The 55,719-nt window shown below is 68.1% G+C and carries 57 protein-coding genes (1 of these 57 only partly in view); 40 read left to right on the top strand and 17 right to left on the bottom strand.

Translation table 11 applies throughout. The features are described 5' to 3' along the window. Positions 1-311, bottom strand: the beginning of a protein-coding gene (locus EV651_RS30320) for an APC family permease (protein WP_133788689.1). Its footprint begins 1,324 nt before the window's first position; only the first 311 of its 1,635 coding nucleotides appear in the window; its start codon is at positions 309-311; the stop codon falls past the left edge of the window. A 135-nt stretch (positions 312-446) separates the two neighbouring features. Between EV651_RS30320 and EV651_RS30315 the strand changes: the two genes are divergently transcribed. The 3 genes from EV651_RS30315 (at position 447) to EV651_RS30305 (ending at position 2,402) form a co-directional block, all read left to right on the top strand. Then, positions 447-1,388 carry a tyrosine recombinase XerC gene (locus tag EV651_RS30315; protein WP_133788688.1) on the top strand — a complete coding sequence of 314 codons (942 nt, stop codon included), beginning with the start codon at positions 447-449 and terminating at the stop codon, positions 1,386-1,388. Positions 1,389-1,472: 84 nt separating this feature from the next. Next, on the top strand, positions 1,473-1,952 hold the full coding sequence (locus tag EV651_RS30310) for an Rrf2 family transcriptional regulator (protein WP_130387678.1): 480 nt from the start codon (positions 1,473-1,475) through the stop codon (positions 1,950-1,952). A 51-nt stretch (positions 1,953-2,003) separates the two neighbouring features. Next, positions 2,004-2,402 (top strand): VOC family protein, encoded by a 399-nt coding sequence (locus tag EV651_RS30305; protein ID WP_133788687.1) that lies wholly within the window; start codon positions 2,004-2,006, stop codon positions 2,400-2,402. 3 nt (positions 2,403-2,405) lie between these two features. On the opposite strand, the gene EV651_RS30300 is transcribed toward EV651_RS30305, so the two are convergent. Further along, complete coding sequence (locus EV651_RS30300) at positions 2,406-3,029, bottom strand: M23 family metallopeptidase (RefSeq protein ID WP_133788686.1); 624 nt, start codon at positions 3,027-3,029, stop codon at positions 2,406-2,408. Positions 3,030-3,312: 283 nt separating this feature from the next. Between EV651_RS30300 and rpsB the strand changes: the two genes are divergently transcribed. From rpsB to EV651_RS30270, 6 genes are all read left to right on the top strand, one after another. Continuing rightward, a complete protein-coding gene (rpsB, locus tag EV651_RS30295; protein ID WP_133788685.1) occupies positions 3,313-4,299 on the top strand; it encodes a 30S ribosomal protein S2 in 987 nt (328 codons plus the stop codon). Between the two features lie 146 nt (positions 4,300-4,445). Beyond that, positions 4,446-5,264, top strand: a complete 819-nt coding sequence (tsf, locus tag EV651_RS30290; RefSeq protein WP_133788684.1) for a translation elongation factor Ts — start codon at positions 4,446-4,448, stop codon at positions 5,262-5,264. Between the two features lie 64 nt (positions 5,265-5,328). Beyond that, positions 5,329-6,090, top strand: coding sequence for a UMP kinase (gene pyrH, locus EV651_RS30285; RefSeq protein ID WP_130387683.1), 762 nt, complete (start codon positions 5,329-5,331; stop codon positions 6,088-6,090). A 146-nt stretch (positions 6,091-6,236) separates the two neighbouring features. Next, positions 6,237-6,791 carry a ribosome recycling factor gene (gene frr / locus EV651_RS30280; protein ID WP_202870588.1) on the top strand — a complete coding sequence of 185 codons (555 nt, stop codon included), beginning with the start codon at positions 6,237-6,239 and terminating at the stop codon, positions 6,789-6,791. Continuing rightward, on the top strand, positions 6,791-7,639 hold the full coding sequence (locus EV651_RS30275; RefSeq protein WP_133788682.1) for a phosphatidate cytidylyltransferase: 849 nt from the start codon (positions 6,791-6,793) through the stop codon (positions 7,637-7,639). The genes frr and EV651_RS30275 overlap by 1 nt, the downstream gene beginning before the upstream one ends. 115 nt (positions 7,640-7,754) lie before the next feature. Then, positions 7,755-8,345 carry a GNAT family N-acetyltransferase gene (locus EV651_RS30270; RefSeq protein WP_133788681.1) on the top strand — a complete coding sequence of 197 codons (591 nt, stop codon included), beginning with the start codon at positions 7,755-7,757 and terminating at the stop codon, positions 8,343-8,345. On the opposite strand, the gene EV651_RS30265 is transcribed toward EV651_RS30270, so the two are convergent. Together EV651_RS30265 and EV651_RS30260 are read right to left on the bottom strand one after the other, a co-directional pair. Next, the gene (locus EV651_RS30265) at positions 8,335-9,300 is read right to left on the bottom strand and encodes an LLM class flavin-dependent oxidoreductase (RefSeq protein ID WP_133788680.1); all 966 of its coding nucleotides are present in this window, start codon (positions 9,298-9,300) and stop codon (positions 8,335-8,337) included. The genes EV651_RS30270 and EV651_RS30265 overlap by 11 nt on opposite strands. 28 nt (positions 9,301-9,328) lie before the next feature. Further along, positions 9,329-9,733 (bottom strand): MarR family winged helix-turn-helix transcriptional regulator, encoded by a 405-nt coding sequence (locus EV651_RS30260; RefSeq protein WP_202870576.1) that lies wholly within the window; start codon positions 9,731-9,733, stop codon positions 9,329-9,331. Positions 9,734-9,795: 62 nt separating this feature from the next. Here EV651_RS30260 and EV651_RS30255 point away from each other — a divergent pair, with 62 nt between their 5' ends. The 6 genes from EV651_RS30255 (at position 9,796) to EV651_RS30230 (ending at position 14,604) form a co-directional block, all read left to right on the top strand. Continuing rightward, positions 9,796-10,692 (top strand): LLM class flavin-dependent oxidoreductase, encoded by an 897-nt coding sequence (locus tag EV651_RS30255; protein ID WP_238157282.1) that lies wholly within the window; start codon positions 9,796-9,798, stop codon positions 10,690-10,692. A gap of 98 nt (positions 10,693-10,790) precedes the next feature. Continuing rightward, complete coding sequence (locus tag EV651_RS30250) at positions 10,791-11,459, top strand: C39 family peptidase (RefSeq protein ID WP_133788678.1); 669 nt, start codon at positions 10,791-10,793, stop codon at positions 11,457-11,459. A gap of 137 nt (positions 11,460-11,596) precedes the next feature. After that, on the top strand, positions 11,597-12,715 hold the full coding sequence (rlmN, locus tag EV651_RS30245; protein ID WP_133788677.1) for a 23S rRNA (adenine(2503)-C(2))-methyltransferase RlmN: 1,119 nt from the start codon (positions 11,597-11,599) through the stop codon (positions 12,713-12,715). Continuing rightward, entirely contained in the window at positions 12,715-13,215 is a 501-nt protein-coding gene (locus EV651_RS30240; protein ID WP_133788676.1) for a DivIVA domain-containing protein, read from the top strand. The genes rlmN and EV651_RS30240 overlap by 1 nt, the downstream gene beginning before the upstream one ends. Positions 13,216-13,283: 68 nt before the next feature. Continuing rightward, positions 13,284-14,135, top strand: a complete 852-nt coding sequence (gene pdxY / locus EV651_RS30235; RefSeq protein WP_133788675.1) for a pyridoxal kinase PdxY — start codon at positions 13,284-13,286, stop codon at positions 14,133-14,135. A 13-nt stretch (positions 14,136-14,148) separates the two neighbouring features. Beyond that, positions 14,149-14,604, top strand: a complete 456-nt coding sequence (locus EV651_RS30230; protein ID WP_133788674.1) for a GNAT family N-acetyltransferase — start codon at positions 14,149-14,151, stop codon at positions 14,602-14,604. Here EV651_RS30230 and EV651_RS30225 read toward each other — a convergent pair. Next, on the bottom strand, positions 14,597-15,685 hold the full coding sequence (locus EV651_RS30225; RefSeq protein ID WP_133788827.1) for an LOG family protein: 1,089 nt from the start codon (positions 15,683-15,685) through the stop codon (positions 14,597-14,599). The genes EV651_RS30230 and EV651_RS30225 overlap by 8 nt on opposite strands. A 56-nt stretch (positions 15,686-15,741) precedes the next feature. Between EV651_RS30225 and EV651_RS30220 the strand changes: the two genes are divergently transcribed. Beyond that, the gene (locus EV651_RS30220; RefSeq protein ID WP_133788673.1) at positions 15,742-17,031 is read left to right on the top strand and encodes an aspartate aminotransferase family protein; all 1,290 of its coding nucleotides are present in this window, start codon (positions 15,742-15,744) and stop codon (positions 17,029-17,031) included. A gap of 42 nt (positions 17,032-17,073) precedes the next feature. Here the strand turns inward: EV651_RS30220 and EV651_RS30215 are convergent, their stop codons facing one another. The 5 genes from EV651_RS30215 to EV651_RS30195 form a co-directional block, all read right to left on the bottom strand. Beyond that, a complete protein-coding gene (locus tag EV651_RS30215) occupies positions 17,074-17,943 on the bottom strand; it encodes an amino acid ABC transporter permease (protein ID WP_133788672.1) in 870 nt (289 codons plus the stop codon). Beyond that, positions 17,943-18,590 (bottom strand): amino acid ABC transporter permease, encoded by a 648-nt coding sequence (locus EV651_RS30210; protein WP_133788671.1) that lies wholly within the window; start codon positions 18,588-18,590, stop codon positions 17,943-17,945. Before EV651_RS30210 ends, EV651_RS30215 begins: the two co-directional genes overlap by 1 nt. Positions 18,591-18,676: 86 nt before the next feature. Beyond that, a complete protein-coding gene (locus EV651_RS30205) occupies positions 18,677-19,603 on the bottom strand; it encodes a glutamate ABC transporter substrate-binding protein (protein ID WP_133788670.1) in 927 nt (308 codons plus the stop codon). A 52-nt stretch (positions 19,604-19,655) separates the two neighbouring features. Then, positions 19,656-20,384, bottom strand: coding sequence for an amino acid ABC transporter ATP-binding protein (locus EV651_RS30200; protein ID WP_133788826.1), 729 nt, complete (start codon positions 20,382-20,384; stop codon positions 19,656-19,658). A 175-nt stretch (positions 20,385-20,559) separates the two neighbouring features. Further along, positions 20,560-22,251, bottom strand: coding sequence for a sigma-54-dependent Fis family transcriptional regulator (locus EV651_RS30195; RefSeq protein WP_133788669.1), 1,692 nt, complete (start codon positions 22,249-22,251; stop codon positions 20,560-20,562). A gap of 140 nt (positions 22,252-22,391) precedes the next feature. On the opposite strand from EV651_RS30195, the gene EV651_RS30190 reads away from it, so the two are divergent. From EV651_RS30190 to EV651_RS30140, 11 genes are all read left to right on the top strand, one after another. Then, positions 22,392-24,026, top strand: a complete 1,635-nt coding sequence (locus tag EV651_RS30190; protein ID WP_133788668.1) for a methane monooxygenase — start codon at positions 22,392-22,394, stop codon at positions 24,024-24,026. A gap of 42 nt (positions 24,027-24,068) precedes the next feature. Beyond that, the gene (locus EV651_RS30185; RefSeq protein WP_133788667.1) at positions 24,069-25,109 is read left to right on the top strand and encodes a 2Fe-2S iron-sulfur cluster-binding protein; all 1,041 of its coding nucleotides are present in this window, start codon (positions 24,069-24,071) and stop codon (positions 25,107-25,109) included. A 1-nt stretch (position 25,110) separates the two neighbouring features. After that, positions 25,111-26,220, top strand: coding sequence for an aromatic/alkene monooxygenase hydroxylase subunit beta (locus EV651_RS30180; RefSeq protein WP_133788666.1), 1,110 nt, complete (start codon positions 25,111-25,113; stop codon positions 26,218-26,220). Between the two features lie 2 nt (positions 26,221-26,222). Continuing rightward, the gene (mimD, locus tag EV651_RS30175) at positions 26,223-26,558 is read left to right on the top strand and encodes a propane 2-monooxygenase effector subunit MimD (RefSeq protein WP_133788825.1); all 336 of its coding nucleotides are present in this window, start codon (positions 26,223-26,225) and stop codon (positions 26,556-26,558) included. A 7-nt stretch (positions 26,559-26,565) separates the two neighbouring features. After that, complete coding sequence (locus tag EV651_RS30170; RefSeq protein WP_133788665.1) at positions 26,566-27,585, top strand: amidohydrolase family protein; 1,020 nt, start codon at positions 26,566-26,568, stop codon at positions 27,583-27,585. Beyond that, on the top strand, positions 27,582-28,307 hold the full coding sequence (locus EV651_RS30165) for an iron-sulfur cluster assembly protein (RefSeq protein WP_133788664.1): 726 nt from the start codon (positions 27,582-27,584) through the stop codon (positions 28,305-28,307). The genes EV651_RS30170 and EV651_RS30165 overlap by 4 nt, the downstream gene beginning before the upstream one ends. Continuing rightward, positions 28,304-29,329, top strand: a complete 1,026-nt coding sequence (locus EV651_RS30160; protein WP_133788663.1) for an NAD(P)-dependent alcohol dehydrogenase — start codon at positions 28,304-28,306, stop codon at positions 29,327-29,329. Before EV651_RS30165 ends, EV651_RS30160 begins: the two co-directional genes overlap by 4 nt. A 19-nt stretch (positions 29,330-29,348) precedes the next feature. Continuing rightward, the gene (gene groL, locus EV651_RS30155; RefSeq protein WP_133788662.1) at positions 29,349-30,998 is read left to right on the top strand and encodes a chaperonin GroEL; all 1,650 of its coding nucleotides are present in this window, start codon (positions 29,349-29,351) and stop codon (positions 30,996-30,998) included. A gap of 12 nt (positions 30,999-31,010) precedes the next feature. Then, positions 31,011-31,214 carry an iron dependent repressor, metal binding and dimerization domain protein gene (locus tag EV651_RS30150; RefSeq protein ID WP_133788661.1) on the top strand — a complete coding sequence of 68 codons (204 nt, stop codon included), beginning with the start codon at positions 31,011-31,013 and terminating at the stop codon, positions 31,212-31,214. Next, positions 31,211-31,627 (top strand): helix-turn-helix transcriptional regulator, encoded by a 417-nt coding sequence (locus tag EV651_RS30145; protein WP_133788660.1) that lies wholly within the window; start codon positions 31,211-31,213, stop codon positions 31,625-31,627. The genes EV651_RS30150 and EV651_RS30145 overlap by 4 nt, the downstream gene beginning before the upstream one ends. A gap of 63 nt (positions 31,628-31,690) precedes the next feature. Continuing rightward, a complete protein-coding gene (locus tag EV651_RS30140) occupies positions 31,691-34,366 on the top strand; it encodes a glycosyl hydrolase (protein WP_133788659.1) in 2,676 nt (891 codons plus the stop codon). Positions 34,367-34,428: 62 nt separating this feature from the next. Here EV651_RS30140 and EV651_RS30135 read toward each other — a convergent pair whose 3' ends face one another. Next, the gene (locus tag EV651_RS30135) at positions 34,429-35,946 is read right to left on the bottom strand and encodes an amidohydrolase family protein (protein ID WP_133788658.1); all 1,518 of its coding nucleotides are present in this window, start codon (positions 35,944-35,946) and stop codon (positions 34,429-34,431) included. A gap of 101 nt (positions 35,947-36,047) precedes the next feature. Here EV651_RS30135 and miaB point away from each other — a divergent pair, with 101 nt between their 5' ends. Both miaB and EV651_RS30125 read left to right on the top strand, forming a co-directional pair. Beyond that, positions 36,048-37,520, top strand: coding sequence for a tRNA (N6-isopentenyl adenosine(37)-C2)-methylthiotransferase MiaB (gene miaB / locus EV651_RS30130; protein WP_133788657.1), 1,473 nt, complete (start codon positions 36,048-36,050; stop codon positions 37,518-37,520). After that, positions 37,517-38,215 carry a phosphotransferase gene (locus tag EV651_RS30125; protein WP_166658838.1) on the top strand — a complete coding sequence of 233 codons (699 nt, stop codon included), beginning with the start codon at positions 37,517-37,519 and terminating at the stop codon, positions 38,213-38,215. The genes miaB and EV651_RS30125 overlap by 4 nt, the downstream gene beginning before the upstream one ends. Positions 38,216-38,233: 18 nt before the next feature. Here EV651_RS30125 and EV651_RS30120 read toward each other — a convergent pair whose 3' ends face one another. From EV651_RS30120 to EV651_RS30110, 3 genes are all read right to left on the bottom strand, one after another. Continuing rightward, the gene (locus tag EV651_RS30120; protein WP_133788656.1) at positions 38,234-38,689 is read right to left on the bottom strand and encodes an NUDIX domain-containing protein; all 456 of its coding nucleotides are present in this window, start codon (positions 38,687-38,689) and stop codon (positions 38,234-38,236) included. A 535-nt stretch (positions 38,690-39,224) separates the two neighbouring features. Then, complete coding sequence (locus EV651_RS30115) at positions 39,225-39,467, bottom strand: antitoxin (protein ID WP_133788655.1); 243 nt, start codon at positions 39,465-39,467, stop codon at positions 39,225-39,227. Positions 39,468-39,589: 122 nt separating this feature from the next. Then, positions 39,590-39,808 carry a hypothetical protein gene (locus EV651_RS30110; protein ID WP_133788654.1) on the bottom strand — a complete coding sequence of 73 codons (219 nt, stop codon included), beginning with the start codon at positions 39,806-39,808 and terminating at the stop codon, positions 39,590-39,592. Positions 39,809-39,930: 122 nt separating this feature from the next. Here EV651_RS30110 and miaA point away from each other — a divergent pair, with 122 nt between their 5' ends. The 4 genes from miaA (at position 39,931) to ggt (ending at position 44,045) form a co-directional block, all read left to right on the top strand. After that, positions 39,931-40,920, top strand: a complete 990-nt coding sequence (miaA, locus tag EV651_RS30105) for a tRNA (adenosine(37)-N6)-dimethylallyltransferase MiaA (RefSeq protein ID WP_133788653.1) — start codon at positions 39,931-39,933, stop codon at positions 40,918-40,920. Continuing rightward, positions 40,907-41,410 carry a SigE family RNA polymerase sigma factor gene (locus EV651_RS30100; RefSeq protein ID WP_133788652.1) on the top strand — a complete coding sequence of 168 codons (504 nt, stop codon included), beginning with the start codon at positions 40,907-40,909 and terminating at the stop codon, positions 41,408-41,410. Before miaA ends, EV651_RS30100 begins: the two co-directional genes overlap by 14 nt. 42 nt (positions 41,411-41,452) lie before the next feature. Beyond that, entirely contained in the window at positions 41,453-42,151 is a 699-nt protein-coding gene (locus tag EV651_RS30095; protein WP_133788651.1) for a hypothetical protein, read from the top strand. Between the two features lie 91 nt (positions 42,152-42,242). After that, entirely contained in the window at positions 42,243-44,045 is a 1,803-nt protein-coding gene (ggt, locus tag EV651_RS30090) for a gamma-glutamyltransferase (protein ID WP_238157281.1), read from the top strand. On the opposite strand, the gene EV651_RS30085 is transcribed toward ggt, so the two are convergent. Beyond that, positions 44,037-45,128, bottom strand: coding sequence for a M20/M25/M40 family metallo-hydrolase (locus tag EV651_RS30085; protein WP_133788650.1), 1,092 nt, complete (start codon positions 45,126-45,128; stop codon positions 44,037-44,039). The genes ggt and EV651_RS30085 overlap by 9 nt on opposite strands. Before the next feature lie 69 nt (positions 45,129-45,197). On the opposite strand from EV651_RS30085, the gene EV651_RS30080 reads away from it, so the two are divergent. The 4 genes from EV651_RS30080 to EV651_RS30065 are packed head-to-tail and all read left to right on the top strand — an operon-like array spanning position 45,198 to position 49,163. Beyond that, complete coding sequence (locus tag EV651_RS30080; RefSeq protein ID WP_133788649.1) at positions 45,198-45,860, top strand: GNAT family N-acetyltransferase; 663 nt, start codon at positions 45,198-45,200, stop codon at positions 45,858-45,860. After that, positions 45,853-46,497: a MurR/RpiR family transcriptional regulator gene (locus tag EV651_RS30075; protein ID WP_133788648.1), complete on the top strand. Its 645-nt coding sequence runs from the start codon at positions 45,853-45,855 to the stop codon at positions 46,495-46,497. Before EV651_RS30080 ends, EV651_RS30075 begins: the two co-directional genes overlap by 8 nt. Then, entirely contained in the window at positions 46,487-47,617 is a 1,131-nt protein-coding gene (menC, locus tag EV651_RS30070; protein ID WP_166658837.1) for an o-succinylbenzoate synthase, read from the top strand. The genes EV651_RS30075 and menC overlap by 11 nt, the downstream gene beginning before the upstream one ends. Positions 47,618-47,621: 4 nt before the next feature. Next, positions 47,622-49,163 (top strand): amidohydrolase family protein, encoded by a 1,542-nt coding sequence (locus EV651_RS30065; RefSeq protein ID WP_133788647.1) that lies wholly within the window; start codon positions 47,622-47,624, stop codon positions 49,161-49,163. Here the strand turns inward: EV651_RS30065 and EV651_RS30060 are convergent, their stop codons facing one another. Beyond that, on the bottom strand, positions 49,164-49,424 hold the full coding sequence (locus EV651_RS30060; RefSeq protein ID WP_133788646.1) for a hypothetical protein: 261 nt from the start codon (positions 49,422-49,424) through the stop codon (positions 49,164-49,166). Positions 49,425-49,447: 23 nt separating this feature from the next. On the opposite strand from EV651_RS30060, the gene dapF reads away from it, so the two are divergent. Together dapF and hflX are read left to right on the top strand one after the other, a co-directional pair. Further along, a complete protein-coding gene (dapF, locus tag EV651_RS30055; RefSeq protein ID WP_133788645.1) occupies positions 49,448-50,290 on the top strand; it encodes a diaminopimelate epimerase in 843 nt (280 codons plus the stop codon). Between the two features lie 85 nt (positions 50,291-50,375). Continuing rightward, complete coding sequence (gene hflX / locus EV651_RS30050) at positions 50,376-51,857, top strand: GTPase HflX (RefSeq protein ID WP_133788644.1); 1,482 nt, start codon at positions 50,376-50,378, stop codon at positions 51,855-51,857. Positions 51,858-51,926: 69 nt separating this feature from the next. Here the strand turns inward: hflX and EV651_RS30045 are convergent, their stop codons facing one another. Further along, a complete protein-coding gene (locus EV651_RS30045; protein WP_133788643.1) occupies positions 51,927-54,317 on the bottom strand; it encodes an immune inhibitor A domain-containing protein in 2,391 nt (796 codons plus the stop codon). 187 nt (positions 54,318-54,504) lie between these two features. Here EV651_RS30045 and macS point away from each other — a divergent pair, with 187 nt between their 5' ends. Next, a complete protein-coding gene (gene macS / locus EV651_RS30040) occupies positions 54,505-55,629 on the top strand; it encodes a MacS family sensor histidine kinase (RefSeq protein ID WP_133788642.1) in 1,125 nt (374 codons plus the stop codon). The last annotated feature ends 90 nt before the right edge of the window (positions 55,630-55,719 follow it).

Genomic DNA, 55,719 nt, shown 5'->3' with positions numbered 1-55,719 from the left:
TAACTGAACGTGTACGCGCTACCGGAAACCGGGATGGTGGACGACAGTTCGGCGTAACAGGCCGCGGCCAGCAGACAGACGATCGCGGCGATGACGAACGACAGGATCACTGCCGGTCCGGCGACATTTGCCGCCTGAACGCCGCTGATGCTGAAAATGCCGGAGCCGATCATCACGCCCAGGCCGAGTACAACCAGGTCGCGACGACCGAACAAACGCGGCAGACGGTGCCGCGCGTCCTCGACTCGAGTGAACGCCGACTCGACCGGCAGGCGCCGGCCTACGGTCTGTCCGTTCGCTGAGGGGGCCATGGTCAGGGGTGCCTCCGTTGCTACTAGGGCAATCGGGCCGAACAGTAGTCGACCGTTGGGCTATCGACCAGCCCTCCTCTCGTCCGTCCCGCGCGGTGCCTTGCGATGCCGGGCCACCTCACGCATCGTCGAGGTATGACGCCGGACGAAGTCACCGGAAACCGTTCCTGGCCGGAAAGTTTCGCTGTGTTACTGGCTGACTACGAAAGGCATCTGACGGCGGAAAGAGACCTCAGCACTCACTCGGTGAGAGCCTACATCGGAGATGTCGCGGATTTACTCGAACATTTGATTCGGCTTGGTCACGATGATCTCGGGCAGTTGGATATCCGGAGCCTGCGGTCGTGGTTGGCGAAACAGCAAAGTCTGGGGAAATCCCGCAGCACGATGGCTCGCCGGGCGACGGCCGCGAGGGTGTTCACGGCCTGGGCGCAGCGGACCGGGCGGATCGATACGGATCCCGGAGCGTTGCTGGCCAGCCCCAAGGCGCACAAGACCCTTCCTGGGGTGCTCGGTCAGGCCGATACCCGCGCGGTGCTCGACGCTGCAGCGGTTGCCGCGGACGACGGCAGTCCGGTCGGGCTGCGTGATCTCGCGATCATGGAGTTGCTCTATGCAACGGGTATCCGCGTCGGTGAGCTGTGTGCCCTCGACGTCGACGACGTGGACGACTCGCGTCGCGTCGTGCGGGTCTTCGGCAAAGGGCGCAAGGAGCGGTCGGTCCCGTACGGCGTACCGGCCGGGCAGGCGCTCGAGCGGTGGCTGGTCGAGGCGCGGCCGAAGCTGGCGCGCGAGGGGAGTGGGCCGGCGGCCTTTCTCGGGGCGCGCGGTGGCCGGATCGATCAGCGGGCGGTACGGCGGATGGTGCATGAGCGGATCGCGGCCGTCGACGCACCGGATCTCGCGCCGCACGGTCTGCGCCATACCGCGGCCACGCATTTGCTGGAGGGCGGCGCGGACCTGCGGAGCGTGCAGGAGCTCCTCGGGCACGCGTCGCTCGCGACGACCCAGATCTACACGCACGTCTCCACGGATCGTCTCCGCCAGGCCTATCAGCAGGCGCACCCCAGGGCATGACCCAGGCATGACGAGGCATGACCCAGGCGTGACATGGCCCGGGGATGCGGCGCGTGAGCGCCGGGATGCGGCAGACTGCGGGACATGCGGGTTTCGGCGAAGTCTGACTATGCGTTGCGAGCTCTGATCGAGATCACCCAGCGGTGGGTGGCCGGCGATGCGGCGGTGGTGTCGGCCGAGGAGCTGAGTCGGGCGCAGGGCATCCCGCACGGGTTCCTGCAGGGCATCCTGGCCGATCTGCGGCGCGCCGGCGTCCTGTCCAGCCAGCGCGGGCAGTCGGGCGGCTGGCGGTTGGCCGTCGATCCCAACGAGATCTCCGTCGCCGACGTGATGCGCGCGGTCGACGGCCCGATCGTGAGCATCTCGGGCGTCCGGCCGGAGAGCGTCACGTACAACGAGCACGCGGTCGTCCTGCAGCGGGTCTGGATCGCCGCCCGCGCGAGCCTGCGGGACGTGCTCGAGAACACCACGCTGATCGATCTCGCCAAGAACAAGCTCCCGGCCGGCGTCGAACGCCGCTCGAAGGACGAGGACGCCTGGCAGGCCCGGGTCCCCGGCAGCTGATCGCATGTTACAGTCGTGACTTATATAAGCCGCGACTGTAGGAGATGAGCGATGCAGCAGATCAAGACGTTCCTCATGTTCGAGGGCGGCGCGGAGAAGGCGATGACCTTCTACCTGTCGCTGTTCGAGGACGCGGAGGTCGTGTCGATGGTCAAGTACGGCGCCGAAGGGCCGGGTCCCGAGGGGTCTGTGATGGTGGCCGTGTTCCGGTTGGCCGGGCAGCAGTTCATGTGCAGCGACAGCTATCAGCACCATGGCTTCACCTTCACTCCTTCGATGTCGTTGTTCGTGGACTGTGCGGACGAGGCGGAACTGGACCGGCTGTACGGCGCGCTGGTCGAGGGCGGGGGAGCGCTGATGCCGCTGGGTGACTACGGGTTCAGCAAGAAGTTCGGGTGGGTCAACGACCGGTTCGGGGTGTCTTGGCAGCTGAACCTGCCGCACGCGTGAGGTTCATCCGCGCCTGATCAGCAAGCCGGCGGTGAGTGCCAGAGCGGCGGTCGCGGCGATGACGAGCTTGGCCGCGCGCTGGTTATGGTCCGGTGGGCTTTCGGGTGCGGGTGAGACGGTGCGGGGCGCTGCCGCGGCTGGTTGGGTCGCTCTCTCGGCGAGCGGGAGCAGGCGGACGGGGCGGTTGGGGAGCAGGGTCAGGGGATTGACGTAGTGCTTGCCCTGGAGCAGGCCCCAGTGCAGGCAGGATCTGGGCAGGCAGTGCGAGCCCGCGGCGGACAGGCGGCCGATGACGGTGCCGGTCTTGACGGTGACTCCGACCGACACCGCGGGGACGACCGGTTCGTACGTCGTACGGCGGGGGCCGGTGGTGATCGTGACGACGCCGCGCCCGGCTAGCGCACCGGCGTACGTGATCGTGCCGGCGGTGGCTGCGAGGACAGGTTGGCCGGGGCGGCCGGCGAGGTCGACCCCGCGATGGCCGGGCAACCAGGGTTTCGCGGGTAGCTCGAAGCCGCGCACGACCTCCGGGCGGGGTTGGAGCGGCCAGGCCGCGACGGCGTGCGGAGGTGGGGTGGGTGTGGGCGGCGGGGGCGGGGTGGCGAGGGGGAGCAGGGCGAGGTTCATGCCAGGGAAGATGCCGGTTTCGGGGTGGCTCGGGACGGGCGATCCGGGATTTGTGGACAACCTGACCCGGTTCGCGTTGGGCGTGGGTGGTCCCGTACACTTCCGGTGGCGCCACACCTAGGTGGGGCGACTACGCATGCCCGCACAAGAGCGTCGAATCCGACGGTCCCGGAGCGATCCGGGTGGAATCGCGCGACGGGCATCAGGAGCCGCGGATCATCCGGTCAGTGGCGAGACAACCGAGTAGACCCGGAGCGCATCCGGGTCGCAATAAGGAGACCTCATGGCCGTCGTGACCATGAAGCAGCTGCTCGAGAGCGGCGTGCACTTCGGGCACCAGACCCGGCGCTGGAACCCCAAGATGAAGCGCTACATCCTCACCGAGCGCAACGGCATCTACATCATCGACCTGCAGCAGTCGCTGTCCTACATCGACCGCGCGTACGAGTTCGTGCGCAGCACCGTGGCGTCGGGCGGGGCGATCCTGTTCGTCGGCACCAAGAAGCAGGCCCAGGAAGCGATCGCCGAGCAGGCGACCCGCGTCGGGATGCCGTACGTGAACCAGCGCTGGCTGGGCGGCATGCTGACCAACTTCCAGACGGTGAACAAGCGGCTGCAGCGGCTCAAGGAGCTCGAGCTCATCGACTTCGACGACGTCGCCGCGTCCGGTGTCACCAAGAAGGAGCTGCTGCAGAAGCGTCGCGAGCACGACAAGCTGCTCAAGACCCTCGGCGGTATCCGCGACATGGCCCGGGTTCCGGCCGCCGTGTGGATCGTGGACACCAAGAAGGAGCACCTCGCCGTCGACGAGGCGCGCAAGCTGAAGCTGCCGATCATCGGCATCCTGGACACCAACTGCGACCCGGACGAGGTCGACTACCCGATTCCGGGGAACGACGACGCGATCCGCTCGGTCGGCCTGCTCACGCGGGTCGTCGCCGACGCCGTCGCCGACGGCCTGATGGGCCGCTCCGGCCAGGGTTCCGCCGCGGCCGGCGAAGAGCTGGGCCAGGAAGAGCCGATGGCCGCCTGGGAGCGCGAGCTGCTCGAGAGCCAGAACGGCACCGCCAAGACGGAAGCTGCCGCGACGGAGACCGCCACGACGGAGACCGCCGAGGTCGTCGCCGCCGCGGAGGCTACGGACGCTGTGGCCGAGCAGCCGCCGGTCGCCGAGTCCGGTGCGGTCGCGGAGACCGTCGCCAAGGCCGACGACACCCCGGTTGTCCCGGTCGACCCGGCCGCGGCTTCCGAGAAGTCCGACGAGGCCTGAGTTGCCCGCGGGGCCGCTCGGTTCACGCCGGGCGGCCCCTCGCCGGACCGCATTCGCGGGTCCGTCACCGGGTACCGCCCGGTCAAGGGCCGGCGGACCGCCCGAGTCCCACTAGCTGACGCATCGACAAGACGAGAGATCGAGGAATGGCGAACTACACCGCCGCTGACGTGAAGAAGCTCCGCGACGCCACCGGCGCGGGCATGATGGACGCGAAGAAGGCGCTCGAGGCCACCGATGGCGACTTCGAGAAGGCGATCGAGGAGCTGCGCATCCACGGCGCGGCCAAGGCCCAGAAGCGCGGCGCCGAGCGGTCCGCCACCAACGGCCTGGTGGCCGCGGCGGAGAACGCTCTGGTCCAGCTGAACTGCGAGACCGACTTCGTCGCCAAGAACGAGCAGTTCCAGCAGCTGGCCGCCGACATCGTCGCGCACGCTTCGGCGAGCAAGGTCGGCGACGTCGAGGGCCTGCTCAACGAGAAGCTGACCGACGGCAAGTCGGTCGCCGAGAACATCGAGGCGCTGGCCGCGGTCATCGGCGAGAAGCTGGAGCTCGGCCGGGTCGCCGTCTTCGACGGCAAGGTCACGGCGTACATGCACAAGCGCGCCGCGGACCTGCCGCCCCAGGTCGGCGTACTGGTCGAGTTCGAGGGCGACGACGTGGAGGCTGCCCGTGGCGCCGCCATGCAGGCCGCCGCGATGCGTCCGCTGTACACCACCCGCGACGAGGTCCCGGCCGAGACGGTCGAGAACGAGAAGCGGATCGCCGAGGCGACCGCGCGCGAGGAGGGCAAGCCGGAAGGCGCCCTGCCGAAGATCGTCGAGGGCCGGGTCAACGGCTTCTTCAAGGACGTCGTGCTGCTCGAGCAGCCGTCGGTCACGGAGAACAAGAAGACCGTGAAGGCCGTGCTCGACGCCGCCGGTGTCACCGTGAAGCGGTTCGCCCGCTTCGAGGTCGGCGCCTGATCCCGCGAAGGATCTGAGCGCACAGGCACCGAAGCACAAAGCAACGAACGAGGAGGCCGGAATCGTGACGGAAACCCTGGGTACCGAGACGAGTCCGGCCTCTTCGCCGTCCTCGCCCGCCTACCACCGCGTGCTGCTGAAGCTGTCCGGGGAGGTGTTCGGCGGCGGCAAGCTCGGCGTCGACCCCGATGTTGTGAACTCGATCGCCAAGCAGATCGCGGACGTGGCGCGGGCAGGCGTGCAGGTCGCCGTCGTGGTCGGTGGCGGGAACTTCTTCCGCGGCGCCGAGCTCCAGCAGCGCGGCATGGAGCGGAACCGGGCCGACTACATGGGCATGCTCGGCACCGTGATGAACTGCCTGGCCCTGCAGGACTTCCTGGAGAAGCTCGGCATCGAGACGCGGGTGCAGACCGCGATCACGATGGGCCAGGTCGCCGAGCCGTACATCCCGCGCAAGGCCGAGCGGCACCTGGAGAAGGGCCGCGTGGTCATCTTCGGCGCCGGCTCCGGTATGCCGTACTTCTCCACCGACACGGTCGCCGCCCAGCGCGCGCTGGAGGTCGGCGCCGAGGCGCTGCTGATGGGCAAGCAGGGCGTTGACGGCGTCTACGACTCCGACCCGAAGAAGAACCCGGACGCGGTGAAGTTCGACCAACTGTCGTACGACGACTTCCTGGCCCGCGGGCTCCGGGTCGCCGACGCGACCGCGATCAGCCTGGCCCGCGACAACGCGCTGCCGATCGTGATCTTCGGTCTCGAGGAGGGCAACATCGCCCGGGTGATCCACGGCGAGAAGATCGGCACGGTCGTCTCCCGGGGGCAGTAACCCGGCGTACCCGGCGTTCTCGGTACCCCGCCGTACGACTAGGATCGTCGGAACACGGGTGGATGTCCGTTATCTGGTAGACCCGCGTTCGTAGGGTAGGAATGTGGCCGCGCCGAGGTGGCCCAGAGGAAGCGAGGAATGTCGTGATCGACGAAGCTCTCCGCGATGCCGAGCAGAAGATGTCGAAGGCCGTGGAGGTTGCGAAGGACGACTTCGCCGCGATCCGCACCGGCCGGGCGCACCCGCAGATGTTCGCCGGCATTCTGGCCGACTACTACGGTAGCCCGACCCCGCTGCAGCAGCTGGCCGGGTTCCAGGTGCCGGAGCCCCGGACCGTGCTGATCTCGCCGTACGACAAGGGTGCGATGGCGGCGATCGAGAAGGCGATCCGCGACTCGGACCTGGGTGTGAACCCGGGCAACGACGGCGCGATCATCCGGGTCGTGATGCCGGCCCTGACCGAGGAGCGCCGCAAGGAGTACATCAAGGTCGCGAAGACCAAGGCCGAGGAGGCCAAGGTCTCGGTCCGCAACATCCGCCGGCACGCGATGGACCAGGTGCACAAGACCGTCAAGGACGGGGACGCCGGCGAGGACGAGGGCAAGAGTGCTGAGAAGCGGCTCGACGGGTTGACGAAGAAGTTCGTCGACTCCATCGACGACCTGCTCAAGCACAAGGAAGCCGAACTGCTCGAGGTGTGATGGGCGTCGACAGCACGCCTGCGCCGAGTCCCAGCCCGAGCCGTGCCGGGCGCAATCTGCCCGCGGCGATCGCGGTGGGGGTCGGGCTCGGCGCACTGATCCTCGGATCGCTGTACTGGCAGAAGGTCCTGTTCACCGTCCTGGTGCTGGCCGTCGTGCTGGTCGCCGTCGACGAGATGATCAAGGCGCTGCGCACCGGTGGGGCGGTCATCCCGCGGATCCCGTTGTTCGCCGGTACGACGGCGATGCTGGTGGCGGCGTACTTCGGTGGACCGATGGCACTGCTCGTCGCGCTCGGGATCACGGTGCTCGGGACGATCTTCTGGCGGATGCCGGGCGGGTCGGTCGGGTTCGTCCGGGACGTGAGCGCCGGGGTGTTCCTGATCGGCTACGTGCCGCTGCTGGCCGGGTTCGCGATCCTGCTGGTCCAGCCGGAGGCGGACGGCCCCGGACGGGTGGTCACGTTCTTCGTGGTCGTCGTCGCCAGTGACGTCGGCGGTTATGCGGCCGGTGTGCTGTTCGGCAAGCACCCGATGGCGCCGACGATCAGCCCGAAGAAGTCGTGGGAGGGCTTCACCGGCTCGGCCCTCGCGTGTATCGGCGGCGGTATCGCCGCGGTTGTCTTCCTGCTGGACGGTCACTGGTGGGTCGGTGCGATCGTCGGCGCGGTCGCGGTCCTGACCGCGACGGTCGGTGACCTCGGCGAATCGATGATCAAGCGCGACCTGGGGATCAAGGACATGTCGAATCTGCTGCCCGGCCACGGCGGCGTCATGGACCGGCTGGACTCGCTGCTCGCGACCGCGCCGATCGTTTGGCTCCTCTTGCACCTGCTGGTGAAAGCATGACGGTACTGATGCCGCGACTCCGTCGCGGCGGGTCATGGGGCTGTAACTCCCGTCCTTCCCTCGTCGCTCCGGTCGCTTCGCTCCCTCCGCTCCTCAGTCCAGGCCGGGAGGCCCCATGACCGTCGCCCCGGACGGACGCCCCCTGGTCGGCGACGTCGTACGCCTGGACCGGATGCAGGAGTCCGACATCGACGAGCTGTACGCCGCGATCGCCAACGAGCAGGTGTACGCGGGCGGCTTCGGCGGCGGCCCCGCTGCGATGCCGACCAGCGCGGAGGACATGCGCGCCAAGTGGATCCCGGCCGCGGCCAAACGGTTCGCGTACGTCGTCCGCTTGGTTGCCGACGGCACCGTCGTCGGTACGTCGAGCCTCGGCGACGTCGACGTCGTCAACGAGCGGATCCACCTCGGGTGGACGGGCTACGCGCCGGCAGTCTGGGGGACGGCCGTCAACCCGGCGACGAAGCTCCTGCTCCTCGAGCATGCCTTCGAGACGTGTGGCTTCGGGCGTGTGAAGATCCAGACCGGCTCGAAGAACACCCGGTCGCAGGCGGCGATCGCGAAGCTCGGGGCGACCCGCGAAGGCGTGCTGCGGCGGCACATGCTGTTGGCTGACGGCTCGTTCCGGGACACGGTGGTGTTCTCGATCCTGGCCGACGAGTGGCCGGACGTGCGCAAGCGGCTCGAGGACCGGATCAGCCGGTGAGCTTCGCCAGCGCTGCGTAGGTCGCCAGGAGCGCGGCGCGGTCGTAGGTGTTCGTGGTGATCAGCAGTTCGTCGGCAGCGGTACGGCGTACCAGGTCGTCGAGCGCCTCGTCGACATCGGCCGGCGTACCGTAGATCTGACCGCGGAGCGCGTTCTCGAAGAACTCCTGCTCGCGCGCGGTCATCTCGTCCGGTACGTCGGGCTGCAGCGGAGGGAACACGCCCCGTGTGCGTGAGTACGCACTGGCCCATGCCTCCGGCAACAAGAGCTCTCGGGCTGCCTCGGCGGAGTCAGCTACCGCAGCGGTGACAGCGAGGATGACGTACGGCTCCGACGCCCACGCGGACGGCCGGAACGTGCTCCGGTAGTCCTTGAGCAGGTCGGCTGAGTCCGAGCGCGCAGCCAGCACCACGGGCAGCCCCAGCGATGCCGCGATCGTCGCGCCTTCGCCGACGGCGAGAACGAACGGCGGGATACGCAGCCCCTCACCCGGTCGTGCATGAACCTGGTCGGTCGACGTACCGGCCAGATACCCGAGGAGCTCCTGGACCTGCGTGGTGAAGTCGTCCGCTGCGTCCTTCTCGACACCGAGCGCCCGCCGTACGCCGTTGGTGAAGCCGACTGAGCGGCCAAGGCCCATGTCGATCCGGCCCGGGTACAGCGACTCCAGTACGCCGAACTGCTCCGCCACGACCAGTGGCTTGTGGTTCGGCAGCATCACCCCGCCCGTGCCGACGCGGATCCGACCGGTGCGAGCAGCAACAGCCGCAGCCAGCACCGTCGGCGCAGAGCCGACCACTCCTGGCACGCTGTGGTGCTCCGACACCCAGAAACGCTTGTAGCCAAGCTCTTCCACCTGCTGCGCCAGCTCCACGGTCGCGCGCAGCGTCTCGGCCTCGGTCTCGCCTACGCGCGTCCGGGAGCGGTCCAGGACTGACAGCGGGACGGAAAGCACACAGAGTCCAACCTGCCCGCCGGAGCGCTCATTCCCCGAGCAGCAGCCGCAGGTCGTCGCGGAAACGATCCGCAGAGGACAGGGGAGCGAGGAACGCCTGCTCCACCTCCAACCGGATCCGCTCCGCGGTCTCGAACGTGGACTCGCCCAGTGGCGTCAGGACGACGACGTTCCGGCGCCGATCCTCCGGGCTGCGCCGGCGTTCGACGAAGCCGCGTTCCTCGAGGCCGTCCAGCAGATCGCCGATGGAGGTCCGGTCCACCCGCAGCCGGGCGGCGACCTCGAGCTGCGAGAGCGGTTCACCGGACATGATCGCCGCCAGCACCGCCAGATCACGCCCGTTCAGGCCGTGCGGCGCCAACGCTGCCGTCTGCGCCTCGGTGAGCTGCGCGAGGACGTGTTTGAGCAGGTACCCCAGCCGGTCGGACGCCATATCGTCAAATCTACCGGGTAACTGATCGTCAGGATTGCTGATCATCAGTTACCCTGATGATTATGGAACCGACCTTCGGTCTGAAGACCACCCCGATGCATGTCCCGTACGCCGAGATCCGCCGCGTCTGGCTCGAGGCCGACGAGGTGCCGCAGATCCGCGACGCCTGGCTCTGGGACCACTTTCTCCCGCTCGCCGGCCCGAAGGACGGCGACGTCCTCGAGGGCTGGACCCTGCTGACCGCACTCGCCGCGCAAACCACGCGACTCCGCCTCGGGCTCCTCGTCACCAGCAACCGGATCCGGCCGCCGGCCGTTCTCGGCAAGATCGCGAGCACGCTGGACGTGATCTCCGGCGGCCGCCTGATCATGGGCCTCGGTGCCGGAGGCACCCACCAACCAGCCGGCCGGAGCGGCATCCCCGGCCCGAATCCGGCGATCGAGGAGTACGCGGCCTACGGGTTGACGCTCGTCCCGCCGGGGGAGGGCATCGACCGGCTGCGCGAGACGATCGAGATCCTGCGCCGGATGTGGACCGAGGACGAGTTCGACTTCCACGGCCGGTATTACACGCTGGAGCGGACTCGCAACGCGCCCAAGCCGGTCCAGCAAGGTGGCCCGCCGCTGCTGATCGGCGGTTGGGGCAACCGCATGCTGCGCCTCGTCGCGGAGTACGCCGACACCTGGAACATCAGCGGCCCGCCGCACGTCGACTTCGACACGATTGCCGATCGCGTACGCCGTTTGGACGCGGAATGCGAGCGGATCGGACGCGATCCGTCGACGATCAGCCGCTCGCTGCAGCAGATCGTCTCGTACGACGACCCGGCCGAGACCCGCGCGATCGTACGAAAAGCCGTTGGACTCGGCTTCGATCACATCGTGCTCTCGCTGCCCCGCCCGTACCCGGAACACGCCGTGCGCTGGCTGGTTCGCGAAATCATCGACCCTTTCCACTGAGATGGAAACGAGTGGTGATTTTTTCACCACGACTCAATGTGCCGTGTCAGTATCAAACACAGGACGATCCGCCCCCGGTCGTCCAGTGAGGAGCTGACATGATTCCCACGACGAAGTTCAAGGCTGCTCTGAGCGGTCTCGCCCTGATCGCGGCCGCGGTGCTTCCGCTGAACGTGGCAAGCGCCGTACCGCAGACCGTCTCGGCCGAAGCGGTCGCGGCGTCCAAGCCGGTCCCGAAGCTCGGCTACTCGACGCAGACCGTCAAGACGCTGAACATCGACTTCCAGTACCAGCAGACCGGCTACTGGTGCGGCCCGGCCGCGACCCGGATCGCGCTCTCGGCGCGGATCTCGCCGCCGAGCCAGCAGCAACTGGCCAACGAGTTGCCGACCACAACCAACGGCACCGACTGGATCGGCCAGGTTACCCGGGTGCTCAACAACCACCTCGGCACCGGCTGGTACGAGACCAAGGAGATGCCGAACGACCCGCCCACCCAGGCGCAGCGCGACCTGCTCTGGCGGGACGTCGTACTGGACATCGACAACAACTACCCGATCGTCGCCAACATCGTCGCCCCGGCCAGCAACCACCCGCCGGGCTACCCGAACTACACGATCTACCACTACTTCACGGTGATCGGGTACGACGACAGCGACCAGACCGTCCTGATCGCCGACCCCGCCGGCTTCGCCCCCACCGCGACGTACTGGCTAACCTTCAACCAGTTAGCCACCCTCATCCCGCCCAAGGGCTACTCCGCCTGAGGCACTTTGAGAAGCCACCGATCATTCGGCCGCCCCGAGAATGGTCGGTGGCTTCTCAAAGTTGGGAGAGTGATCCGCAGCACGCCGGGGATGTGAATTTGTGAAGCGCGGTACCGGCGGGCGACAATAGGTCGGTTATGGCTACCTCCCTTCCCCTTGTGTTCGATGAGCCGCGCCGTGCCAAGAAGCCGCCGCGGCACCTGGCCGATCTCACCGGGGAGGAGCGGCGTACGGCGGTCGAGGCGCTGGGTGAGCCCGCGTTCCGGGCCAAGCAGCTGTCCAACCACTACTTCTCCCGGCTGGTGTCCGACCCGGCCGAGATGACCGACCTGCCGGCCGCGACCCGCGACAAGCTCGTCGCCGACCTGATGCCGCCGCTGCTGACGCGCGTACGCGACCTGGAATGCGACAACGGCGAGACCCGCAAGACGCTGTGGAAGCTGCTCGACGGTTCACTCGTCGAGTCGGTCCTGATGCGGTACCCGGGCCGCGTGACGATGTGCGTGTCCTCCCAGGCCGGCTGCGGGATGGCCTGCCCGTTCTGCGCGACCGGACAGGGCGGCCTGACGCGCAACATGACGACCGCGGAGATCGTCGAGCAGGTCGTCGACGGTGCGCGGGCGCTCGCGCGCGGCGAGGTCGCCGGCGGGCCGGGACGCGTCTCGAACATCGTGTTCATGGGCATGGGCGAGCCGATGGCGAACTACAAGGCCGTGATGGGCGCCGTACGGCGGTTCACGGATCCGTCGCCGGAAGGTCTCGGGATCTCGGCGCGCGGTGTGACCGTGTCGACGGTCGGGCTGGTGCCGCGGATCAACCAGCTGGCGACCGAGGGGATCCCGGTCACGCTCGCGCTGTCGCTGCACGCGCCGGACGACGAGCTGCGCGACGAACTGGTGCCGATCAACAACCGCTGGAAGGTCGACGAGGTGCTGGACGCGGCCTGGGGGTACGCGCGGCAGACCAAGCGGCGGGTCTCGATCGAGTACGCGATGATCCGCGACATCAACGACCACGCCTGGCGGGCCGACCTGCTCGCCGAGAAGCTGAACGCGCGCGGCGACTGGGGCTGGGTGCACGTCAACCTGATCCCGCTGAACCCGACGCCGGGCTCGAAGTGGACCGCCTCGGACCCGGCCGACGAGCGTGAGTTCGTGCGCCGTCTCGAGGCCGCCGGGATCCCGGTCACGGTCCGCGACACCCGCGGTCAGGAGATCGACGGCGCCTGCGGGCAGCTCGCCGCGAGCGAGTCCTGATGCTGAAGCCCGAGTTCAGCGTGCGCCGGCTCGGTGACCGCTACGACCGCGCGGAGGTCGACGCGTTCGTCGACCGCGTCATCGCCACGGTCGAACGCCGGTCGGTCGGTCCGAACGTCACCGTGGACGACCTTCGCAACGCTGCCTTCCGTACGCCGTTGCTCGGCGCGGGCTACGCCGCGAATGAGGTCGACGACTTCCTGACGGAGGCGGAGCGCTGGCTGCCCGATCGCCCGGTGGCCGGTCCGTCGGGAGCGGTCAAGGGCGAGCGGACGGCGCCGCTGTTCACGCCGGTGCGGTTGCGCGAGGGCTACGCGCCGTACGAGGTCGACGAATTCCTCGACCGGTTGATGGCAACCGTGAACGGGCTACCGGTCAAGCGGCCGGTGACGGTACGCGAGATCCGGCATGTTCAGTTCACGCCGGTCCGGCTGACCGAGGGGTACGACGTGGCAGAGGTCGACGCATTCCTCGACACCGCCGAGGAATGGCTCAGCTAAGCGTCCAGGACGCAGGCCAGCTGGGGGTGGCGGCGGTCGGCGAAGGCGCGGTGGGGCATGATCGGGCGGTGAAGATTCTCTCGATTCAGTCGGCGGTTGCCTTCGGGCATGTGGGTAACTCGGCAGCTGTGTTTCCGCTTCAGCGCATCGGTGTAGAGGTGTTGCCGGTGTACACGGTGAACTTCTCGAACCACACGGGCTACGGGGCGTGGCGTGGTCCCATGATCAGCCCGGACGACGTGCGAGAGGTTCTGGTGGGGATCGAGGACCGCGGGGTCCTTCCGCAGATCGACGTGGTGCTCTCGGGCTATCAGGGTGGCGAGGGCATCGCCGACGTGATCCTCGAGACGGTCGAGCGGGTGAAGGCGGCCAATCCTGCGGCGGTGTACTCCTGCGACCCGGTGATGGGGAACGCGAAGTCCGGGTGCTTCGTCGCTCCCGCCATTCCGGTGCTGCTGCGCGATCGGGTGGTTCCGGCAGCCGACATCATCACGCCCAACCAGTTCGAGCTGGGTTTCCTGACCGGCACCGAGCCGGACACGCTCGAGTCCACGCTGGCCTCGGTGGAGCTGGTCCGCGCGACCGGGCCGCGCACGGTGCTCGTCACCAGCGTCGAGCGCCCCGATCGCGAGGACGGCACGATCGAGATGCTGGCCGTCGACGACAGTGGCGCGTGGCTCGTGCAGACGCCGTACATCCCGATGAAGGCGAACGGCTCGGGTGACGTGACGGCCGCGCTCTTCACGGCGCACTACCGCCGTACGGGTGATCTCGCGGAGGCGCTCGCGCGCACGACCTCCAGCGTTTTCGATCTGCTCACGCGCACCCACGAGTCGGGAGAGCGCGAGTTGCAGCTCGTCGAATCACAGGACGCGTACGCCGATCCACAGATGCAGTTCAAGCCACACCGGGTCGCCTGATCAAACTGAAGACATGCACATTCGCCGGTACGAAGAGGCAGACCACTCAGCCGTCCTCGCCCTTGCCCCACGACTGACCGAAGGTGTCGCGCCCTGGCGCCCACCCGAGGGTGTGCTGTCAGCCGTCACAGGTTGGGTCGTGGAAGCCCTCCACCGTGCCGGCGAACCCCACCGCTTCGTGTTCGTCGCCGAAGACGGCGACGACATCACAGGCTTCGTCGCCGGCGAGCAACGCGCCCACTGGTCCGGCGACCAAGAGTTGTACGTCGGTGAATTGGTGGTCTCCCCACAGCACGAGGGCCGTGGCGTCGGCCGCGCGCTCATGGATGCAGTCACCGACCACGCCAGGCAGCAGGGCCTGAGGACGATCACCCTGGACACCGGTGCCGCCAACACCAACGCCCGTACGTTCTACAACCGCCTCGGCTTCGAGGAGGAGGACGTCAAGCTGACGAAGAGGATCAGCTGACCAACGAGGCTGCCTCGTCGATGGTGTCGACCAGGTGGATCGAGTGGGTCATGGGGCGGTTGGCGGCCAGGGATTGGAGGAGGGGCCACACCGGCAGCGTCACGGTCCAGTGCTCCACGCCGACGAGGACGAGGGGGATCTGGGTGGCTGCGTCGCCGTAGTAGTTGGGGGTTACCGCCTGGAAGACCTCCTGGACGGTGCCGGCGGCGCCGGGGAGGTAGATGATGCCGCCGCGGGCGCGGCCGAGGAGGACGTCCTCGCGTTGGGCGTTCGAGAAGTACTTCGCGATCCAGGCGGCGAACACGTTGGGCGGCTCGTGGCCGTAGAACCAGGTCGGGATCGACACCCCGCCGTTCCCGGGGAAGCGAGCCCGTACGCTCAGCCCGGCCGCTGCCCACGCGCCGATCGACGGGCGGAACGACGGCACGGCGGCAAGCTCGGTCAGCGCGGCGTCGACGTCGGTCTCCGCGTACGACGCCAGCGACACACCAAGGTTGGCGGCCTCCATCGCGCCCGGACCGCCGCCGGTCACGACCAGGTGGTTGCGCCGGGCAAGGGTACGGCCGAGCAGTACGGCGGCGCGGTAGTTGGCGTCGCCCCGCAGTACGCCGTGCCCGCCCATCACGCCGACCCACGCCTTGTCGTCGGGCAGTTCTGCCAACGCATCCGCGATCGCGTGGTCGTGGAGCGCGGTGGCGAGCGTACGGCTCGTATCGCCCTTCTCGTCGTGCTGACGAGACCATGCGTAGATCCGGGCGTCCGGCGTGGCGTCGTACCCGTTCTCGAGGCCGGCGTACAGCTCGTCGGCGTCGTACAGCCGGCCGCGGTACGCATCGAACGGCAGCTCGGGGATCGTCGGGAACACCAGCCCGCCGCCGTCCCGGACCCACTCTTCGGCCTTGTCCTCCAGCAAGCAGCCGAGGAACACCGAGCCGGTCGGCTGCAGTCCGAGGAGTTCCGCCGTACGGCCGGTCAGATCGACCGACTGCACCCGCCACCCGGCCATCGCGGTGGCGCCCGCGGCCAGCAGCCGGTCGAACTGCTCCAACGACTCGATGTCCACGTGCGGAATGCTCGGCATTGTCACGGAGAGCACACTAATAGACGCCTGCTATCGGCTGAGGTAATGCTTAGGGCATGACACATGCGGAGCTCTGGGAGCGTCACAAGGCCGTTATGCCGGCTTGGCTCGCGTTGTACTACGAGGAGCCGATCGAGATCGTGCAGGGGTCCGGGCGCCGGGTCACCGACGGTGAGGGGAACACGTACCTCGACTTCTTCGCCGGCATCCTGACCAACGCGATCGGTTACGACATCGCGGAGATCTCCGATGCGGTGCGGGAGCAGTTGGCGTCCGGGATCGCGCACACCTCGACGGTGTACCTGATCCGCCGGCAGATCGAGCTGGCCGAGCAGATCGCCGAGCTGTCCGGGATCCCGGACGCGAAGGTGTTCTTCGCCAACTCGGGCACCGAGGCGAACGAGACGGCCCTTCTGCTCGCCACCCAGAACCGCCGCTCGAACCAGGTGCTGGCGATGCGCAACTCGTACCACGGCCGCGCGTTCGGCACCGTCGCGATCACCGGCAACCGGGGCTGGTCCGCGAGCAGCCTGTCGCCGGTGAACGTGCAGTACGCGCAGGGCGCGTACCGGTACCGCAGCCCGTTCCGCGACCTGCCCGACGCGGAGTACATCAAGGTCTGCGTCGACGACCTGCGCAACGTCATCGAGACCACGACCGCCGGCGACGTCGCCTGCATGATCGCGGAGCCGATCCAGGGGGTCGGCGGGTTCTCGTCACCGCCGGACGGTCTCTACGCCGCGTTCAAGGAGGTCCTGGACGAGTACGGGATCCTGTTCATCTCGGACGAGGTGCAGACCGGATGGGGCCGCACCGGCGACCACTTCTGGGGGATCCAGGCGCACGGCGTCGTACCGGACGCGATGACGTTCGCGAAGGGCCTCGGGAACGGGTTCGCGATCGGCGGCGTGGTCGCGCGCGGCGACCTGATGGACAGTGTCAAGGCGAACTCGCTGTCGACGTTCGGCGGCAACCCGATCTCGACCAGCGCGGCGAAGGCCACGATCGACTACCTGCTCGACAAGGACCTGCAGGCGAACGCGGCCAAGCGCGGCGCACAACTGGTCGACGGCCTGCGCGGGATCTCCGACGAGTTCCCCGAGCTCGGCGACGTCCGCGGCAAGGGCCTGATGCTCGCCGCCGAGCTGGTCAAACCGGACGACAACAGCCCGGACGCGGCGGTGACGGCCAAGCTCCAGCAGGAAACCAAGAACCGCGGCCTCCTGGTCGGCAAGGGCGGCCTCTACGGCAACGTCCTCCGCATGGCGCCCCCGATGACCCTGACCGAGGAAGAAGCCGCCGAAGCCCTCGACATCATCCGCGACTCCTTCAACACCCTGCGCTGAACAGAATCGAGGGCCCCTCCGATGCGGAGAGGCCCTCGATTGTCAGACCGGGGCGCCTTGGCCTGGGTCTTGGGACAGCGGCAGTGGCGGTGGGGCGCCGGTGATCTTGCGGCGCCGCCTCGAGCGGCCCTCCAAATAGCGGGCCAGCAGCGACAGCAGCGAGCACAGGCCGATGTAGATGACCGCGGTCACGATGTACGTCGGGATGTACGGGAACCCGTACGTGAGCCGGCCGCCCATCTGCTTCGCGACGTACAGCAACTCGCCGTAGGTGATGATGAAGCCGAGCGCGGTGTCCTTCAGCAGGACGACCAACTGGCTGACGATCGCCGGCAGCATCGCGCTGATGGCCTGCGGCAGCAGGACCAGGCGGACGACCTGGTTCTTGCGCAGACCGAGCGCGTACGCCGCCTCGCGCTGACCCTTCGGTACGGCGGCGATACCGGCGCGGAAGATCTCCGCGAGAACCGACCCGTTGTACAGGGTCAGACCGAAGACGACCGCCCAGAACGGGCCCAGCCCGAGGCCGAACTGGATGTTGCCGAAGTAGAAGTAGAACATCAGGATCAGCAGCGGCACCGCGCGGAACAGTTCCACGATCAGGGTCGCCGGCGTCCGCACCCACTTGTGGTCGCTGATCCGCGCCGCGGCGAACACCGCGCCGAACAGCAGCGCGAGAACGGCCGCCAGCCCGGCGGCCCTCAGCGTGTTCAGCAGACCGTCCAGCATCTGCCGCTGGATCGACGAGTACTGGAACTGCCGCCAGAGCCGTCCCTCGAACTGACCGAACGCGTACATCCGGTGGATCAGCCACGCGATCGCGCCGAGCAGCACCAGCAGGACCACGACGTTGGAGATCCGGTTCCGCAGCTTCGCGCGCGGTCCGGGCGTCTCGTACAGAACTGCGCTCATCAGGCTACCGCCGTCCGTCGTTCGGCCCACCGTTGCAGGAAGATCAGGGGCACGATGAGGATCAGGAATCCGATCGTGATCCACAGCAGCGTCAGCAGCTGGTTCTCACCGCGCTCGGACATCGCTGCCGGGATCGAGCCGGCCTCCACCACCGAGAAGCCGGCCGCGATCGTGGTGTTCTTCAGCAAGGCGATCAGCACACTCATCAACGGCGGGATGATCGCCCGGAAGGCCTGCGGCAGCACCACGATCGTGAGCACCTGGACGAACGACATGCCGACCGCGCGGGCCGCCTCGGACTGGCCCGGAGCGATGGTGTTGACGCCCGACCGGACCACCTCGCAGATGAACGCCGACGTGTAGATCGTCAGTGCGCCGACCGCGGTCCAGAACGGGTTGGGCAGGGCGAGGTCCATCTTGGCGGCGCCGAAGAACAGGAACGCGAAAACCAGCGTGAGCGGGGTGTTCCGCAGGATGTTGACGTAGCCGGTGCCGAAGCCGCGCAGCGCGGGCACCGGGGAGACGCGGAACGCTCCGAGCACGGTGCCGATGATCAGGCTGAGTACGCCGGACACCAGGAACAGCCTGATGGTCAACCAGAAGCCGTCCCGGAACAACGGCCAGTTGTCGGTGAGGACCGAGAACATCGCGACCTTCCTCTTACCTGCCTGTGCCTACAGGAACAAAGTCCGGCCGCGGAGCCCAGTCGAGGACACCGCGGCCGGCTGCTGGATCAGTACTTCTCGAGCGGCGGCGGGGTCGAGTCCGAACCCGACTTGCCGAGCGTCTCGTCGTAGATCGCCTTCCAGGTGCCGTCGGAGGCCGACGTCTCCAGGATGGAGTTCACCTTCGCGCGCAGCGCCTTGTCGGCCAGCGGCAGGCCGATACCGTACTTCTCGGTGCTGAACGGCTTGCCGACCACGCGCAGCTCGTCGGGCGCCGTGGCGGCGTACCCCTTGAGGATCGCGTCGTCGGTGGTGACCGTGTCGACCTTCTTGTCGAGCAGCTGGGAGACGCACTCCGAGTAGGTCTTGAACTCGGAGATGTTGCTCGCCTCGGTCAGCTGCTCGTCCTTGACCCGCTGGATCGGGGTCGAGCCCGTCGCCGAGCAGACCTTCTTGCCCTTCAGGGCGGTCTTGCCGGCGTCCATCGAGGGGTCGTCCTTGCGGACCAGCAGGTCCTGACCGGCGATGAAGTACGGGCCGGCGAACGAGACCTGCTTCTTGCGCTTGTCGGTGATCGAGTAGGTGCCGACGTAGTAGTCGATCTCACCACCGGCGATCGCGGTCTCGCGGTTCGCCGACGGGATCTCCTTGTACTCGATCTTGTCCGGGTCGACGCCGAGGCCGGCCGCCACCATCCGGGCCACCTCGATGTCGAAGCCGCAGCGCTTGCCGTCGGCGTCCTTGTAGCCGAGGTTCGGCTGGTCGGCCTTGACGCCGACGGTCACCTTGCCGGCGGACTTGATCTTGGTGAACGCCGTGCTGCCGGGCACGTCCACGCCGGTCGCGGTGGTGAACTTGTGCAGCTCGCCGCAGGAGTCGGTCGCCTTGCCGCCGTTGTTGCCGCCGCCGGCGCTCGGCTCGTCCTTGCCACAGGCGGCGGCGGTCAGCGCGAGCGCTGCGATGCCGCAGGTGGCGACGAGGGTGCGCATTCTCATGATCAGGTTCCCCTTCGTTTCTTTCGTTGCTGGGTACGGCTGCGGGCGGAGGTCAGTGCTTGAGGATCTTGCCGAGGAAGTCCTGGGCCCGCCTCGAGGTCGGGTTGGTGAAGAAGGTCTCCGGGCTGGCTTCCTCGACGATCTCGCCCTCGGCCATGAACACCACCCGGTTCGCCGCGGTCCGGGCGAAGCCCATCTCGTGGGTGACCACGACCATCGTCATGCCCTGCTTGGCCAGGTCGACCATCACCTCGAGGACCTCCTGGATCATCTCCGGGTCGAGTGCCGACGTCGGCTCGTCGAAGAGGATGACCTTGGGGTCCATGGCCAGCGCCCGCGCGATCGCGACGCGCTGCTGCTGGCCACCGGACAGCTGAGCCGGGTACTTCGAGGCCTGGTTGGCCACCCCCACCCGCTCCAGCAGCTCCATCGCCCGCTTCTCGGCCTGCTTGGGATCGGTCTTACGGACCTTCAAGGGGCCGAGGGTGACGTTCTGCAGGATCGTCTTGTGCGCGAACAGGTTGAACGACTGGAAGACCATGCCGACGTCGGCGCGCAGCTTGGCCAGCGCCTTGCCCTCGCTGGGCAAGGCTTGGCCGTCCAGCAGGATCTCGCCCGAGTCGATCGGTTCGAGCCGGTTGATCGCGCGGCAGAGCGTCGACTTCCCGGACCCCGACGGGCCGATCACCACGACCACCTCGCCCTTGGCGATGGACAAGTTGATGTCCTTCAGGACGTGCAGCTCGCCGAAATGTTTGTTGACACCGGTCAGCGTCACCAAACCCGTTTTCGTCAAGGTGTCGGAATCGCTCATGGCCAGAACCTACTGGAGCCGGGGGTGCGCCCGCAGGCCCGGGTGGTTCCCCCTTGGTAACGATCTGCAATAAACCTGGGCTGACCGTAGCCGAACGGTCACGGATTGCGTAGGTCTGTTCGTTTGTGAGCGGCCCGCCCGGTCAGGTGACGATTCCGTACTCGCGGATCTTGCGGTAGATGGTTGCCCGGGACATCCCGAGCGCGGTGGCCGCGGCCTTCTTGTCTCCGTCGTACGTCGACAACGCGTCGACGATGGCGTCCCGCTCGAGCGCTTCGATCGGCGTCAGCTGCCGCCGGGTCGTGGCCCTGCACTCGGGCGGCAGGTCGGCCAGCTCGACCACGCCGGACCGGCGTCGTCTGGCGACGGCTGCCAGGACCGAGCGCAGATGAGTGATGTTGCCCGCCCACGGCAGCCGCATCAGCTGGTTCATCGTGGCGGTGGAGAAGGTCAGGCCGTGGATGCCCGCCGTCGCGAGCAGCGACCGGACCAGTGCCGGAACGTCCTCGACGTGATGCCGCAGCGGCGGCACCTCGACGGTCCGCGGGAAGAAGGCCAGCAGTTGGTCGGCGATCTCGGTGCGGTCCGACGGCAGCGTGAGCGCGACCCAGGCGTCCCCGGCCGTCGCGCCGTCGCGGACGCTCTGCAGGAGCTCGGTGAAGCCGTCGAGGGCCTCTCCGGTCAGCAGATGCGCCCGCCGGATGATCAGGTCGGCGCCGGACTCCAGCTCCGCGCGGGCCTCGGCCGGCAGGTCTTCGCCCGTCACCGCCGGATCGAGGACCGCGAGCCGCCGGTCAGGTGCCACGTGCCTGCGGACCGCGCGCAGCAGCGACAGCTTGCCCGCACCCGGCTCGCCGTCGGCGATCAGCCACTCGGAGCGGCTGCACGCCTCCAGCATCTCCTGGATGACGTGCTGCCAGACCGCGCTGGTTCCGGTCGTCCCGGGAACCACCGGGAGCCGGGCGGCCTGGTGGCTACGGGCCGGCAGCCGTTGCTCCTTGATCTGGATCACTCCGCCTGCCAGGGTGTCGCCGACGAACGTCGGCCGATAGGCCATCCGCGCGGTTGTCCCGCTGGGCAGGTCGGTGACGAAGACCTGCGGCTTCGTGCCGCCGCGCGCGTCGCGGGTGCGGTCGATCAGGGCCGCCTGGTCGATGGCGTCGAAGCGCGCCTGTGCGTAGGAGTTCATCATGAACACCTCGTCGCCGAGCGCGAGCACCGGTCCACCGCTGTGCCGGCAGGCGGCGTAGTAGTCACTCAGCAAGGCGTGGTCGAGCGCGTTCGCCTCCTCGACGACCCGCTCGTGGATCCGCCGTGCCGCGAGTTTGGCGAACGACAGCAGGATCGAGTTCGAGTTCCTGGCCTGGGTGGTGATGTCCAGCACGCCGAGCAGGCCACCGGTGACCGGATGGGTGATCGGTGCGCCGGCGCAGGAGAACACCCGCAGCTTCCCGTTGTAATGCTCGGCGCCGTGGACCAGGATCGGTCCGCAGACCTCGAGCGCCGTACCGATCCCGTTGGTCCCGACCGCGGACTCGGCGTACTGGAAGCCGGGCGCGAGGTCGACCGAGTCCAGTCGCCGGAGCAGGGCGGGGTCGCCGCCCCGGCGGTCGAGGACCACGCCCTTCGCGTCGGTCAGGATGATGCAGACCGGCTCGTTGTGGAGCTCGGCCGACAGTGCGTCGATGACAGGCCGGGCCGCCCGCATCAGCGTGGTCTCCCGGTCGATCCGGTCGAAGTACACGGGTGCGGGGCGGTCGACGTCCACCTGGGAGGCGTGTGAACGCTCCCATGACACCCGGATCGGATCCCGGACCGGCTGTGCAGCGCCCATGGCCGTCTCCTTACGTCCGTCACCAGCGGAACTGCTCCCACGGTAGCCGCCTGTCGCGGGAGCGCCATCTCACATTGAGACACACAGAGGTCCGATCCGCGGCTTTCATCACTGTTCAACCCCGATGATGGAGGCCCACATTGAGCAGGCAGAGTCTTACCAAGGCCCACGCCAAGATCACCGAGTTGTCCTGGGAACCGACCTTCGCGACCCCGGCGACCCGCTTCGGCACCGACTACACGTTCGAGAAGGCGCCGAAGAAGGACCCGCTGAAACAGATCATGCGGTCCTACTTCCCGATGGAGGAGGAGAAGGACAACCGCGTGTACGGCGCCATGGACGGCGCCATCCGCGGGAACATGTTCCGCCAGGTGCAGCAACGCTGGCTGGAGTGGCAGAAGCTGTTCTTGTCGATCATCCCGTTCCCGGAGATCTCCGCGGCGCGGGCGATGCCGATGGCGATCGACGCCGTACCGAACCCGGAGATCCACAACGGGCTCGCCGTCCAGATGATCGACGAGGTCAGGCACTCGACGATCCAGATGAACCTCAAGCGCCTGTACATGAACAACTACATCGACCCGGCGGGGTTCGACATGACCGAAAAGGCGTTCGCGAACAACTACGCGGGCACCATCGGCCGGCAGTTCGGCGAGGGGTTCATCACCGGTGACGCGATCACCGCCGCGAACATCTACCTGACCGTGGTCGCCGAGACCGCGTTCACCAACACGCTGTTCGTCGCGATGCCCGACGAGGCGGCCGCGAACGGCGACTACCTGCTGCCGACCGTGTTCCACTCGGTGCAGTCCGACGAGTCGCGCCACATCAGCAACGGCTACTCGATCCTGCTGATGGCACTGGCCGACGAGCGCAACCGGCCGCTGCTGGAGCGCGACCTGCGGTACGCGTGGTGGAACAACCACTGTGTCGTGGACGCCGCCATCGGAACGTTCATCGAGTACGGCACCAAGGACCGGCGCAAGGACCGCGAGTCGTACGCCGAGATGTGGCGTCGGTGGATCTACGACGACTACTACCGCAGCTACCTGCTGCCGCTGGAGAAGTACGGCCTCACGATTCCGCACGACCTGGTCGAGGAAGCGTGGAACCGAATCACCAACAAGGGCTACGTGCACGAGGTGGCGCGGTTCTTCGCGACCGGCTGGCCGGTGAACTACTGGCGGATCGACGCGATGACCGACAAGGACTTCGAGTGGTTCGAGCACAAGTACCCGGGCTGGTACTCGAAGTACGGCAAGTGGTGGGAGAACTACAACCGGCTCGCGTACCCGGGCCGCAACAAACCGATCGCCTTCGAGGAGGTCGGGTACCAGTACCCGCACCGCTGCTGGACCTGCATGGTGCCGGCCCTCATCCGCGAGGACATGGTGGTCGAGAAGGTCGACGACCAGTGGCGCACGTACTGCTCGGAGACGTGCTACTGGACCGACGCGGTCGCGTTCCGGGGCGAGTACGACGGCCGGCCGACGCCGAACATGGGCCGCCTGACCGGCTTCCGCGAGTGGGAGACCCTGCACCACAACAAGGACCTGGCCGACATCGTGCAGGACCTCGGGTACGTGCGTGACGACGGCAAGACGCTGATCGGCCAGCCGCACCTCGACCTGGACGACCCGAAGAAGCTGTGGACCCTCGACGACGTCCGCGGCAACACGTTCATGAGCCCGAACGTGCTGCTGAACGAGATGTCCGACGCCGAGCGCGAGGCCCACGTGGCGGCGTACCGCGCGAACGGCACGACGGCCGCCTGAATCCCGTCCCGAATTCGACTCAGTATCAGGAGGAGGGCCGCCATGGCCGACACCCACCGGATCCGCTTCGAACCGGTCGACATCGAGATGGACGTCACGGAGGACGACAAGATCCTCGACGCGGCGTTCCGGCAGGGCATCCACCTGATGCACGGGTGCCGGGAGGGGCAGTGCTCCGCCTGCAAGTCGTACGTCCTGGACGGTGACCTGCAGATGGAGCGCTACTCCACCTTCGCCTGCAACGACGCCGAGGTCGCCGAGGGGTACGTGCTGCTCTGCCGGGCGCACGCCTTCAGCGACTGCACGATCGAGCTGCTCAACTTCGACGAGGACGAGCTGCTCGGCGGCATCCCGATCCAGACCGTCGGCGCCCGCGTCGAGGCGATCGATCCCGTCACCCGGGACATCGTCTCGCTCCGGCTGCGAACCGAGCGACCCTTCGAGTTCCGGCCGGGGCAGTACGCCGACATCACGATCCCCGGCACCGACGAGCACCGATCGTTCTCGATGGCGACCACCCAGTCGACGCCGGACGAGATCGAGTTCCTGATCAAGAAGTACCCGGGCGGCCGGTTCTCCGCCCTGCTCGACGGCGAGCTCGTGGTCGGCGACGAGTTGTCGCTGACCGGGCCGTACGGCTCGTCGACGCTGAAGGACGGCCACGTGCTGCCGGTGATCTGCGTCGCCGGCGGGGCCGGGATGGCCCCGATCCTGTCGATCCTGCGACACCTGCGGGAGACCGGCAGCACCCGTCCGGTCCGGTTCTACTACGGCGCTCGTACGGCGGCCGACCTCTTCTACCTGGATGCGATCGAGGAGCTCGGTGCCGATCTCACCGGCTTCGAGTTCATCGCCTGCCTGTCCGAGTCGGCTCAGGGCTCGGACGGGCTGCGGGCCGAGGAAGGCAACGTCACCGACATCGTCGAACGGCGGGAGCCCGAGCTGCACCGCAGTGAGGTGTATCTGTGCGGCCCGCCGCCGATGGTCGACGCCGCCTTGACGTTGCTGGAGGCAAGCAACGTGCCGAAGGACCAGGTCTTCTACGACAAGTTCACCAGTCCAGCGACTACCGATGGAGCCTGAGATGACAGAAACCAATCAGCGAACCAAGCAGCGCAGCTTTCCGACGATCGAGTTCACCGACTCCGAGGCCGGTGCGCTGGAGTTCCCGAGCTCGACCAGCCGCGCGTACAACTACTACAAGCCGGCCAAGCTGCGCGCGACGATGTACGAGGACGTCACTGTCGACGTACAGCCGGACCCGGAGCGGCACCTGAGCCAGGGCTGGATCTACGGCTTCGGCGACGGTCCCGGCGGCTACCCGAAGGAGTGGACAGCCGCGAAGTCGTCCAACTGGCACGCCTTCCTCGACCCGAACGAGGAGTGGGACCAGACGATCTACCGCAACAACTCGGCCGTGGTCCATCAGGTCGACCTGTGCCTGCAGAACGCGAAGCGTGCCCGCGCGTACGACAGCTGGAACCCCGCCTGGCTGAGGTTCATCGAGCGTAACCTCGGCGCCTGGATGCACGCCGAGAACGGTCTCGCACTGCACGTCTTCACCAGCATCCAGCGGTCCGGGCCGACGAACATGATCAACACCGCGGTCGCGGTCAACGCCGCCCACAAGATGCGCTTCGCCCAGGACCTCGCGTTGTTCAACCTGGACCTGTCGGAAGCCGACGTACCGTTCGACGGCGGCGCCCACAAGGAGGTCTGGAAGAGCGCGCCGGAATGGCAGCCGACCCGCGAGGTGGTGGAGCGACTGACAGCGGTGGGCGACTGGTGCGAGTTGTTGTTCGCGGCCAACATCGTCTTCGAGCAGCTGGTCGGGTCGCTGTTCCGGACCGAGCTGGTGATGCAGATCGCCGCTCGTAACGGCGACTACATCACGCCGACCATCGTCGGCACCGGCGAGCACGACTACGACCGCGACCTCGGCTACACCCGCAACTTGTTCCGGCTGCTGACCCGGGACGCCGAGTACGGCGAGACCAACAAGGTGCTGCTCGGCGAATGGCTCGCGCTCTGGGTTCCGCGCTGCCTCGACGCCGCGCACGCGTTGCAGCCGATCTGGTCGCAGCCGGCCGAGAAGTCCGTGACGTTCGCGTCCAGCCTGGATGCGGCCAAGCAGAAGTTCCGTTCGCTGCTCGAGGATCTCGGGCTCGACTCTCCGAAGGAGCTGGACCAGTGAGCATGCAGTTCGGATCGGCCACCGAGTTCTCCAACAAATGCGGCGTGACCCTGATGAACACGCCGATCGGCCGGGTCGTCGCGGAGGTGATGGGCGCCAAGGAGGGCGTCGAGCTCACCGAGTACCCGTCGATGATCCGGGTCGACGGAGTAGGGCTGCTCAACTTCGACTACGACGAGCTGACCGATGCGCTCGGTTCGGAGTTCGACGGCTCGGTCTTCGAGGAGATCAGCTCGACCCACTACGGCCGGATGGTCCACCTGGACGACAAGACCATCCTGTTCGCCAGCCCCGAGGACGCCGCCGAGTACATCGGCTTCGACCTCACCACGAAGTGAGGCCGGGATGTACGAGAAGAACGGCGAGAAGTACTTCATCGTCGACGCGCACATCGCCCTGTGGGACGGTCGCGCCTCGAACCAGAAGAACATCCACGGCAAGCAGTTCATCGACTGCTTCTACGACTACCACAAGAACCTCAGCCCCGAAGAGGTCGTCTGGGACTACGACACCTACACCTACTACGGCGGGCAGCGGTTGCTGAAGGACCTCTTCGAGGACGGGTACGTCGACCACGCGATCTTCCAGCCCGCGATCCTGAGCGACTTCTACGTCAACGGTTTCGGGCAGACCGAGGACGCACTCGCACTGACCCGGGCGAACCCCGGCAAGCTCACGTACAACCACGCCTGGGACCCGCGGCACGCAGAGGCGGGGCTCGAGCAGCTGCGCAAAGACGCCGCGCGGATGAACCTGCAGGGCGTCAAGCTCTACACCGCCGAGTGGTACGGCGACTCGCGCGGCTGGAAGCTGGACGACCCGTGGTCGCGGCGCTACCTCGAGGAGTGCCTCGAGCTCGGGATCAAGAACATCCACGTGCACAAGGGCCCCACGATCCGGCCGCTCGACCGGGACTCGTTCGACGTCGCCGACATCGACAAGGTGGCGACCGACTACACCGAGCTCAACTTCATCGTCGAGCACGTCGGCCTGCCGCGGCTCGAGGACTTCTGCTGGATCGCGACCCAGGAGCCCAACGTGTACGGCGGTCTCGCGGTGGCGATGCCGTTCATCCACACCCGGCCGGGGTACTTCGCGCAGATCATCGGCGAACTGCTCTACTGGATCGGCGAGGACCGGATCCTGTTCTCCAGCGACTACGCGCTCTGGACGCCGAAGTGGCTGGTCGAGGCGTTCGTGGACTTCCAGATCCCGGCGGAACTGACCGAGTACGCGCCGATCACGGTCGAGCAGAAGAAGAAGATCCTCGGCCTGAACGCGGCGGCGCTGTACGACCTCGACGTACCGGAGGAGCTCAGGCTTCCCGCCGGTACCGTGTCGAGGGAAGAAGCCGTGGCGTCATGATCGCGGTCGCCACTTCGCTGCAGTCCGCGGTCGTCGCGGCGCTGGCGACCGTTGTCGACCCGGAGTTGGACCAGCCCATCACCGATCTCGGCTTCGTCCGGTCGATCCGGATCGACCGGACGGGCGTGACGGTGCACCTGCGGTTGCCGACCTCGTTCTGCGCACCCAACTTCGCCTACCTGATGGCATCCGACGCGGTCGACGCGCTGCGCCGGGTGCCCGAGGTGGGGAAGGTGGCCGTCCTGCTCGACGATCACCACGACTCGGACAAGATCAACGCCGGCCTGGCCGCGGACGCGGGGTACGTCGGCACCTTCGGATCCGAGGCCGAGCAGGACCTGGACGAGCTGCGCAGGATCTTCCAGCGCAAGGCACACACCGCCGCGATGGAGCGCAGCGTGATGGCGCTGCTCAGATCCACCGGTACGACAGTCGAGCAGTTGCCCGGGCTCACGCTCGGGCAACTGCCCGGCAGCTCCCACAAGGAAGCCCTGCTGCGTCGCCGGACTGCCATCGGACTGGGCATCCGGCCGGACGACCTGGTGCTGGTCGACGACGACGGCGTACCGGTGCCGGCCGAGGCGATCCCGATGCGCCTGCGGTTCGCGAAGGCGGTCCGGATCTCCGTCGAGGGGAACGCGCACTTCTGCCGCGGGCTGCTGGCCACCCGCTACGACAACGAGCCGGGCGGCCTCATCACCGATACGAGGAGGACCACATGAGAGCCGTGCAGGTGATCGGCTACCACACCAAGCTTCAGCTCACCGAGATCCCGGAACCGAAGATCACCGGACCGCTGGACGTCATCGTGCGGATCGGTGGCGCGGGCGTCTGCCGGACCGATCTGCACATCCTCGAAGGCCAGTGGGCCGAGAAGAGCGGCGTACGGCTCCCGTACACGATCGGGCACGAGAACGCGGGCTGGGTGCACGCGGTCGGCGACGCCGTCACGCATGTCTCGGTCGGCGACAAGGTGATCCTGCACCCGCTGATCACCTGCGGTCTGTGCCGGGCCTGCCGATCGGGCGACGACGTGCACTGTGAGGCGAGCAGCTTCCCGGGCATCGATACCGACGGCGGGTACGCCGACTATCTGCGGACGACTGCCCGCAGCGTCGTCCGGATCGACGATCGCCTGGAGCCTGCCGACGTCGCGGCGCTGGCTGATGCCGGGCTCACGGCGTACCACGCCGCGGCCAAGGCGGCGCGAGCGCTTCGGCCCGGCGCCGTCTGTGTGCTGATCGGCGCCGGCGGGCTCGGGCACATCGGGATCCAGGTGATGAAGGCGATCTCGGCGGCGACGCTGGTTGTCGTCGATCGAAACCAGGCGGCGGTGGATCTGGCGGTGGAGATCGGCGCCGATCACGGCATCGTTGCCGATGGCACGCACGTCGAACAGGTCCGGGAGCTGACCGGCGGCGCCGGCGCGGAGGCGGTGATCGACTTCGTCGGTGAGGGCGGTGCGACCGCGGACGGGGTGGCCATGCTCCGGCGGGCCGGCAACTACTACGTCGTCGGGTACGGCGAGAACCTCGACGTACCGACCATCGACGTCATTTCGACCGAGATCAACTTCATCGGAAACCTGGTCGGCTCTTACAACGACCTGCAGGACCTGATGGAGCTCGCGGCGCAGGGAAAGGTCGCGCTGCACACCACAAAGTACCCGCTGGAGGACTTCCAGCAGGCTCTCGACGATCTCGACCACGGCCGGGTCCGCGGCCGGGCGATCCTCATCCCGTGACAGCGAAGGCGGTCTGACCATGGCGAAGGAACTGCGATTCAACACGGACGCGCGACGGTTGCTCGAGTCCGGGGTGAACGCGCTCGCGGACGCGATCAAGGTGACGCTCGGCCCCAAAGGCCGCAACGCGGTGCTGGAGAAGCTCACCGGCCCGCCGACCATCACCAACGACGGTGTCACGATCGCGCGCGAGATCCAGCTGCGTGAACCGTTCGCCAACATGGGCGCGCAGTTGGTGAAGGAAGTCGCGATGAAGACCAACGGTGTGGTCGGCGACGGCACCACCACCGCGACGGTGCTCGCCCAGGCGATGGTTCGCGAAGGGCTGCGCGAGGTCGACGCCGGGGCGAACCCGATGCGGGTACGGCGCGGCATCGAGCAGACCGTACCGGTCGTGATCGAGACGCTGCGGAGCTGGGCTGTCGAGGTCGGCGGCCGGGACGAACTGCGGCACATCGCGACCCTCGCGGCGAGCGACGACGAGACCATCGGCACGGTGATCGCGGACGCGGTCGACTGGGTTGGGCGCAACGGCGTCGTCACCACCGAGGAGTCCGACACGCTCGGGATGTCGGTGGAGGTCGTCGACGGCATCGAGTTCGACCACGGGTACGTATCGGCGTACATGGTCACCGACCGGGAGCGGATGGAGACCGTCTACGACAACCCGGTGATCCTGCTGACGAACAAGAAGATCACCCAGGTCCAGGACATCATGCCGACCGTCGAGATCGCCAAGCGAATGGACCGTCCGCTCGTCGTACTCGCCGAGGACGTCGACGGGCCGGCGCTGCAACTGCTGGTCGGCGGCAACATGCACAACACGATGCGGTCCGTCGTCGTGCACGCTCCCGGCTTCGGGCACCGCCGGATCGCGGAGCTGGAGGATCTCGCCACCGCGCTCGGCGGCACCGTGATCGCGAAGGACACCGGTCTCGACCTGCACGAGGTCAGCCGGGATCACCTGGGCTCCTGCGACCGGATCACGATCACCGAGAACAGCACCACGATCGTCGGCGGTCACGGCGACGCGTCCCTGGTCGAGTCGCGGATCGCCCAGCTCGAGAAGCAGTTCGAACGGGCCAAGATCGACGCCGACCGGGATAGCCTGCAGCTGCGCACGGCGCGGCTGGCCGGCAAGGTCGCGGTGATCCGGGTCGGCGGCGCGACGAGCGTTGAGCTGAAGGAACGGATGCTGCGGGTGGACGACTCACTCGCCGCGACCCGCGCCGCGCTCGAGGAGGGTGTCCTCGCCGGGGGCGGAACCGCCCTGGTGCAGGCGCAGGCGGCCTTGTCGGAGCTGGTGCTGACCGGCGACGAGGCGATCGGCCGGGAGATCGTCCGGCGGGCGCTGCCGGAACCGCTGCGGTGGATCGCGATCAACGCCGGTTACGACGGCGACGACGTGGTCGCCCAGGTCGCCGGTCTGCCGCGCGGCCACGGGTTCAATGCGCTCACCGGCCAGTACGGCGACATGATCGCCGAGGCGGTCATCGACCCGCTGAAGGTCACCCGGGCGGCGCTGGAGAGCGCGGCCTCGATCGCGGCGCTGCTGATCACCACCGAGACCGCGGTCGTCGAGGAGATCATCGGCAACCCCGGCGCGATCATGGCGCCCGGCTTCGGCGACCTCGCCGAGGGCATGGTCCGGCCGTCCAACATCTACTGAGCGGAGCGCGCCATGCCGGATCGACGTCATCAGCTGCTGGAGACCTTCCTGCACCGAGTCCTCGGCGTACCCCTCGATGAGGTGCACGACGAGGCCGTCGTACTCGCCTATGGATCGAGTGATCGGCTCGAGGACCTGATCGACGCCGCGCTCGGGTATCCGACCCGGGACCCGCACGGGACGCCGATCCAACCCAAGGCGCACGTGGACGCATGATCGAGCCGACCTCGCCACAGCTCGCCACCGCGGCCAGGACTTTCGGCCTGTTGCTGGCGCCGGTCCGACTGCACCTGGTCGCGTTGGCGAGCTGTGGCGAGTACGACGTCGGCACGCTGGCTGCCCAGGTGGGCGTCAGTGTGCCGACGGCGAGCCAGCACCTGGCCAAGCTCCGCCTCGCCGGCCTGGTCAGCGCCCGTCGCGAGGGCCGCCGGCAGTTCTACACCGTCCAGGATCCGCACGTGATCGCCCTGGTCGAGCAGATTTTCCAGCACGTCGCCCCCGACGGCTCCCTCGCTCCCGACCCGCCGCGGCCGGGTTCTGCGGGTTTTCCCTTGCCTGTTGCGGAGCGCGACCAATCACTTCCGTCGCAGATTCATCGGACGTATGGTCTCGGCGGCTCTGTGCGTTGACCCAGGGCTACGGGAGCGCCGCCTCGGGACGGCGACCCGCCAAGAACCAGTCGGAGTTGCGCGATGCGAATCTCGCTGACCAAACGCAGTCGCAAGGTCATCGCCGGCGGCCTCAGTGTCGCAGTGGTGGCCGCTGGGGTAGCCGGCTACGCGGGCCGGTACGAGCTGAAGGAGGAATGGCTCAAGCATCAGTGGGCCGACAAGCACTACAACGCGGCCGTGATGGAGAAGGCCCTGATGATCTCCGGCGGCAACCCGTCGGAGATGCAGAGCGAGTCCAAGGAAGCCTTCACGATCGCCGACGAATTCGAGCAGGCCAGGACCGCGCCGGGCGGCATCGTCGCCCCGGGCGCGTACTCGGCCGCGTTCGCCCAGCTCTCGGCGCTCCCGCACACCTCGGGGACCTGGCACGACGTCACGAGAGTCCCGTACGACGCGGACGACGCCCGCTACCGTGACTGGTACTCCAACTCCAGTGGCGGTGCAGGCTACGTCACCGGCCGCGTCACCGGTCTGGCGGCTGACAACGCCAACCACGTGTACGCCGCTGGCGCCAACGGAGGCGTATGGCGCTCCACGTCGGGTGGTGGCAACTGGACGCCGCTCAGCGACTCGCTTCCGTCCCTCAGCGGCGGCGACCTGCAGCTCGCCGGTGACGGCTCGCTCTGGTATGCGACGGGCGAGGCCAACACCGGTGGTACGTCGTACGTCGGATCCGGTGTCTACCGTCTCGCGAACCCGGTGACCGGCACTTATTCGCCGTCCGACCGGGTCGGCGGCAAGGAACTGGAGTCGACCACCGTCGGCCGGTTGCGGTGGGGCGGCGGTCAGGTCTTCGCCGCGACGAACCGGGGCGTCTGGTACCACGACGCGTCGACCAGCGCCGGCGCCTGGAAGGTCGCGTTCTACCCGAACCCGGACTTCATGCCGGAGATCAAGGACGACGCGGGCAATGTGCTGGTGCCGGCCGGTCCTCAGACCGGCGGCGCGACGAACGCGGCGTACAAGAACATCGTCAACGACATCGCGATCGACCCGAAGAACCCCAAGCACATCATCGCAGCGATCGGCTGGCGTTCGGGCGACACCTACAACGGGTTCTACGAGACCAACGACTACACCGCCGGGCCGTCGAGCTGGAAGCGACTGAGCGTGGTGCTGGGCGGCATCAAGAACAGCACCGACGTCGGCTACACGACGTTCGCGTTCAGCAAGACCGGCGATCGTATGTACGCGCTCGTGCAGCAGCCGAGCAAGATCAACGGCAGCACTAGCCTCGCCGGGATCTTCGTCTCCAAGACCGGCAGCCCGTCCGGTCCGTGGAACAAGATCGCCGATCCGCAGATCCTGCACAACAGCGGCTCCGCACTGGACCGCAAGGGGTACGCCGTCGGTGTGCAGGCCTGGTACAACCAGTTCCTGACCGTTGACCCGGCCAACGCCGACCACGTGTGGGCGGGCCTGGAGGAAGTGTTCGAGACGACTGACGCGGGGTCCCATTGGGCCACCGTCGGGCCGTACTGGAACTTCGGCTTCTCGTGCTGGAACCTCGACGACTCCAAGAACACCTGTCCGATGGCGCCGCACTCCGACCAGCACTCGGTCGCCGTGGGTACCTCGGGCGGGAAGCCGGTCGTCTTCGTCGGCAACGACGGCGGTATCTACAAGCGTCCGGTGAACGGGCAGGTCAACGCCAACCACAACGCCACCGACTGGTCCTCGCTGACCGCGGACGGCACCATGGACGCCCTGCAGTACTACTCGGTGTCGGTCGGCAAGGATACCAAGAACGGCGGCGTGGTGGTGTCCGGCGGCCTGCAGGACAACGGCGTCTCGAACCTGTTCGGAGTGAAGCCGAGCGGCGGCAACACCGACACCAAGATGGGCTCGAACTTCGGCGGTGACGGCGGCGACGGCGCGGCCGATCCGCAGAACGGCTGCAACCAGCTGCAGGAGTACGTCGCCCTGGCCGTCAAGATCACCAACAACTGCGCGCTGAACAAGGGCGCCTTGAGTGAGGCCGAGGCGAGCTCGTGGAGCCTCGACCCGGGTGACCCGAGCCCGCGCTTCATCGCCCCGATCGCGATCGACTCCGCGAACTCCAACGGCTTCATCGCGGGCGGGCAGTACGTCTACACCTCCGCCAAGGGCTGGGGCATGCGGAGCGCGTCCGAGTGGACCAAGGCGTTCGATCTCGGCGCCGGACACTCGGCAACGGCGGTCGCGATGCGCGACGGCGTCGGGTGGGTCAGCTGGTGCGGACCGTGCAACAACGCCGGCTTCGCCCGCGGACTGGCCACCAACTCGGGCGGCACCTGGCATCAGGTGACGTTGCCGTCCAGCTTCCCGAACCGCTTCCTCGCCGGTGTCGGCATCGATCCGGCCAACGGGCAGCACGCGTACGTCGCCGTGAACGGCTTCTCGCGCCGCTTCACGGAGGGCCCGGGTGCGGGCGTCGGCCACGTCTACGAGACCAAGGACGGCGGCACGACCTGGTCGGACATCTCGGCGAACCTGCCGGACATCCCGACAAGCGCGGTCAAGCAGCTGGCCAACGGAGCGCTGGTGGTCGGGTCCGACCTCGCCACCTTCTACCGCGCACCCGGCGCGACGAACTGGCAGGTCCTGGGCACCGGCCTGCCGACCACCACGGTCATGGACATCGAGTCCGGCCCCGACGGCAACATCTACGCGGCAACGCACGGCCGCGGCATCTGGAGCATCACCCCACCCGCCTGATCCGCCAACTTTGTGCACCCACCAACCAAAAATCCTCGGTTGGTGGGTGCACAAAGAGCTGCTCAGGCGGGGCGGTGGGCGCCGCAGCAACCGGTGGTGACGGCGGCGGCGGTGGGGGACTTCACGGCGGCCTCGACGTCGGCGAGGAGCTGTTCGCGCTGGCTGGGGGAGATGATCCGGCCGCGAGTGATCACGGTGTGGATCCGGCGGGTGTTGCGGATGTCGGTGAGCGGATCGGCGTCCAGTACGACGAGGTTCGCGATCATTCGCGGCTCGACGGTCCCTTCGTCGGGCAAGCCGAGGAACTTGGCCGGTTCGACGGTGGCGGCGTACAGCGCCTGACGCGGAGTGGCCCCGGCGTCGACGAGGTGCGCGAGTTCCTCGTGCAGGGCGAACCCCGGCACGGAGTACGGCGTACCGGTGTCGGTGCCGGCCAGGATCGGTACGTCGTGTGCGAGCAGCTCGTGTACGAACCGCTGCCGCCACGCCCACATCTGGCGCTGGTGTGAGATCTCCTCCGCGGTGCGGTTGGCGGCGTACAGATTCTGGATGACGTAGTCGTAGGTGCCGATCGAGTCTTCGCTCAGGTACTTCGCCAGGGCCGGGTCGAGCTGTGTGTAGTCGATCCGGTCGAGCACGTTGTGCATGGTCAGCGTCGGCGTGACCCGGGTCCGGTTGCGGCGGAGCGTCCCGAACACGTCGGCGGCGCGGGACGGGCTGTAGGTGTTGGCGGCGATCCACTCGATCGGGTGCAGCTGCCGGAACCACGAGTTGTAGTCCCCGGTCGTCACGGTGATCGCTCGGACCATGCGCCGTACCTCGGCCTCCCGGGACGACACGGACAGACCGAGCGAGTGGATGTGCTCGATGCTGCGCTGACCGGCGTTGCTCACCTCCTTCGAGGTGACCTGGTCCGGGCCGTGGCCGTGGACGGTCAGACCGACCTCGCGGGCCTCGTCGATGATCGCGCGCCAGGACTCCAGGCTCAGGCGCGAGTACACCTTGACGAAGTCGGCGCCCTCGGACTTGACCCGGCGTACGGCGGCCCGCGCCGAGTCGGCGTCGTCGACGACGATGACCTGGATCAGGTTCGGGTCCCACAGGGTCGGGTCACCGTCGATGATGTTGCTCGCGACCACCATCCGCGGGCCGAGCAGGGTGCCGGCCTCGATCCGGTCGCGCCAGTCGTAGAGCATCGGGTTCGTGCCGGACATCTCGCGGACGGTGGTGACGCCGTTCGCCAGGTAGAGGGGCGGCGACACGCGCTCGTCGCCGAGGCTGTGGACGTGCATGTCGGCGAGTCCGGGGATGACGTACTTCCCGGTCAGGTTGAGCTCCACGGCACCGCGGGGGACCGGGATCCGGCCGACGCCGATGATCCGGTCGCCGCTGATCAGCACCGTCTGGTGCGGGTTCTTGCGACCGGTCGCGACATCGACGACGGTCACGTCCGTGAGGGCGGTGATCCGGGTCGGCTTCCCGAGGGCGGCCGATTTGGTGGTGGTGGTGAAGGTGCCGCCGGCGAGGACTGCGGCACCTGCGGCGGTACGGGCGAGGAACTGACGGCGAGAACTGTTCATACCCTCCACTGTTGTCTGGGCCGGTCGCCGGCGCAGGGGTTGCAAGCAGCCGGTCCCAGGTAGGGAAATGTCTACCCGGGCACGTACTCTTGGTGGCTGTTATGCGTACTTATGAGGTCCGCACCTACGGGTGTCAGATGAATGTCCACGACTCCGAGCGGCTGCGCGGGCTGCTGGAGGACGCGGGCTATGTCCGCGCGCCCGAGGGTGACGAGGCCGATGTGGTCGTCTTCAACACGTGCGCGGTCCGGGAGAACGCCGACAACAAGCTGTACGGCAACCTCGGGCACCTGGCGCCGGTGAAGGCGCGCAAGCCCGGTATGCAGATCGCCGTCGGCGGCTGCCTGGCGCAGAAGGACAAGGCGTCGATCACGAAGAAGGCACCGTGGGTCGACGTCGTCTTCGGCACCCACAACATCGGCGCGCTGCCGGTGCTGCTGGAGCGGGCCCGGATCGAGCAGGAGTCGCAGGTCGAGATCCTCGAGTCGCTCGACGTGTTCCCGTCGACGCTCCCGACCCGCCGCGAATCGCCGTACTCCGCCTGGGTGTCGGTCAGCGTGGGCTGCAACAACACCTGCACGTTCTGCATCGTGCCGGCGCTGCGCGGCCGCGAGAAGGACCGCCGGCCGGGCGAGATCCTCGCCGAGGTCGAGGCACTGGTCGGCGAGGGCGTGCTCGAGGTGACGCTGCTCGGGCAGAACGTGAACTCGTACGGCGTGGAGTTCGGCGACCGGTACGCGTTCTCGAAGCTGCTGCGCGCGTGCGGGGAGATCGACGGGCTGGAGCGGGTGCGCTTCACCTCGCCGCATCCGCGGGACTTCACCGCCGACGTGATCGAGGCGATGGCCGAGACGCCGAACGTGATGCCCTCACTGCACATGCCGCTGCAATCGGGTTCGGATGCTGTTCTGAAGGCGATGCGGCGTTCGTACCGTCGGGACCGGTATCTGAAGATCATCGAAGACGTGCGTACGGCGATGCCCGACGCGGCGATCACCACCGACATCATCGTCGGGTTCCCGGGGGAGACCGAGGAGGACTTCCAGGGCACGCTCGACGTGGTCCGGCAGGCACGGTTCGCGGGTGCGTTCACGTTCCAGTACTCGAAGCGTCCCGGGACGCCGGCCGAGTCGATGGCGGACCAGGTCCCGCGCGACGTCGTCCAGGATCGGTACGAGCGACTGGTCGCGCTGCAGGACGACATGGCCTGGGCCGAGAACAAGCTGATCGTCGGCCGGTCCGTCGAGGTGCTCGTGGCCGAGGGGGAGGGGCGGAAGGACGCCGCCACCCATCGGCTCAGCGGTCGCGCCGCGGACAATCGGCTCGTCCACTTCGCCGTACCGGATGGCGTCGAGGCGCCGCGGCCGGGTGACCTGGCAACGGTCGAGGTCACGTACGCCGCTCCGCATCACCTGGTCGCGGACGTGTTCGGCGCCGTACGGCGGACGCGCGCGGGCGACGCGTGGCAGCGCTCGGTGGACGCACCTGCAGCGACCCCCGGCGTGATGCTCGGCATGCCGACCGTCGGCGCCAAGCCCCTCGAGCCGTCTGTAGGCGGCTGCCAGGTCGGATGACCGACGAGTCCGCAGGATCGGATCGCGCGGCGGCGTTCCTGCCGCCGGATGCCGAGCCGATCGCGTTCGGACGGGACGCGGACATCTACTCGATCGATGACGAGTGGGTGTTGCGGCGGTATCGCAACGGTCATCCGGTGCGGGACGAGGCCGACTTCATGCGGCACGTCGCGCGGTACGGCTACCCGGTGCCCGCGGTGCGCGATGTCGACGGTGCGGACATGGTCATTCAGCGGCTCGACGGGCCGACGCTCGGCGACGCCGCGATCGCGGGCGACCTCAGCGCGACCGAGATCGGCCTGATCCACGCCGACCTGCACCGCCGGCTGCAGGCGATCCCGGCCCCGAGCGGTACGCCGGGCCGCGTCGTCGTCCACGGTGACCTGCATCCGCTGAACGTGATGGCCACCGCCGACGGCCCGGTCGTCATCGACTGGCGGAACGCGGAGGAGGGCGCCGCGGAGTTCGATGTCGCGATGACCGCGATCATCTTCGCCCAGGTCGCCCTCGACCCCGCCTACGAGAACCTCACGGACCTGTTGCGCGACGCGCTCGCGACGTACCTGGCCAACTCGATCGACCCCACACCAGGGCTCCCCGACGCACTGGAGCGACGCGGCAACAACCGGACCCTGACCCCCGCTGAGCTCGCCCTCCTCCCCGCCCAGGAAGCCCTGATCCGCTCCCACCTCTAGGCGTTCAGCAAGGGTGACTCAGCCGAAACCCTGGGTGATCACCGCAGGAAGCGCATCGCCGTCGGCCACCGCGCCGAGCACTCGCGCCTCGTGCGGGACCAGCGGCTCGGGCAGCTTGTCCAGCGGGTACCAGTCGAGGCCGGCCGCCTTCTCCGGCTCCATCAAATGCGGCTCGCCGGTCCACTTCGACACCATGAAGAAGAAGTCGACCCGCTCGTCGATCGGATCGCCGTTCCCACCCGTCCGATGCATCGCGGTCACCGGCACGAGATCCGCCGCGTCCACGTCGAGCCCGACCTCCTCCTTGAGCTCCCGCACCGCCGCCGCCACGGCCGACTCACCCCGCTCCACATGCCCCGCGGGAACCGCCCAATGCCCGTCCATGTAACCGGTGTTGGCCCGCAGCAACAGCAACACCTCGTCCCCCCGCCGAACAATCACATAAGCCGCCGGCACCACCCGAAACCGATCCATACAAGCACCCTAAACACCCCCACCGACACCTGAACCATCGCGAGCTGCGTGCGCCTCCGCCGAACAACCGAGGCGAAGGTCAGATCGGTCGCCGCTTCGCGGCGGCTGTCTTAGGAACCGGCTCCGCCGGCGCGCGGACTGTTGCCAGGCGCGGGCGAGACTGGCGAAACAGTTGTGGTGAAGGGCAAACGGGCGGTTGGGCTCGTCGAGTCGTGGATATCGGTTGTGAAAACGAGCTGTCGCCAGCCTCGATCCACGGCTCGACGAGAGTGCGCGGAGCCAAACGCCACGATTCGGCGAGCGGGCCGGAGCGTTGGGCGAGAAGCGGTGAGTACGAGGGCGCCGGGGAGTCATCAGGAACTGGGGATAGGCGCTGGGGGCTGGGCACCGGCAATTGCCTGTTCCCAGTCACCGCCGCCTATCCCCGGTCCGCCTGTCCCGAGCCCGGCGCCTGTCCCGAGTTTCTCGGCGGCCGGGCGGCGGGGGGGTATGGCGAAGGGCCGCAAGCGGGGTGCTTGCGGCCCTTCGGGGTGTGTCAGGCGGGCTTGGGTCCGTCGGGGATGTCGTCGTTCTGGCCGTCCAGGTTGTCCAACCCGTCCTTGGCCTTGTCGACGCCCTGGTCGATCTTGTCGCCGTACTTGCCGCCCGTCCTGTCGTCGACGAAGTCGCCGGCCTTGTCCAGGCCTTCACCGACCTTGTCGCCGTGGCCGTCGACCAGATCGGCGGCCTTGTCCTTCAGGTCCTCGGCCTTGCCCTTGAACTTGTCGAAGATGCCCATCTCGGGGCTCCCATTCCTGCGTAGTTGAGTGCTTACAGACAGCTAGCGCGATCTTCGCACCTGTGCCGCCGGAACTGTGGGATCTCCGCGGGCGCCGTACCCAAAACGATGCCGGACGGCACCTACTCCACGTCGCCGCCGCTGTCGGTCGTGCCACCGCCGGACTCGACGTCGCCGCCCGACTCCACATCGCCACCCGACTCGACATCGCCCCCGGATTCCACGTCGCCGCCGGATTCCACGTCACCGCCGGACTGGGCCTCCGCCTCGTCCCCCAGGCCCAGCGCGTCCTTGGTCGCGTCCTTGGCCGCGTCCGCCTCTTCATCGAACGGATTCGTCACTTGCGTTCCTCCCGTAGAAATGTGTCCAACTGCAGAGTTCCTACCGCTCTTCGCGGGTCATCCACAAGGCTGGTCCAGACCTCTTGGCCAAGTCTTGAGTGCGGAGCTGCCAGACTGGAGCGATGCCTGCTGCACTCGTCGTCGCGGTCGTCGGTCCCACCGCGGCCGGGAAGTCCGACCTTGCCGTCGCCCTCTCTCGACAACTGGGCGGGGAAGTGGTGAACGCGGACGCCATGCAGGTGTACCGCGGCATGGACATCGGTACGGCGAAGATCAGTAGGACGGAGCGCGCCGGCGTACCGCATCACCTGCTGGACATCCTGGACGTCACCGAGACCGCGACCGTGGCCGAGTTCCAGGAGCTCGCCCGGCAGGCGATCGACGACTGCATCGACCGGGCCAAGGTGCCGGTGCTCGCCGGCGGCTCGGCACTCTACGTGCGCGCGATCCTCGACGACTTCGTCTTCCCCGGCACCGACCCGGACGTCCGCGCCCGGCTGGAGGCCGAGCTCGAGGCGAAGGGCCCCGGAGCGCTCCACCAGGAGCTGGTCGCGCGGGACCCGAAGGCGGCCGAGCAGATCCTCTCGAGCAACGGCCGGCGGATCGTCCGCGCGCTCGAGGTCATCGAGATCACCGGCGGTCCGTACGTCGCCACGCTGCCGGAGCACCGCTACGTCTATCCGGGCGCGATCCAGCTCGGTCTCGACGTACCGCGGCCGGTTCTCGACGAGCGGATCGACGCCCGCGTGGACCGGATGTTCGAGGCCGGATTCGTCGCCGAGGTGCGAGGTCTGCTGAACAAGGGTTTGATTGAAGGAAGGACCGCCAACCGCGCACTCGGGTACTCGCAGGTGATCGCGTTGCTGAACGGTGAGATCGACGAAAAGCAGGCCCGGGAGCGGACCGCCCAGGCCACGCGCAGGTTCGCGCGGCGGCAGGACTCGTGGTTCCGTAAGGACCAACGCATCACCTGGCTCCCGTACGACGCCCCCGATCTCGTGGAGAAGGCACTTCAAGTGATAGCCCAAGGCAACCGCGAAGGCGCCTCCGGCGTAGTCGAGGTGAACAACGGCCCGGACACCGAAGCAGGGGCCGTCGATGCGAGGGGGTGACCGTGAGGCCGAGTTCCGTGAGTACCTGCTCGCGGACCGCACGCGGCTGATGCGCACGGCGTTGCTGCTCACCGCGGGGGATGTGCACACCGCCGAGGATCTGGTCCAGACCGCCTGTACCCGGGTGTACGTGCACTGGCACCGGATCAAGCACGAAGGTGCCGGACCGTACGCGCACCGCATCCTGGTGAACGCCTTCCTCGACGAACGCCGCCGGGCCGGCCGCCACCCGGAGGTGATGACCGCGGCTACGGTCGAGCCGCGGTTGACCGACGTACCGGACCAGACGGACACGCTCGCCGTCCGGGACGCACTGCTGGATCTCGCGCCGCGGCAACGGGCAGTTCTGGTACTGCGGTATTTCCAGGATCTCGACGTCGCCAGCTGCGCGCGGATCCTGGAATGCACCGAAGGCACGGTGAAGAGCCAGACAGCCAAGGCGCTGAAGCGCCTGAAGGAACTGATGACGGAAGAGACGGGGAGTAGCTGAGATGACCGACCGGGGCGGCGGGGTGGGGAGGATATAAAACAGGTGGACGAGGTCAAGAGGTTGTTGGAGGGGTTCGCGGACCGTGCCGCCGAAGGGCTGCCGGACGCGGACATCGACGCGGACGTGACCCGCGGCCGGGTCGCGCTACGCCGGATCAAGCGCCGGCGCCGGGTCACCGGGGTGCTGTGCGTCGCCGCCGCGTCGGCACTCGTGCTCTCGATCGGCAACCAGGTGAAGTGGTGGGGGAACGGCAACGAGGTGGCCGGCGGTCCTCCCGAGCAGGAGACGGCCTCCGCATCTGCGACTCCCGCGACTCCCGCGACGAAGCCGCGGACCTCGCCGTCGAGCAGCCAGACGATGTCGATGTTCGGCGCCTCCGTCGTCGAGCTGGTCGCGAACAAGCAGGCGTGGAGCGCGTTCGACTGCACGCTGGCGCCGAAGGGGTGGAGCCCCGAGACCCCGATGACCGCCACTCGCGTCGTGCTGTCCCAGCCCGAGATGCGCACCGCGGACAGCGCCGCCAAGGTGGTGCTGCAAGCCGCGCCGCAGGCCCGAAGCCTGTCGAAGGTCCGCGTCACCGACGCGAGCGGCAAGACCTTCCACATCGGCACCCTCGACGGCCGCCTGGCCGGTCAGGTGAAGCTGTCCGACCAGTGGTTGCTGGTCGAGCTCCCGACCGGCACGGTCGAGTGGCCGGACGACGTACTGCGCCGTTTCCTGGACTCCTGCACGGTGAAGTAGACGCGCTGCGACTGGCGCACAACCTCCAGGTGAGATAGGCAGGGCTTGTCCCTGTCATTGTCCCTGTCCCCGAGCCCGTGTGGGGGAACTCGTGAAGAAGCTGGTCGCATCTCTGTCTGCAGGCACCCTCGTTCTCACTGCCTTCACCGCCTCAACCACCGCGGAAGCGCAAGCTCCGACTCGGCAGCCCACCTCGATCGGGTACGGCGGCGCGGTGTCGTCGGTCGACCCCGACGCGACGAACATCGGTCTCGACGTACTGCGTCGTGGTGGTAACGCCGTCGACGCCGCGGTGGCCACGGCCGCCGCTCTCGGCGTGACCGAGCCGTACTCGGCCGGTATCGGCGGCGGCGGGTACTTCGTGTACTACAACGCCAAGACGCACAAGGTGTCCACGCTCGACGGCCGCGAGACCGCGCCCGCGACGATGCCGTCGAACGCGTTCGTGGATCCGGCCACCGGTGCGGCGTACCCGTTCGCGCAGCTCGTGACGTCGGGGGTGTCGATCGGCGTGCCGGGAACGCTCGCGACCTGGGACAAGGCCCTGAAGCAGTGGGGCTCGCTGTCGCTCGGCAACGCGCTGAAACCGGCTGCGGAGCTCGCCGATCGTGGGTTCGTGGTGGACCCGACGTTCCGCCTGCAGACGTTGGAGAACAAGGACCGGTTCGCGCAGGTCGTGCCGACCGCGAAGCTGTTCCTGCCGAACGGCGATGCGCCTCAGGTCGGTTCGCTGTTCAAGAACCCTGAGCTCGCCGCCACCTACAAGCTGATCGGTCAGCAGGGTCCGTCGGTGTTCTACCGCGGTCCGCTCGCCGGCGAGATGGCGGCCGTCGCCAAGAACCCGCCGAAGACGCCCGGCGCGACGCTGCCGTTCTTCCCCGGCTACCTGCAGACCGGCGATCTCGCGTCGTACCGGGTGATCGACCGCAAGCCGACCAAGGTCCGGTACGACGGGTTGGACGTGTACGGCATGCCGCCGTCGTCCTCGGGCGGCAGCACCGTCGGCGAGGCCTTGAACATCCTGCAGCCGCAGCACCTTCGGCAGCAGTCGACGACACAGGCGCTGCACACGTACCTCGAGGCATCCGCACTGGCGTTCGCGGATCGCAACGCGTACGTCGGCGACCCGGCGTACGTCGACGTACCGCTGAAGGAACTGTTGTCGCGCGGGTTCGGCGCCGAGCGGTCCTGCTTGATCGACCCGCAGCACGCGGCGACCAAGCCGGTGCCGGCGGGCTCGCCGGACGGCCGGTACTCGCGGTGTGCGGTGGGCAGCTCGGTCGAGCAGCGCCCGGATACCGAGGGACGTTCGACGACGCACCTGGTCGCGGCCGACAGGTGGGGCAATGTCGTGTCGTACACGTTGACGATCGAGCAGACCGGCGGCAGCGGGATCACCGTTCCGGGTCGCGGCTTCCTGCTGAACAACGAGCTGACGGACTTCTCCGCCGTACCGAACCCGACGGACCCCAACCGGGTCGAGGCCGGGAAGCGGCCGCGGTCGTCGATGTCGCCGACGATCGTGCTACGTGGCGGCAAGCCGTACATCGCGCTCGGTTCGCCGGGCGGGTCGACGATCATCACGACCGTCCTGCAGACGTTGACGAACCGTCTCGATCGCGGCATGACGCTGCCGGAGGCGATCGCGGCGCCGCGGGCGTCGCAGCGCAACACCGCGTCGGTGACGGCCGAACAGGCGTTCATCGATCGGTACGGCGCTTCGCTGGCGCCGTACGGTCACACGTTCACGCCGGCCGGTGCGCCGGGCAGCTCGGCCTCGGAGATCGGTGCGGTCGCGGCGCTCGAGTTCCTGCCCGGTGGTGCGATCCTCGCAGCGGCCGAACCGACCCGACGCGGCGGGGGAGCAGCTGGAACCGCGTGGCCGTTAAAGTGACGAAATGATCGCGGCGACCAGATCGGCTCGTTCGGTCAGGGTCGCCGCGATCACCTGCTCGTGGACGGCGTGGGCGCCCTTGCCGATCGGGCCCAGACCGTCCAGCGTTGGGATCCCCAACCATCCGGTCAGGTTGGTGTCGGCCGCGCCGGTCGCGGCCGCACCGCCGACCTCCTGACCGACGGACCGCCCAGCCGCAATCACCTTCGCCAGCAAGTCCTCAGTCGCGGCCGACGGCTGCCAGGCTGGACGGTTCGACAACACGCGCACCGCCAACTGTGCCTCCCGCACCGGCCGCAGGTCGCCAACCGCCCGCAGCACAGACTCTTCGGTCGCCGGATCGACGAAGCGGAACCCGATGTCGGCCGCCGCCGATCCCGGTACGACGTTGGTGCGCCCGCCGCCCGTGATCGTGCCGACGTTGCACAGCACCTCGTCGTGATCGGCGACGATCCGCCGTACGGCGATCAACTGGTCGACGAGTTCGTCGATCGCGGACACGCCGCTCGCCGGATCGAGAGCGGCATGTGCCTCGCGGCCGGTGACCTCGATGCGGACCCTGGTGCTGCCCCAGCGCGACGTCTTGAGATCGCCGTTCGGATGCGGCGGTTCGAATCCGAACGCGGCGTACACACCCTTCGCCTCGGCGGTCACCAGTGAACGCGCGGACGGAGAACCGATCTCCTCGTCGGCGACCACGACGATCCGCAGTGGTCGGTGGTCGCGGCCGGCGATCTGCTCCAGGGCGGTCTCGAAGACGACGAGGCCGCCCTTCATGTCGAAGACGCCGGGTCCGTGGATGACGCCGTCCTGCTCGCGCCACGGCATCGCGCCCTGCAGTTGCCCGATCGGCCAGACGGTGTCGTGGTGCGCGAGGAAGAGCAGCGGCGCCTCCGTCGCGCGTGGACCGCGGCCGGGGAAGTCCGCCACCAGGTGGTCACCGGCTGGCGTCGGCACCCGGCGGACGTTCGCGCCTAGCTCGGCGTACCGCGTCCCGAGCCGGTCGGCGAACGCGTTCAGCGCGGCCGCGTCACCGGTCGGGGTCTCGGTGCCGACGTACTCCCTGAGTCGCTCGATCATCATAGATAGTCAACGTATCATCATCCGATCAGCGATTGACCAGCAATGATCGCGCGGGGATAGGATCAAGATATGAATCGTATCTCTGAGGTGAGCTTTCGCGCGGTCTCGCTCACCACGACATCCCGGTTCGCCGAGGCCTCGGCGCTGTACCGGGAGGTCTTCGGCTACCTCGACCCGGAATACGGGCTGAACCCGCGGCTGCTCGGCGCGCTGGCGAGCAACGGCGGCTCGGTGGTCGGCATCCTCGACGAGAGCGACCGGCTGGTCGCGTTCGCGTACGGCTTCTGCGGCACCGACCGGCGCGGTTTCTACCACTACTCGCAGTCGGCCGTGGTGGCTGCCGGGCAGCAGGGCCGCGGTCTCGGCCGGATGCTCAAGCACGCCCAGCGAGAAGTTGCCCTCAGCCACGGTATGTCGCGGATGCGCTGGACGTACGACCCGGCGCAGATCCGCAACGCGCACTTCAACCTCGACGTACTCGGCGCCCGCGGCCGCTGGTTCGCGCCCGACATGTACGGTCCGGGGACCGATCGTGTGGTCGTCGAGTGGGATCTGACCCGCGACGAGCCCGCCAACCCGGACTCACTGACCGAGTTGGTCGTGCCGGCCGACCCGGGCGAACTGCGCAGGTCGTTCGAGAAACTGCTCGGCAAGGGACTCGTCGCCGTCTCGTGCCGCCGCCTTCCGGACGGCAACGGCGCCTACTACTTCGGGCCGGCCGACCATGCCTGACGATCCCCACAACCGCGAGCTCGCGAGCCCTCACGAGCGGTACGACGCTCGACTGCAACGCCGATCGTCGACGCTGCTGCAGCGCCGCGTGGTCGAGCAGGAACGCGCCTCGATCGACGAGGCGCTGGACCAGATCCTCACCGACGAGTCGATTGCGCAGGCCGCGGCCCGGATCGTCGCCGCCCGCCGGCGCTTCATCATCGGCTCGGCGAAGTCGTTCTCGTACGCGTCGTTGCTGGCGTTCGACCTCGGTGTCGGCCTCTCGCAGGTGACGCTGATCGACGGCACCGTGGTCCGCGGTGTCGACGTACTGTCCGACGTCCGGTCCAACGACCTGATGGTCGCGTTCTCGTTCCGCCGGTACCGCCGCGACACCGTCGAGATCGCCCGCCGGTTCGTCGAGGCCGGTGGTGAGCTCGTCGCGGTCACGGACTTCGAGGACGCGCCGCTGGCGAAACTCGCCGACCAGTGCATCTACGTCGCGACCGGGAGTGCGTCGTACGTCGACTCGCCGACCGTCGTCGCCTCGGTGCTGCATGTGCTCGCAACGCTGACGACGGCGAGCTCGAAGGGCGCGCGCCGGCGGCTGATGGAGCGGGATCGGTTGAACACGGAGCTGGGGCTGTATGTCAACTGAGCTGAAGATCGTCGCCGCCCGGCTGCATCGGGTGCGGATGCCGTTGGTGCACGAGTTCCAGACCAGCTCGCACCGCAAGACGTACCTCGATCACGTCCTGGTCGAGCTGGAGGACGCGTCGGGTGCGACCGGGTGGGGCGAGATCGCGTCGTCCTCGGATCCGTACTACGCGCCCGAAACGGTCGAGTCCTGCTGGCACATCGCCTCGCGTTACCTGCTGCCCGCAGTGCTGGGCCGGCCGTGGACGCACCCTGACCAGCTGGCCAAGCTGTGGTCGAAGGTCCGCGGCAACAACTTCGCCAAGGCCGGCGTCGACATGGCCGCCTGGGTCCTGTGGGCCGAGACGCAATCGGTGTCGCTGGCATCCGTCCTCGGCGGTACCCGGTCCGAGGTGGTCGCGGGTGTCTCGCTGGGCATCGAGCCGACGATCGACGACCTGCTGACCGAGGTCGAGCGCCAGGTCGCCGCCGGGTATCCGCGGGTGAAGCTGAAGATCGCTCCGGGCTGGGCCGTGGAGCCGGTCCGTGCTGTGCGTACGGCGTACCCGTCGCTTGACCTGCACGTGGACGCCAACGGGATCTACACGGCCGACGACCTGGCAGATTTGCGGAAGCTCGACGAGTTCGGGTTGACGATGATCGAGCAGCCGTTCGCGCCCCGGGACCTGCTCACGCACGCTGCGCTGCAACGCACGATCAGTACGCCGGTCTGTCTCGACGAGAGTGTTGAGACCGTAGACGATCTGGAGACCGCGCTGGCGCTAGAAGCGCTGCAGGTCCTCAACATCAAGGTGTCGCGGATGGGCGGCCTCGGCGCGGCGCGCGCGGCGCACGATCGGGCGCAGCAGGCCGGGATCGCCGTCTGGTGCGGCGGCATGCACGAGTTCGGCATCGGCCGCCTCGCGAACGTCGCCCTGTCCAGCCTCCCCGGGTTCACCCTCCCATCGGATGTGTCCGCCTCGGAGAAGTACTACGCCCGGGACCTCGTCGTACCCGCCGTGGTCGCGGTCAAAGGCGTCGTACAGGTACCCGAGGCAACCGGTCTCGGGCACGCCGTGGACCGCGAACTGATCGCCGCCAACACGGTCGCTCAGCAATCCTTCGGACAAGAGCAGGAGTGATTCGATGCGCGTGGCAGTGACCGGCGGCTTGATCGCGGACGGCACCGGCTCCGAACTGGTGCCGGGGACGGTCCTGGTCGAGGGCGAGCGCATCACCGCACTGCTGCCACCCGGTGAGCCGGTCGCCGATGCAGAGGTCATCGATGCCACGGGCAACATTGTGGCACCAGGGTTCGTCGACCTGCACTCCCACGCGGATTTCAGTCTCGGCGCGAGCCCGGCCGCCGAGTCGCAGCTCGCCCAGGGCGTCACCACGTTGGTCGCGGGGAACTGCGGCTGGTCGCCGTTCCCGATCACCGACCTCGAGACATTGCGTGCAGGTACGGCGTTCCTCGATCCGTTGCACGACTGGTCCTGGAACGATCTGGCCGGGTTCGCTGCAACCTTGCAACCGGCGGTGAACCTGGCGCTGCAGGTCGGCCACTGCACGCTGCGGATCGCGGCGATGGGCAGCGCGAAACGGCCGCCGTCGCCCGAGGAGCTCCGGACGATGCAGGACCTGCTGCGGGCCGCCGCCGATCAGGGTGCGGTCGGGTTCTCGACCGGACTGATCTACGCGCCGGGTGCCTACGCATCACCTGAAGAGGTGGCCGCGTTGGTCGCCACCGCTGCCGAGTGCGGGTTGCTGTACTCGACTCACATCCGCAACGAGGGCGCGGGTTTGCTGGCCGCGTTGGACGAGGCGATCGCGGCGGCGCGGGCGGGCGGCGCGCGGCTGGAGATCTCGCACCTGAAAGCCGTCGGCAAGTCCAACTACGGTCTGGTCGATGGCGCGCTCGAACACCTGGAGCAGGTCGACGACGTCGACCTCGGCTGGGACGCCTACCCGTACACCGCCACCAGCACGACACTCACCACCAGGCTCCCGACCTGGGCCCTCGCAGGCGGCGCCCTGCTCGACCGACTCGCCGACCCGGCCGAACGCGCGCGGATCGCCGAAGCCCTCCGCGCCGACGACCTGCTCTCGCCGGACTCCGTCGTGATCGCGTCCCTTCCACCCGGCCGCTACGAGGACAGCCGCGGACTCAGCCTCACCGAGATCGCGCAGCGCGACGGGGTGGACGCCGCCGAGATCGTGCTTCGCATCCTCGAGTCCCACCAGGCCGCGGTCAGCGTCGTGAACCACGCGATGAGTGAGGACGACGTCACGACCGTCCTCGAACATCCGCGGACGGCGGTCGCCAGCGACGGCTGGATCATGGACGCGACCGGCCCGGGACATCCGCATCCCCGCAACTTCGGCACGTTTCCCCGCGCCCTCGGCCACTACACCCGGGACCGCGGCATCCTGACCCTTCCCGAAGCCATCCGCCGAATGACCTCACTCCCCGCGACCCGCCTCGGCCTCTCCGACCGAGGCGTCATCAAACCAGGCGCAATCGCCGACCTGACAGTCCTGGACGCCGACTCGATCGCCGACAAGTCGACGTACGACAACCCTTGGCAACTCTCCGTGGGTATCAACCACGTCCTAGTAGCCGGCCAACTGGCCCTCACCAAAGCCAAGCCAACCGGCCACCGCCCCGGCCGCATCATCGGCCTCTAACTACTTCTTGAAGCGCTTCGGGGCGGTCGGGAGTGGGGGAGGTGCGGTGGGCGAGCGCTCTGTGGTCGTCTCGATCCAGCCGTCGTGCTTGGACAACAGTTCGTCCACAACCGCCTGATCGACATCCCGCAGTACCACCATCCATGGGTGGTCTTCGTCGTCATCCTCGCCGTGGAAGTGCCCACGCCGTACCTCGCCGTCCAGTAGATCGGCGACAACGGCTGCGTCCTCCTGCTCCCAGAAGTAGGCGATCAGCTCCATGGCGGACACCGTACGCTTCTCCCATGAGTACGTTTCCCTGGTTGAAGGGGCATGGGACCGAGAACGACTTCGTGATCCTGCCTGATCCCGACGGTTCCGTGCACGGTGAGCTGGACGCGTCGCTGGTGCGGTTCCTCTGCGACCGGCACGCGGGCCTCGGCGCGGACGGTGTGCTGCGGGTCATCCAGGGCGACAAGCAGTCGTACGTCGAGGACGGCGGCGACTGGTTCATGGACTACCGGAACGCGGACGGTTCGATCGCGGAGATGTGCGGGAACGGCATCCGGGTCTTCGTGAAGTACCTGGCGGAGGCGGGGCTGATCGACGGCAAGCCGGTCCGGGTCGGCACCCGCGCGGGCGTCAAGGAGGTCGCGCAGAACGACGACGGCACCCTCACCGCCGACATGGGTGAGCCGAAGCTCCCCGACGCGGCCGGGATCGTGGTCGAGGCCAACGGTCACCAGTGGCCCGCCGTTCATGTCGACATGGGCAACCCGCACGCGGTGGCCTTCGTCGACAGCCTGAACGAGCCGGGCAACCTGTGCGATCAGCCCACCTGGTCGCCGGCCGACGCGTTCCCGCACGGGGTGAACGTGGAGTTCGTCGTACGGCGTGGTCCGCGCGACGTCCAGATGCGGGTGCACGAGCGCGGGGCGGGGGAGACGCGGTCGTGCGGCACGGGGACCTGCGCCGTGACCGTGGCGGCCGCGCGGGCCGCCCGTGACGAGCGCCCGGTGACGTACCGCGTCGGCGTACCGGGCGGTGAAGTGAGCGTGACGTGGCGTGCGGACAACCACCTGGAACTGACCGGACCGGCCGTTCTGCACGCTCGCGGCGAGTTCGACCGGGCGTGGCTGCCGGCCTGAACCGGGAATCCCAGATCTGCGTGGGGCGTTGACTGTTGGTAAACGGGTCGCTTGTATTTGAGGCCCGTGCCACCATGGAAGGTATATGACGACCCATTCACACGCATACGAAGAGACCACCGACGTCGAAACCGACCTGACTCAGGGCGATGACTCCGGCGATTCGTTGACGGGTCACGATGAGTATGACAACGAACTGACCACCGAGGGCCTCGACCTCGAGGAGCGCCAGGCGCTCCGCCGCGTGGTCGGTATGTCGACCGAGCTGACCGATATCAGCGAGGTCGAGTACCGCAAGCTGCTGCTGGAACGGGTGCTGCTGGTCGGCGTCTGGACCGAGGGCAGCGCCGAGGACGCGGAAAACTCGCTGGCCGAGCTCAAGCTGCTCGCGGAGACCGCCGGTTCCGAGGTACTGGACGGCGTGATCCAGCGGCGGAAGAAGCCCGACCCGGCGACCTTCATCGGTTCCGGCAAGGTGGCCGACCTGCGCAACCTGGTCGCGTCGCTCGGCGCGGACACCGTGATCGCCGACGGCGAGCTGGCGCCCGCGCAGCTGCGCAACCTGGAAGACCGGCTGAAGGTCAAGGTGGTCGACCGGACCGCGCTGATCCTGGACATCTTCGCGCAGCACGCGAAGAGCAAGGAAGGCAAGGCCCAGGTCGAGCTGGCCCAGCTGCAGTACATGAAGCAGCGCCTGCGTGGTTGGGGTGGCAACCTGTCCCGCCAGGCCGGTGGACGCGTCGGCGCAGCCGGCGGCGGTATCGGCGGCCGTGGTCCCGGTGAGACCAAGATCGAGACCGACCGGCGCCGGATCAACACCAAGATCGCGAAACTCCGCCGGATGCTCAAGAACATGAAGAGCACCCGGTCGACGATGCGCCAGGAGCGTCGCCGCAACCTGGTCCCGTCGGTCGCGATCGCGGGCTACACCAACGCCGGCAAGTCCTCCTTGCTGAACCGGATCACCGGCGCGGGCGTGCTGGTCGAGGACGCGCTGTTCGCGACCCTGGATCCGACGACCCGCCGTACGACGACTGCCGACGGCCGCGTCTACACGCTGACCGACACGGTCGGGTTCGTCCGGCACCTGCCGCACGACATCGTCGAGGCGTTCCGTTCGACGCTGGAGGAGGTCGCGGACGCGGACCTGCTGCTGCACGTGGTCGACGGATCGCACCCCGACCCGCTGGCGCAGATCCAGGCGGTCCGTGAGGTGCTGGCCGAGATCGACGCGAGCGACGTGCCGGAGATCATCGTGATCAACAAGGCCGACGCCGCCGACCCGCTCGCGCTGGCGCCGATCCTGCACCGCGAGCCGGGCGCGATCGTCGTGTCCGCCCGCACCGGCGAAGGCATCGACAAGCTTCGCGAACTGCTCGAGGGTGCCCTGCCGCAGCCGCTCGTGGCCCTCGAGGTCCTGTTGCCGTACGACCGCGGCGACCTGGTCTCCCGGATCCACTCCGAAGGCTCGGTCGAGCAACTCGAACACACCGCCGAAGGCACCCACCTGACCGCCAGGGTCCACCCGGGCCTGGCCGGTGACCTCACGCCGTACGCCATCGCCTGAGCCGCCTGAGCCGCCTGAGCGACGCAACAGCCCCCGAAGTCCTCGGACTTCGGGGGCTGTTTCATGCGGTCACTTGCGCTTGGAGATCTGGATCTTCATCGTGGTGCCGGTCTTGGAGACGACCTTGATGTTGACGCCGTTGTTCGGGATCTTCACGCTGCTCGTCGGCTGGTCCGCGGACCAGTACGACTTGCTGTCGTTGAAGGTCGGTACGGCGTTCTGCCCGCGGATGTAGCTCGCCTGCCCGTTGATGTGCAGAGTGAACGAGTCCGCCTTCTCGAGGCCGAACGGTGCGTCGTAGCCGCTGACGCGCGGACGCCACAGCTGGCCGTCGATCCGGTTGATCGGGACCGGGTGGCTGTCGATCGGCAGGACCAGGCCCGCACCGGGGTGGGTGTTGGTGTTGTTGTCGCGCTGCGAGGTGTCCCAGTACCAGACCAGCAGACCGTCCTGGTACGGGAAGTGCTCCACCTTGTCGCCCAACGTGCTCGCCCAGCCGAAGTTGTACGGCCCGGTCCTCAGGTACTGGTCGTGCGACACGTAGTTGATGTTCGAGGCGAGGTAGTAGTTGTCGTACGCCGTTGTGATGGTCGCACCGACCGAGCTGAAGCCGTTCAGGGTCCAGCCTTCCGGCGTGGCCTCCGCACCGGAGTCGACCAGCGTGGTCGAGCCCGACACAACCTTGATCGCGTCGGCGAAGAACCCGTAGCCACCGGTGTTCGCGTCGGTCGTGTAGCGCAGCTGCAGGCCGATCGTCTTGCCCGCGTAGGCGGACAGGTCGAACGTCGCCGGGACCCAGCCGTTGCTCTTGCCGTCGATGCCGTTGCCCTCGGCCGCCTTGGTGATCGAGCCGGCGATCGGCTTGTAGCCGGTCCCGTCGTCGACCTCGACGTACGCGTAGTCGCACGCGTCGGGGCCGCAGTCCTCGATGTCCCAGTTCGCCTGGAACGTCAGGGTCGTGGTGCCGGCCGGAACGGCGACCTGCCGGTTCATCGTGTGGGTGAACTCGTCGCCCTCACCGCTCCACCAGGACTTGCTGCCGACCGGAGGTGTCTGCAGCGGCGTGGTGACCAGCTTCTTCGGCAAGGTGACGACCGCGGCCTGGGCCTTGGCCGAGTTGTACTCGTGCGGTCCGAGCTCGAGCGTCCGGTTCTGGCCCGCGTTCACGATCTCGTAGTCGAGCCAGCCGAGCTGCAGCTTGTCCCAGACGCCGAAGTCGGCCGCCTGCTCGCCGATACCGCCGTCAGTCGGCTTGCCGACCCGGCTCTGCGCCATGATCGTCCACCAGTTCACGCCGTTCTCGACCGCGGCACCCGAGGTGTCGTAGTGGTCCGGCAGGCCCAGGTCGTGCCCGTACTCGTGGGCGAAGACGCTGATGCCGCCGTTCTCCGGCTGGATGGTGTAGTCGCCGACATAGAGCCCGGTGTCGCCGACCTGGGCGCCGCCGGCCGGGTTGTTGGACGGGCCCCCGGGGAATCCGGCGTACCAACGGTGCGACCAGATCGCGTCCTCGCCCTGCTGCGGGTCGCCGTCGGCCTGGTCGCCGCCGGCGTGCACGATCTGGAAGTGGTCGATGTAGCCGTCCGGCTCGTTGAAGTTGCCGTCACCGTCGTAGTCGTAACGGTCCCACTGGTCGAACGTCTTCAGGTCCGCGGTGATCTGCGCCGTGGTTCGTCCGGCCGCCTTCTGGTCGGCGACCCACTGGTTGACCGCGTCCTGGATCAGGTTCCAGGTGTTGCTGCAGACGTTGCCGGTGCACGGGTAGCCGTTCGAGCGGCCGTACCGGGCCTCGTTGTACTTGACCTTCACCCAGTCGGTGACCTCGCCGGACACCGAGTAGCGGCCCGAGGACTGCTTCTCGTAGTACTTCTTCACCGAGTTGCCGTTGCCGAAGTACAGGTCCTGGTAGTGCTGCCGGTTGTAGTCGGCCTGCCAGACGGTGGAGTTGTCGACCGAGCGGTCCGGCTGCGGGATCGCGTTGTGCAGCGGGCCCTCGAAGGTGGCCGGGCCGGGGATGCTCGGTGCCTGGTCCTTGTCCGGGTAGTTCGGGTGCCGCTCGTTGCCGAACTCGGCCAGCACCACGAAGATCCGGTCGGTCTTCTCCCGGGAGAGCTCGACGTACTGGTCGACGCGGCCCTTGGCGGTCTTCACAGCCTTGGCGCCGAGGACGCCCTTCGTGCCGGCCGCCTTGGTGCCGAGCTTGACGACCGTGCTGCCGTTGCGCTGCTCCGGCTTGGCCTGGCCGTTGATGACCTTGGTGAGAGCCTCCTGCCGCAGCTCGCGGCGCTTGTCCTCGAGCGGGCTGGGCAGCTCGTCGGATGCTGGTGCGGCCTCACTCGCGATCGGCGCCGACCCTTGCTTGGACGGTGTGGCGGCGTTCCCGGCCGTGGCCGCGGCGATGCCGAGCCCGGTCGTCGCCGCCAAAGCCAGGCTGAACAGCCCAGCGGGTAGCTTGCGCACGATTCCCCTCCGTGTCTGATGACGCAGTGTGTTCACAGCTCCCCCGAGCGTGTTCTGCGCGAGATTACGGGGAAATGAGCGTCAGCTGAAGTGGAACTGAGGAAAAGCTGTGAACGAGCGGGGAAACCTGCACTCTGAGTAGAAGGGCTCACGCATTCCACCCGTGGCGCTTGGCAGACTGTTCCGCGTGGAGCGCGAGACGGTCGACCTGCTGCAGCCGCTGTGGCGTGCGCTGGTCGTGTTCCGCCTGCTGACCTGGGCGTTCGCGTGCTTCGGCGTGTGGACTCGCTGGGACGGGATAGTCCGCCCGTACGGCGCAATGCTCCAGTTGGCCGTGATGGGGGTCTGGACGCTGATCTCGTCGTACGGCTACAGCCGCCGCTGGGGCCGCCGCAACACGCGGCTCGCGTTCGCGGACCTGATCGTCACGGTCGGCTGCATGTTCGCGACCTTGTGGGCGCAACCGCTGCTCGACATCCGCGCCGGCGCCTCCGTCCTGACCTCGGTGTGGGCGGCCGGGCCGGTTCTCGCGCTCGCGATCTCCCGCGGCCGCGACGGCGGCCTGCTCGGCGCAGCCACGATCAGCCTCGCGCTGCTGTCGCTACGGGGCGTCGAGCACGCATCGAAGATCCTCAGCAACGTCCAACTGTTGCTGGTGGCCGGTCTGGTCGTCGGGTACGCCGCCTCGACCCTGCGGCAGGCGGGCGTTCGGCTGCGGGAGGCGATCGCCGCGGAGAGCGCGACAGCCGAGCGGCTGCGGCTCAGTCGCTCGATTCACGACGGCGTACTGCAGGTCCTGGCTCAGGTACAGCGGCGCGGTACGGCGATCGGCGGCGAAGCGACCGAACTGGCGCAGCTGGCCGCCGAACAGGAAATTGCCCTCCGCACCTTGATGTCCACCCGCCCGACCGTTGCGTCGGGCGATCGCGTCGATCTGTGTGGATTGCTGTTGCCGCTGGCCACGACCCGCATCGACGTCGTCGTACCGGCCACGCAGGTCCTGCTGCCTGCCTCCACGGCCGAGGAACTGGTTGCCGCGATCAAGGAAGCGCTGAGCAACGTGTCGAAGCACGCCGGCCCTGACGCCCGGTCCTGGGTGGTGGTCGAGGACCTCGGCGAGGAAGTCGTGGTATCGATCCGCGACGACGGAGTCGGTACGACGCCCGCGCATCTCGAGCGGGCCCGCGTGAACGGCCACCTGGGCGTCAGCCAGTCCATCCGCGGCCGGATCGCCGACCTGGGTGGCACCGTCACCGTCCGTACCGCGCCCGGCGAAGGAACCGAATGGGAGTTGATGGTGGAGGTCTCATGACACTCCCTGTGTCAACCTCAGGCAGCGACGGGCTTGTTGAGCGCTGCTGCGGCACCGTGTTTGGCGGGGTCGTAGGGGACGCCATCGTGC

Origin of the sequence: Kribbella sp. VKM Ac-2571, from assembly GCF_004362255.1 — a bacterium.
Taxonomy (GTDB): Bacteria; Actinomycetota; Actinomycetes; order Propionibacteriales; family Kribbellaceae; genus Kribbella; species Kribbella pratensis.
This window is presented reverse-complemented; position numbering and strand designations above follow the sequence as displayed.

Excerpts from the sequence above, each read along its gene's own strand:
- EV651_RS30315 (WP_133788688.1), top strand. The coding sequence starts at position 447 with ATGACGCCGGACGAAGTCACCGGAAACCGTTCCTGGCCGGAAAGTTTC.
- EV651_RS30310 (WP_130387678.1), top strand. The coding sequence starts at position 1,473 with ATGCGGGTTTCGGCGAAGTCTGACTATGCGTTGCGAGCTCTGATCGAG.
- EV651_RS30305 (WP_133788687.1), top strand. The coding sequence starts at position 2,004 with ATGCAGCAGATCAAGACGTTCCTCATGTTCGAGGGCGGCGCGGAGAAG.
- EV651_RS30300 (WP_133788686.1), bottom strand. The coding sequence starts at position 3,029 with ATGAACCTCGCCCTGCTCCCCCTCGCCACCCCGCCCCCGCCGCCCACA.
- rpsB (WP_133788685.1), top strand. The coding sequence starts at position 3,313 with ATGGCCGTCGTGACCATGAAGCAGCTGCTCGAGAGCGGCGTGCACTTC.
- tsf (WP_133788684.1), top strand. The coding sequence starts at position 4,446 with ATGGCGAACTACACCGCCGCTGACGTGAAGAAGCTCCGCGACGCCACC.
- EV651_RS30275 (WP_133788682.1), top strand. The coding sequence starts at position 6,791 with ATGGGCGTCGACAGCACGCCTGCGCCGAGTCCCAGCCCGAGCCGTGCC.
- EV651_RS30270 (WP_133788681.1), top strand. The coding sequence starts at position 7,755 with ATGACCGTCGCCCCGGACGGACGCCCCCTGGTCGGCGACGTCGTACGC.
- EV651_RS30260 (WP_202870576.1), bottom strand. The coding sequence starts at position 9,733 with ATGGCGTCCGACCGGCTGGGGTACCTGCTCAAACACGTCCTCGCGCAG.
- EV651_RS30255 (WP_238157282.1), top strand. The coding sequence starts at position 9,796 with ATGGAACCGACCTTCGGTCTGAAGACCACCCCGATGCATGTCCCGTAC.
- EV651_RS30250 (WP_133788678.1), top strand. The coding sequence starts at position 10,791 with ATGATTCCCACGACGAAGTTCAAGGCTGCTCTGAGCGGTCTCGCCCTG.
- rlmN (WP_133788677.1), top strand. The coding sequence starts at position 11,597 with ATGGCTACCTCCCTTCCCCTTGTGTTCGATGAGCCGCGCCGTGCCAAG.
- EV651_RS30240 (WP_133788676.1), top strand. The coding sequence starts at position 12,715 with ATGCTGAAGCCCGAGTTCAGCGTGCGCCGGCTCGGTGACCGCTACGAC.
- EV651_RS30230 (WP_133788674.1), top strand. The coding sequence starts at position 14,149 with ATGCACATTCGCCGGTACGAAGAGGCAGACCACTCAGCCGTCCTCGCC.
- EV651_RS30225 (WP_133788827.1), bottom strand. The coding sequence starts at position 15,685 with ATGCCGAGCATTCCGCACGTGGACATCGAGTCGTTGGAGCAGTTCGAC.
- EV651_RS30220 (WP_133788673.1), top strand. The coding sequence starts at position 15,742 with ATGACACATGCGGAGCTCTGGGAGCGTCACAAGGCCGTTATGCCGGCT.
- EV651_RS30215 (WP_133788672.1), bottom strand. The coding sequence starts at position 17,943 with ATGAGCGCAGTTCTGTACGAGACGCCCGGACCGCGCGCGAAGCTGCGG.
- EV651_RS30210 (WP_133788671.1), bottom strand. The coding sequence starts at position 18,590 with ATGTTCTCGGTCCTCACCGACAACTGGCCGTTGTTCCGGGACGGCTTC.
- EV651_RS30205 (WP_133788670.1), bottom strand. The coding sequence starts at position 19,603 with ATGAGAATGCGCACCCTCGTCGCCACCTGCGGCATCGCAGCGCTCGCG.
- EV651_RS30195 (WP_133788669.1), bottom strand. The coding sequence starts at position 22,251 with ATGGGCGCTGCACAGCCGGTCCGGGATCCGATCCGGGTGTCATGGGAG.
- EV651_RS30185 (WP_133788667.1), top strand. The coding sequence starts at position 24,069 with ATGGCCGACACCCACCGGATCCGCTTCGAACCGGTCGACATCGAGATG.
- EV651_RS30180 (WP_133788666.1), top strand. The coding sequence starts at position 25,111 with ATGACAGAAACCAATCAGCGAACCAAGCAGCGCAGCTTTCCGACGATC.
- mimD (WP_133788825.1), top strand. The coding sequence starts at position 26,223 with ATGCAGTTCGGATCGGCCACCGAGTTCTCCAACAAATGCGGCGTGACC.
- EV651_RS30170 (WP_133788665.1), top strand. The coding sequence starts at position 26,566 with ATGTACGAGAAGAACGGCGAGAAGTACTTCATCGTCGACGCGCACATC.
- EV651_RS30165 (WP_133788664.1), top strand. The coding sequence starts at position 27,582 with ATGATCGCGGTCGCCACTTCGCTGCAGTCCGCGGTCGTCGCGGCGCTG.
- EV651_RS30160 (WP_133788663.1), top strand. The coding sequence starts at position 28,304 with ATGAGAGCCGTGCAGGTGATCGGCTACCACACCAAGCTTCAGCTCACC.
- groL (WP_133788662.1), top strand. The coding sequence starts at position 29,349 with ATGGCGAAGGAACTGCGATTCAACACGGACGCGCGACGGTTGCTCGAG.
- EV651_RS30150 (WP_133788661.1), top strand. The coding sequence starts at position 31,011 with ATGCCGGATCGACGTCATCAGCTGCTGGAGACCTTCCTGCACCGAGTC.
- EV651_RS30145 (WP_133788660.1), top strand. The coding sequence starts at position 31,211 with ATGATCGAGCCGACCTCGCCACAGCTCGCCACCGCGGCCAGGACTTTC.
- EV651_RS30140 (WP_133788659.1), top strand. The coding sequence starts at position 31,691 with ATGCGAATCTCGCTGACCAAACGCAGTCGCAAGGTCATCGCCGGCGGC.
- EV651_RS30135 (WP_133788658.1), bottom strand. The coding sequence starts at position 35,946 with ATGAACAGTTCTCGCCGTCAGTTCCTCGCCCGTACCGCCGCAGGTGCC.
- miaB (WP_133788657.1), top strand. The coding sequence starts at position 36,048 with ATGCGTACTTATGAGGTCCGCACCTACGGGTGTCAGATGAATGTCCAC.
- EV651_RS30125 (WP_166658838.1), top strand. The coding sequence starts at position 37,517 with ATGACCGACGAGTCCGCAGGATCGGATCGCGCGGCGGCGTTCCTGCCG.
- EV651_RS30120 (WP_133788656.1), bottom strand. The coding sequence starts at position 38,689 with ATGGATCGGTTTCGGGTGGTGCCGGCGGCTTATGTGATTGTTCGGCGG.
- EV651_RS30115 (WP_133788655.1), bottom strand. The coding sequence starts at position 39,467 with ATGGGCATCTTCGACAAGTTCAAGGGCAAGGCCGAGGACCTGAAGGAC.
- miaA (WP_133788653.1), top strand. The coding sequence starts at position 39,931 with ATGCCTGCTGCACTCGTCGTCGCGGTCGTCGGTCCCACCGCGGCCGGG.
- EV651_RS30100 (WP_133788652.1), top strand. The coding sequence starts at position 40,907 with ATGCGAGGGGGTGACCGTGAGGCCGAGTTCCGTGAGTACCTGCTCGCG.
- EV651_RS30085 (WP_133788650.1), bottom strand. The coding sequence starts at position 45,128 with ATGATGATCGAGCGACTCAGGGAGTACGTCGGCACCGAGACCCCGACC.
- EV651_RS30080 (WP_133788649.1), top strand. The coding sequence starts at position 45,198 with ATGAATCGTATCTCTGAGGTGAGCTTTCGCGCGGTCTCGCTCACCACG.
- EV651_RS30075 (WP_133788648.1), top strand. The coding sequence starts at position 45,853 with ATGCCTGACGATCCCCACAACCGCGAGCTCGCGAGCCCTCACGAGCGG.
- menC (WP_166658837.1), top strand. The coding sequence starts at position 46,487 with ATGTCAACTGAGCTGAAGATCGTCGCCGCCCGGCTGCATCGGGTGCGG.
- EV651_RS30065 (WP_133788647.1), top strand. The coding sequence starts at position 47,622 with ATGCGCGTGGCAGTGACCGGCGGCTTGATCGCGGACGGCACCGGCTCC.
- EV651_RS30060 (WP_133788646.1), bottom strand. The coding sequence starts at position 49,424 with ATGGAGCTGATCGCCTACTTCTGGGAGCAGGAGGACGCAGCCGTTGTC.
- dapF (WP_133788645.1), top strand. The coding sequence starts at position 49,448 with ATGAGTACGTTTCCCTGGTTGAAGGGGCATGGGACCGAGAACGACTTC.
- hflX (WP_133788644.1), top strand. The coding sequence starts at position 50,376 with ATGACGACCCATTCACACGCATACGAAGAGACCACCGACGTCGAAACC.